At 63.7% G+C, this 57,671-nt stretch carries 45 protein-coding genes (2 of these 45 only partly in view); 24 read left to right on the plus strand and 21 right to left on the minus strand.

The features are described from left to right. The 4 genes from AC0L20_RS10300 to AC0L20_RS10315 all read right to left on the minus strand — a co-directional run. On the minus strand, window positions 1–58 hold the 5' portion of the coding sequence (locus AC0L20_RS10300; RefSeq protein WP_473288420.1) for a PAS-domain containing protein. It extends 2,810 nt beyond the left edge of the window; 58 of the gene's 2,868 nt are visible here — the first part of the coding sequence; it begins with the start codon at window positions 56–58; the stop codon falls past the left edge of the window. Between the two features lie 216 nt (window positions 59–274). Then, on the minus strand, window positions 275–1,150 hold the full coding sequence (locus AC0L20_RS10305) for an acyl-CoA acyltransferase (protein ID WP_473288421.1): 876 nt from the start codon (window positions 1,148–1,150) through the stop codon (window positions 275–277). A 37-nt stretch (window positions 1,151–1,187) separates the two neighbouring features. Continuing rightward, entirely contained in the window at window positions 1,188–2,168 is a 981-nt protein-coding gene (locus tag AC0L20_RS10310) for an amino acid--[acyl-carrier-protein] ligase (RefSeq protein WP_473288423.1), read from the minus strand. A 56-nt stretch (window positions 2,169–2,224) separates the two neighbouring features. Further along, window positions 2,225–3,442 carry an acyl-CoA dehydrogenase family protein gene (locus AC0L20_RS10315; RefSeq protein WP_473288424.1) on the minus strand — a complete coding sequence of 406 codons (1,218 nt, stop codon included), beginning with the start codon at window positions 3,440–3,442 and terminating at the stop codon, window positions 2,225–2,227. A gap of 357 nt (window positions 3,443–3,799) precedes the next feature. Between AC0L20_RS10315 and AC0L20_RS10320 the strand changes: the two genes are divergently transcribed. The 3 genes from AC0L20_RS10320 (at window position 3,800) to mtnA (ending at window position 6,200) form a co-directional block, all read left to right on the plus strand. Beyond that, entirely contained in the window at window positions 3,800–4,072 is a 273-nt protein-coding gene (locus tag AC0L20_RS10320; protein WP_473288426.1) for a phosphopantetheine-binding protein, read from the plus strand. A 124-nt stretch (window positions 4,073–4,196) separates the two neighbouring features. Then, the gene (locus AC0L20_RS10325) at window positions 4,197–5,072 is read left to right on the plus strand and encodes an S-methyl-5'-thioadenosine phosphorylase (protein WP_473288427.1); all 876 of its coding nucleotides are present in this window, start codon (window positions 4,197–4,199) and stop codon (window positions 5,070–5,072) included. A gap of 18 nt (window positions 5,073–5,090) precedes the next feature. Beyond that, window positions 5,091–6,200: an S-methyl-5-thioribose-1-phosphate isomerase gene (gene mtnA / locus AC0L20_RS10330; protein ID WP_473288428.1), complete on the plus strand. Its 1,110-nt coding sequence runs from the start codon at window positions 5,091–5,093 to the stop codon at window positions 6,198–6,200. Window positions 6,201–6,321: 121 nt separating this feature from the next. On the opposite strand, the gene AC0L20_RS10335 is transcribed toward mtnA, so the two are convergent. Then, the gene (locus AC0L20_RS10335) at window positions 6,322–6,957 is read right to left on the minus strand and encodes an HAD-IA family hydrolase (protein ID WP_473288429.1); all 636 of its coding nucleotides are present in this window, start codon (window positions 6,955–6,957) and stop codon (window positions 6,322–6,324) included. 104 nt (window positions 6,958–7,061) lie between these two features. Between AC0L20_RS10335 and AC0L20_RS10340 the strand changes: the two genes are divergently transcribed. Then, window positions 7,062–7,820 (plus strand): S1 family peptidase, encoded by a 759-nt coding sequence (locus AC0L20_RS10340; protein ID WP_473288430.1) that lies wholly within the window; start codon window positions 7,062–7,064, stop codon window positions 7,818–7,820. A gap of 125 nt (window positions 7,821–7,945) precedes the next feature. Next, window positions 7,946–9,448, plus strand: a complete 1,503-nt coding sequence (locus tag AC0L20_RS10345) for a flavin-containing monooxygenase (RefSeq protein ID WP_473288431.1) — start codon at window positions 7,946–7,948, stop codon at window positions 9,446–9,448. Between the two features lie 202 nt (window positions 9,449–9,650). Here AC0L20_RS10345 and AC0L20_RS10350 read toward each other — a convergent pair whose 3' ends face one another. Both AC0L20_RS10350 and AC0L20_RS10355 read right to left on the minus strand, forming a co-directional pair. Then, window positions 9,651–10,580, minus strand: a complete 930-nt coding sequence (locus AC0L20_RS10350) for a response regulator (protein ID WP_456767133.1) — start codon at window positions 10,578–10,580, stop codon at window positions 9,651–9,653. Continuing rightward, a complete protein-coding gene (locus AC0L20_RS10355; RefSeq protein ID WP_473288432.1) occupies window positions 10,564–13,935 on the minus strand; it encodes a hybrid sensor histidine kinase/response regulator in 3,372 nt (1,123 codons plus the stop codon). The genes AC0L20_RS10350 and AC0L20_RS10355 overlap by 17 nt, the downstream gene beginning before the upstream one ends. A gap of 173 nt (window positions 13,936–14,108) precedes the next feature. Between AC0L20_RS10355 and urtA the strand changes: the two genes are divergently transcribed. The 9 genes from urtA to AC0L20_RS10400 all read left to right on the plus strand — a co-directional run bounded on the left by urtA (window position 14,109) and on the right by AC0L20_RS10400 (window position 25,365). Next, window positions 14,109–15,368, plus strand: coding sequence for an urea ABC transporter substrate-binding protein (gene urtA / locus AC0L20_RS10360; RefSeq protein WP_018455941.1), 1,260 nt, complete (start codon window positions 14,109–14,111; stop codon window positions 15,366–15,368). Between the two features lie 148 nt (window positions 15,369–15,516). Continuing rightward, window positions 15,517–16,443, plus strand: a complete 927-nt coding sequence (urtB, locus tag AC0L20_RS10365; protein WP_007598078.1) for an urea ABC transporter permease subunit UrtB — start codon at window positions 15,517–15,519, stop codon at window positions 16,441–16,443. A gap of 17 nt (window positions 16,444–16,460) precedes the next feature. Beyond that, window positions 16,461–17,600 carry an urea ABC transporter permease subunit UrtC gene (gene urtC / locus AC0L20_RS10370; protein ID WP_473288433.1) on the plus strand — a complete coding sequence of 380 codons (1,140 nt, stop codon included), beginning with the start codon at window positions 16,461–16,463 and terminating at the stop codon, window positions 17,598–17,600. A 64-nt stretch (window positions 17,601–17,664) separates the two neighbouring features. Further along, a complete protein-coding gene (gene urtD / locus AC0L20_RS10375; protein WP_473288434.1) occupies window positions 17,665–18,420 on the plus strand; it encodes an urea ABC transporter ATP-binding protein UrtD in 756 nt (251 codons plus the stop codon). Window positions 18,421–18,431: 11 nt separating this feature from the next. Next, on the plus strand, window positions 18,432–19,121 hold the full coding sequence (urtE, locus tag AC0L20_RS10380) for an urea ABC transporter ATP-binding subunit UrtE (RefSeq protein WP_007598073.1): 690 nt from the start codon (window positions 18,432–18,434) through the stop codon (window positions 19,119–19,121). Window positions 19,122–19,148: 27 nt separating this feature from the next. Then, window positions 19,149–20,378, plus strand: a complete 1,230-nt coding sequence (gene fmdA, locus AC0L20_RS10385; RefSeq protein WP_007598072.1) for a formamidase — start codon at window positions 19,149–19,151, stop codon at window positions 20,376–20,378. Between the two features lie 90 nt (window positions 20,379–20,468). Further along, the gene (locus AC0L20_RS10390; protein ID WP_473288435.1) at window positions 20,469–20,846 is read left to right on the plus strand and encodes an FmdB family zinc ribbon protein; all 378 of its coding nucleotides are present in this window, start codon (window positions 20,469–20,471) and stop codon (window positions 20,844–20,846) included. Between the two features lie 40 nt (window positions 20,847–20,886). Continuing rightward, window positions 20,887–21,927 carry an aliphatic amidase gene (locus AC0L20_RS10395; protein WP_473288436.1) on the plus strand — a complete coding sequence of 347 codons (1,041 nt, stop codon included), beginning with the start codon at window positions 20,887–20,889 and terminating at the stop codon, window positions 21,925–21,927. A 372-nt stretch (window positions 21,928–22,299) separates the two neighbouring features. After that, entirely contained in the window at window positions 22,300–25,365 is a 3,066-nt protein-coding gene (locus AC0L20_RS10400) for an autotransporter outer membrane beta-barrel domain-containing protein (protein WP_473288437.1), read from the plus strand. Window positions 25,366–25,368: 3 nt separating this feature from the next. Here AC0L20_RS10400 and AC0L20_RS10405 read toward each other — a convergent pair whose 3' ends face one another. The 5 genes from AC0L20_RS10405 to AC0L20_RS10425 form a co-directional block, all read right to left on the minus strand. Further along, the gene (locus AC0L20_RS10405) at window positions 25,369–26,199 is read right to left on the minus strand and encodes an MlaD family protein (RefSeq protein WP_473288438.1); all 831 of its coding nucleotides are present in this window, start codon (window positions 26,197–26,199) and stop codon (window positions 25,369–25,371) included. A gap of 147 nt (window positions 26,200–26,346) precedes the next feature. Beyond that, window positions 26,347–28,566 carry an acetate--CoA ligase family protein gene (locus AC0L20_RS10410; protein ID WP_473288439.1) on the minus strand — a complete coding sequence of 740 codons (2,220 nt, stop codon included), beginning with the start codon at window positions 28,564–28,566 and terminating at the stop codon, window positions 26,347–26,349. 160 nt (window positions 28,567–28,726) lie between these two features. Next, window positions 28,727–29,707 (minus strand): glycosyltransferase family 2 protein, encoded by a 981-nt coding sequence (locus tag AC0L20_RS10415; RefSeq protein ID WP_473288440.1) that lies wholly within the window; start codon window positions 29,705–29,707, stop codon window positions 28,727–28,729. Window positions 29,708–29,859: 152 nt separating this feature from the next. Continuing rightward, window positions 29,860–30,429 carry a class GN sortase gene (locus AC0L20_RS10420; RefSeq protein WP_473288441.1) on the minus strand — a complete coding sequence of 190 codons (570 nt, stop codon included), beginning with the start codon at window positions 30,427–30,429 and terminating at the stop codon, window positions 29,860–29,862. A gap of 170 nt (window positions 30,430–30,599) precedes the next feature. Beyond that, window positions 30,600–32,861: a marine proteobacterial sortase target protein gene (locus AC0L20_RS10425; RefSeq protein ID WP_473288442.1), complete on the minus strand. Its 2,262-nt coding sequence runs from the start codon at window positions 32,859–32,861 to the stop codon at window positions 30,600–30,602. Window positions 32,862–33,044: 183 nt separating this feature from the next. Between AC0L20_RS10425 and AC0L20_RS10430 the strand changes: the two genes are divergently transcribed. Then, entirely contained in the window at window positions 33,045–33,815 is a 771-nt protein-coding gene (locus tag AC0L20_RS10430; protein ID WP_473288443.1) for a helix-turn-helix transcriptional regulator, read from the plus strand. 48 nt (window positions 33,816–33,863) lie between these two features. Beyond that, a complete protein-coding gene (locus AC0L20_RS10435; RefSeq protein WP_473288444.1) occupies window positions 33,864–35,369 on the plus strand; it encodes a glycosyltransferase family 2 protein in 1,506 nt (501 codons plus the stop codon). A 47-nt stretch (window positions 35,370–35,416) separates the two neighbouring features. Here the strand turns inward: AC0L20_RS10435 and AC0L20_RS10440 are convergent, their stop codons facing one another. Beyond that, the gene (locus tag AC0L20_RS10440) at window positions 35,417–36,637 is read right to left on the minus strand and encodes an ABC transporter substrate-binding protein (RefSeq protein ID WP_473288445.1); all 1,221 of its coding nucleotides are present in this window, start codon (window positions 36,635–36,637) and stop codon (window positions 35,417–35,419) included. Window positions 36,638–36,720: 83 nt separating this feature from the next. After that, entirely contained in the window at window positions 36,721–38,271 is a 1,551-nt protein-coding gene (locus tag AC0L20_RS10445; RefSeq protein WP_473288446.1) for an acyl-CoA synthetase, read from the minus strand. Between the two features lie 263 nt (window positions 38,272–38,534). Between AC0L20_RS10445 and AC0L20_RS10450 the strand changes: the two genes are divergently transcribed. The 7 genes from AC0L20_RS10450 (at window position 38,535) to AC0L20_RS10480 (ending at window position 47,490) form a co-directional block, all read left to right on the plus strand. After that, window positions 38,535–39,671, plus strand: a complete 1,137-nt coding sequence (locus AC0L20_RS10450) for an acyl-CoA dehydrogenase family protein (protein ID WP_473288447.1) — start codon at window positions 38,535–38,537, stop codon at window positions 39,669–39,671. 131 nt (window positions 39,672–39,802) lie between these two features. Then, entirely contained in the window at window positions 39,803–40,966 is a 1,164-nt protein-coding gene (locus AC0L20_RS10455) for an acyl-CoA dehydrogenase family protein (protein ID WP_473288448.1), read from the plus strand. Further along, window positions 40,966–41,622, plus strand: a complete 657-nt coding sequence (locus tag AC0L20_RS10460) for a glutathione S-transferase family protein (protein WP_473288449.1) — start codon at window positions 40,966–40,968, stop codon at window positions 41,620–41,622. The genes AC0L20_RS10455 and AC0L20_RS10460 overlap by 1 nt, the downstream gene beginning before the upstream one ends. Window positions 41,623–41,920: 298 nt before the next feature. Further along, window positions 41,921–42,721 carry an AraC family transcriptional regulator gene (locus AC0L20_RS10465; protein WP_354205983.1) on the plus strand — a complete coding sequence of 267 codons (801 nt, stop codon included), beginning with the start codon at window positions 41,921–41,923 and terminating at the stop codon, window positions 42,719–42,721. A 194-nt stretch (window positions 42,722–42,915) separates the two neighbouring features. Beyond that, complete coding sequence (locus AC0L20_RS10470; RefSeq protein ID WP_473288450.1) at window positions 42,916–43,782, plus strand: beta-keto acid cleavage family enzyme; 867 nt, start codon at window positions 42,916–42,918, stop codon at window positions 43,780–43,782. Between the two features lie 118 nt (window positions 43,783–43,900). After that, window positions 43,901–45,517: an acyl-CoA carboxylase subunit beta gene (locus tag AC0L20_RS10475; protein WP_473288451.1), complete on the plus strand. Its 1,617-nt coding sequence runs from the start codon at window positions 43,901–43,903 to the stop codon at window positions 45,515–45,517. After that, the gene (locus AC0L20_RS10480; protein WP_473288452.1) at window positions 45,514–47,490 is read left to right on the plus strand and encodes an acetyl/propionyl/methylcrotonyl-CoA carboxylase subunit alpha; all 1,977 of its coding nucleotides are present in this window, start codon (window positions 45,514–45,516) and stop codon (window positions 47,488–47,490) included. Before AC0L20_RS10475 ends, AC0L20_RS10480 begins: the two co-directional genes overlap by 4 nt. Before the next feature lie 147 nt (window positions 47,491–47,637). On the opposite strand, the gene AC0L20_RS10485 is transcribed toward AC0L20_RS10480, so the two are convergent. The 7 genes from AC0L20_RS10485 to AC0L20_RS10515 form a co-directional block, all read right to left on the minus strand. Beyond that, entirely contained in the window at window positions 47,638–48,624 is a 987-nt protein-coding gene (locus AC0L20_RS10485) for an ABC transporter ATP-binding protein (protein WP_473288453.1), read from the minus strand. Beyond that, entirely contained in the window at window positions 48,621–49,628 is a 1,008-nt protein-coding gene (locus AC0L20_RS10490) for an ABC transporter ATP-binding protein (RefSeq protein WP_473288454.1), read from the minus strand. Before AC0L20_RS10490 ends, AC0L20_RS10485 begins: the two co-directional genes overlap by 4 nt. Next, a complete protein-coding gene (locus AC0L20_RS10495; protein WP_018455966.1) occupies window positions 49,628–50,521 on the minus strand; it encodes an ABC transporter permease in 894 nt (297 codons plus the stop codon). Before AC0L20_RS10495 ends, AC0L20_RS10490 begins: the two co-directional genes overlap by 1 nt. A 188-nt stretch (window positions 50,522–50,709) precedes the next feature. Next, window positions 50,710–51,657: an ABC transporter permease gene (locus AC0L20_RS10500; RefSeq protein WP_354127061.1), complete on the minus strand. Its 948-nt coding sequence runs from the start codon at window positions 51,655–51,657 to the stop codon at window positions 50,710–50,712. A 35-nt stretch (window positions 51,658–51,692) separates the two neighbouring features. Further along, on the minus strand, window positions 51,693–53,291 hold the full coding sequence (locus AC0L20_RS10505) for an ABC transporter substrate-binding protein (protein ID WP_456767155.1): 1,599 nt from the start codon (window positions 53,289–53,291) through the stop codon (window positions 51,693–51,695). A 307-nt stretch (window positions 53,292–53,598) separates the two neighbouring features. Next, complete coding sequence (locus tag AC0L20_RS10510) at window positions 53,599–55,149, minus strand: AMP-binding protein (protein WP_473288455.1); 1,551 nt, start codon at window positions 55,147–55,149, stop codon at window positions 53,599–53,601. Window positions 55,150–55,167: 18 nt separating this feature from the next. Further along, complete coding sequence (locus tag AC0L20_RS10515; protein ID WP_473288456.1) at window positions 55,168–56,322, minus strand: iron-containing alcohol dehydrogenase; 1,155 nt, start codon at window positions 56,320–56,322, stop codon at window positions 55,168–55,170. A 283-nt stretch (window positions 56,323–56,605) separates the two neighbouring features. Here AC0L20_RS10515 and AC0L20_RS10520 point away from each other — a divergent pair, with 283 nt between their 5' ends. Next, window positions 56,606–57,671 carry the 5' portion of an efflux RND transporter periplasmic adaptor subunit gene (locus tag AC0L20_RS10520; RefSeq protein WP_473288457.1) on the plus strand. The gene runs 152 nt beyond the window's last position, so only the first 1,066 of its 1,218 coding nucleotides appear in the window; the start codon lies at window positions 56,606–56,608; its stop codon lies off the right edge, out of view.

A 57,671-nucleotide genomic window follows, 5' to 3' on the forward strand; every position in this document is an offset into this window, starting at 1 on the left:
GGGCCTTCGGGCCATGCTCGCGGCGTGCATCAAGCTCGTTGTCGCGGATCGACGTCATGGGCGGCGGGGTCCCGGCGGGCGATAGACTTAACGCGATGTAATTCAGTCGCCGAGGCTAGCGAAGAGGCGGGAAAATTCCCTTAAGCGCCGTAGTTTACGGAGAGTGACCGGGGATGCAGGGATGCTGCCAATGTGAAGGGGGCAATGTACCGTCGCGCCGGTCGACCTGCGCAATTGCGCGTTAGACCCGGATCGAATCCGGCCCAAACGGGGCCTACGGCCCGTACAGCACAAGTTCCGTATCGGTGAGGTCGGCGAGCTGCGGCCGGTGCGGGCCCTTGAAATATTTGCGGCCGCGACGCTCGGTGTAGATGCCGACGAGGCCGGGAACCGGGCCGTTGGAATCGACGGCGACCGCGATCTTGCCGAGCCGCAGCAGCAGCCGGCCGATGCGGCCCGCGCATTCGGTGTATTCGGCCGCGTTGCGACAGTAGATCAGCTTCATCGCGGGCGGCGCAATGATGCCACGGCGGATGCGCACCGGTTGCAGGATGAAGGGGAACGTTCCCTTCGGCGTGCGGCAGACGAGGCTGAGGCAATTGTAGCGCGCGTGCCGCGTCAAGAGATCGGTCTCGGCATCGGAAAGCCCCTCGATCGTCTTGGCGTGCTGCGAGATGACCTCGATCTTGCTCCAGCGTGGGACGCGCGCCAGCGCAGGCACCGAGAAGAATATACCCCTGCAATAGGCGCGAAAGCCCTGCGTCTCGATGATCGGCCAGGTCCACGGCGCCGGGCTGATGTTGAGATAGGTGACGTCCTTGTGGCGCTGCGCGATCTTGGTCAGGAGCGGGGCGTAGTTGCGGTAGGCCGGATCGACGTACCAGCTCGACAAATTGCACTGGATGGCGGTCTCATCGCCGTCCCTCCGCGCCGTGTAGATCAGCAGCAGCACGCCGACCGGCGTGCCGTCATTGTCGAGCATGTAGCCAAAGCGCGGGTAGCCTTCCGGTACGGGCCTGAAGGCCTGCCGGCGCAGGCCCTGGATCCAGTAGCCGCGCGAGCGGCCGACGAAGCCGCGCGTCAGCAAGTCCGCGACCGCATCGACGTCGGACTCGGTGATCTCGCGGCATCGGACCTTGGTATGGATCACGCTCGTCTTTCCCGTGGATATGACCGGCCTCGTTCCGTTAGCGCCAGCCTTCGCCGTGGGCATCGGCCGCGATCTGCGGCTGCAGGCCCATGATCTCCCGCACCTTGGCGGGCCAGGCGGAAGGGTCGGTGCCGTGGGTATGGAACATGGCGACGGCCAGGCGGTCCATGCCGAAGGCGACGCAGCCGGTGTGGGCCGGCTCGCCATTGGCGTCCTTGATGTCCCAGGTCGTGCCGAAATGCTCGCGGTGATAATTGAAGCTCATGCAGGCCGTCGGCTGCTCTTCCGAGCGCAGCGGGATCAGCAGTTCGAACTTGAGCTGCTGCTGCTTCTGGCTCACCGCCTTCATCTGACCGACGCGGCCGAAGAACGGATCGCTGGCATAATCGACGCGGAAGGTGAGACCGAGATCGGTCGCAATCGCCTGCGCGCGCACCATCCAGCGCTCGCGGAAATCGGCGACGTCGTCGGGGCTGCCGATGCAGACATACTCCCGCATCCGGAACGATTGCAGACGGTCGAGATGTTTCGACGGCTCGCGGCGGAAGCAGTCGGCGGCGACGTCGAAGCGCAGGCCACCCTTCGGCAACTGGCCGCGGCTCGCCGCGATCGGATAGACGGGATAGCAGGCCGCCGGCGACAGCACGAGGTCTGCCGGCGAGAGCGAACTGGTCCAGTCGCCGCCGGCATCGAAGCGGCTGACCGCGGCGTTGATCTCGCGCTCGGTGCCGTGCAGGCCGCAGACGCAACCGAGCAGGTTCGGAAAGCTCTTGAGGTAGCCGGACTTTTCCAGCTGAGACCGGCTCATCACCGGCGGGAAGCGCATCACCTCAGTGCCGGTCTCGCGATGGCTCGTGATCAGCGCGGCGAGCTTTTCGACGATGCCCTCATAAAGCGCGGTCCGGGCATAGACGCCGTCCGAGCCCATGGGGTGGAACAGCTTGTCGGCGAGATGATCCAGCGGATCCGCGATTTGCGGGGCGGTCTCGGGTGAATTGGGGAGGACGGCAATGTTCATGGGTCGATGTCCTGCTATCTGAAAATTGTTCTTGTTGGTTTAGTCGTGAAGGCGCGTCAGTCGTGAAGGCTCAATGGCACGCCGCTCATCAGGGTCGAAGTGGCGGCATTGGCCAGAATGCGGTCGTTGTTGATCATGATCGGCGACGACAGTACGTCGCGCAGGTGGCGGCCCATGGTGAACTCACCGTCATTGCGGTAGCCGGAAAGGCCTGCGGTGCGCATCGCATGCATCACGGTCTCGACCGCGAGCTCCGAGGCCTGCACCTTCAGAAGCGTGATCGAAGACTGGAAGTCGAGCGAGCCGAGCGCGCGTTCGTCGTGCTCGGCGCGGGCAAAGGCGTCGATATTGGCCGATATCAGCGCCCGCAGCTTGGCCAGCGACATCTTGGCGGCGGTGAAATGCGCGGCTGCCGGGGGCATCTGGCCCCCTGAGCTGCGGGCCGCCTTGCGGACGAAGGCCTGCGCACGGGTGACGGCGGCTGCAGCGATCCCAGCCCAGGCCGAGGACCAGCACAGATGCGCGAACGGCGTCATGGTCTGGGCGTGGATCTTGTCGTAGGATTCCGGGAAGACGCGGTCGGTCGGGCAGTCGACCTTCAGCTCGAAACCGGTCGAGCAGGTGCCGCGCATGCCGAGCGTTTCCCAGCCCAGCGTCCGCTTCAGCGAATAATCGTCCTTGGCGAGCGCCAGAAGCACCTGGTCGGACGCAGAAGCGTCGGTGGCGCGGCGGGCGATGGTCACGAGGCCGTCGGCCTCGGCGCCGTAGGAGATCACGGTGGCGTCGCGCAGCAGCGAGACGGTGTCGCCGGCGACGTCGACGGCGGCGGCGCTAGCGCGGATGTTGCCGCCATTCTGGCCTTCGGTGGTGGAGGAGGCGAGCAGCCACTGGTCGCGCGCGACCCGGCGCATCATGGTCTCCATCCAGGGAATACCGTGACCGTGCCTGACGACGCAGGCGACCTTTGTCGTGTGCATCGCGTAGATCATCGCCGTGGAGGCGCACGCGCGTCCGAGCGTGTAGCAGACGTCGGTGACGTCGTGGATCGAGGCACCGAAGCCGCCGAACTCGGCCGGGATCATGACGGCGAGCAGCTTCTGCTCACGCGCAACCTCGAAAGCCTTGTGAGGGAAGCGGGCATCGCGATCGACCCCGTCGGCGTCAGCTGCCGCCACGGTGGCGGTGCGGGCGGCGCGTTCGATGAGAGAGGGACCATGCTCGAGAAAGCTCGTCTGCGTCTCGTCGACAGTGAGGACTGCTTCACGCACGTTCATACTCGTCCGCCTCCGGTTTGCCGTTCAGGATCGCCGGCATCATTCGCGATGCCGCTTGAGCGATCCTTCGACCATCTTTGCTTATGAGATGAGGCTACGGATTTAATTCAAATTCGTCGATGAAATAGAGGGTAAACAAAGCCCAATTCCGAACGAACAGTTAAGTTCGGGTTGTTTGCATCGCCCGGATTCCCGCGATCGCGTTAGGGATCTGTAAGAAGCCGGAAATCCAGACAATCTGAGTCATCGTTTACTAAGAAACGCGAAGTAATGGTGGCATCCATTGCGGGATCGGCCCGCCGTGCCCATCGTAGCCGGCAACCGGTCCGACCTTTGTCGACAGATGGGAATTTACCGATGCAGGCTTTCGATACCGAGTTGCGCAATCGCATCATCAAGCTGGTGAAGGGCATCCTCGCCCAGAACGCACTCTCCGCTGAGATCACGGCGCAGGCCAAGCTCGTCGACGTCGGCCTGACCTCGATGGACATGGTCAATCTGATGCTCGGCGTCGAAGCCGAGTTCGACTTCACGATTCCCCAATCCGAGATCACACCGGAGAACTTCCAGTCGGTCGAGACGTTGGAGCGCATGGTTGCGACCCAGCTGCAGTCGGCGGCCGCGGCATAATCAGGAGTGCTGGCGCACATCCTCCTGACGGCACTTCTTGACCCCATCCCCCGTTCCAAAGCCGACGTAAAACTGGCATAGCTTCCCCACGGAATCGCGATGGCGCGAACGGGGTGGAGCAGGCATGACGCAGGCGGTATTGGGCATCATCGGCGGCTCCGGCATCTACGATCTGCCGGGGCTGGAGGACGCTCGCGAAGAGGTGATCAAAAGCCCCTGGGGCGAGCCGTCGGCGCCGCTGCGGCGCGGCTCCATTGCCGGCCTGCCGATCGTGTTCCTGCCGCGCCACGACAAGGGCCACCGGCTGTCGCCCTCTGACATCAATTATCGCGCCAATATCGACGTCCTCAAGCGCGCCGGCGTCACCGACCTGATCTCGCTGTCGGCCTGCGGCTCGTTCAGGGAGGAACTGCCGCCGGGAACCTTCGTTCTCGTCGACCAGTTCGTCGATCGTACCCACAAGCGCGACAGCTCGTTCTTCGGGAGGGGATGCGTCGCGCATGTCTCGATGGCGCACCCGGTATCGCCGCGGCTGCGCATCCACCTTGCCACGGCGGCCGAAGCCGAGGGCAACGCGTTTTCGCGAGGCGGCACCTATGTCTGCATGGAGGGACCGCAATTCTCGACCTATGCGGAAAGCATGACCTACAAGACGCTTGGCTATTCCGTGATCGGCATGACCAACATGCCCGAAGCGAAGCTCGCGCGTGAGGCCGAGCTTTGCTACGCCACCGTCGCGATGGTGACGGATTTCGATTGCTGGCATCCCGATCACGACGCCGTCACCGTGCAGGACATCATCCGCGTTCTGAGCTCGAACGCCGACAAGGCAAAAGCGCTGGTGGTGCGACTGGCGAAAGACTTCCCGCGCGAGCATGAGCCGTGCCCGATCGGCTCGGACCGCGCGCTCGATACCGCATTGATCACCGCGCCCGAGGCGCGCGATCCCGAGCTCTTGAAGAAGCTCGATGCGGTGGCCGGGCGCATCTTGCGAACGTGATACGAAAGGCAGAATGCCATGAAGGTCGACGGCAAGCATTTCCGCAGCATCTGGCGTGAGCGCGACGGCTGGTCGGTCGGAGCGATCGACCAGCGCCGGCTGCCGCATGAGTTCATCGTTGCGAAGCTGACCTCATGCGAGGACGCGGCCCTCGCCATCCGCGACATGCTGGTACGCGGTGCGCCACTGATCGGCGCGACCGCAGCCTACGGCATGGCGCTGGCGATGCGCGAGGACGCCTCCGACGCCGGCCTGAAGCGTGCCTACGACACGCTCGTGGTGGCGCGGCCGACCGCGATCAATCTGAAATGGGCCCTGGACGAGATGCGCGCGAGCCTCGCGCCGATCGATCCGCTGGAGCGCGCGGAAGCCGCCTATGCGCGCGCCGACGAGATCGTCGAGCAGGATGTCGAGATCAATCGCGGGATCGCCGGCAACGGCCTGAAACTCATCGAGGCGATCGTCGCAAGGAAGAAGCCGGGCGAGACCGTCAATTTGCTGACCCATTGCAACGCCGGCTGGCTTGCGACCGTCGACTGGGGCACGGCGACGGCGCCGATCTATCTGGCGCACGAGCGCGGCATCAAGGTCCACGTCTGGGTCGATGAGACGCGTCCGCGCAACCAGGGCGCCTCGCTCACGGCCTGGGAGCTCGGCCATCACGGCGTGGCGCATACGGTGATTCCGGACAACACCGGCGGGCATCTGATGCAGCACGGCATGGTCGATCTCGCCATCGTCGGCACCGATCGCGTTGCCGCCAATGGCGACGTCTGCAACAAGATCGGCACATATTTGAAGGCGCTCGCCGCTCACGACAATAACGTGCCGTTCTATGTCGCGCTGCCGTCGCCGACGATCGATTTCGCCGTTGATGACGGCGTCCGCGACATCCCGATCGAGCAGCGCAGTGGCACGGAGGTCACCGACATGACCGGCCGCACCGCGGACGGAAGGCTTGAGACGGTACGCATCGTGCCGGAGGGCTCGCCGGTCGCGAATTATGCCTTCGACGTCACCCCGGCGCGGCTCGTCACCGGCCTCATCACCGAGCGAGGCGTGTTGAAAGCCGATCGCGCCTCGCTGGCGGCTGCGTTTCCCGAGCGTATTGCCGCCGCTGCGGAATAATCAGTTCGCCAGGCGAGATTTTTCCACGCTGTCATTGCGAGCGCAGCGAAGCAATCCAGAATCCCACCGCGGAGGCGGTCTGGATTGCTTTGCTCCGCTCGCAATGACGGAGAATGACGCTCTAGCTCAGCTTCAATCCCGTCGCGGCCTCGAGCTCGGCGATCGCCTGGGCGCCGCTGGTCACCTTGATCGTCGTCATGCCCATCTCGCGTGCCGGCTTCAGATTGACGCCGAGATCGTCCAGATAGATGCAATTCTTCGGATCAACCTTCAGCGTCTCGACCATCAGCTGGTAGATGCGCGGGTCGGGCTTGCGCAGGCCGATCTTGGCGGACTCGATCACATGGTCGAACAGCACCATCACCTCGGCGACATAGAGTGAGCGCCCGGTCATGCTGCCGATCGCATTGGCCGGCAGATTGTTGGTAATGCAGCCGGTCTTGAATTGCGCCTTGATGCGCTTCAGCGCTTCGACCATCTCGGGGCGCAGATCGCCCTGAAGCAGCGGCAGCACATCGCGGCCGCGCACCTCCGCGCCAAGCGCCAGCGACTCCGTCGCGAACAGCTTATCGAACGTGTCGATGTCGACCTCGGCGCGCTCGAATTTGGCCCAGGCATTTTCCAGATGATTGGCGGCATTGGTGCGCCGGATGATGTCGATGGGCAGGCCACGCTCTGTCTCGAACCGCGTGAACGCCTCAAATGGCGAACTCGTCAGCACGCCGCCAAAATCAAAGATCACAGCCTCGATCGTCAAGGTCCCGCCCTCGTCAATTCCTTTCCAAGAGCGCTAGCATGCGCTATCGGCAAGGGCCAGTCCGAAGCCATCCCACCGCGTCACCGAAGCCGAAGCGTGTTCCCATGAAAAAGCTTGCAACCATCATTACAGCCGTGCTGCTGCTGGCCACGCCTGCTTATGCCATCGTTGGCGGCGGCACGCCGCAGGCCGATGGCGTCGCGCGCGCCGTCGTCACCATCGTCGGCTCGCGCGGCAATTTCTGTACCGGCACCCTGGTTGCGCCAAGGCTGGTGCTCACCGTCGCCCACTGCGTGCAGCCCGGCGCGGACTACAAGATCGTCGATCGCGGCACCGACGGGCAGCCGCAACTGCTGAATGTCCGCACCGTCGCGATCCATCCGAGTTTCAACATGCAGGCGATGCAAGGGCATCGCGCTACCGCCGACCTGGCACTGCTGCAGCTGGAAATTCCATTGAAGGGAAAATCGACGGTACCGGTCGGTGCGCCGAATATTCCGATCCAGGTCGGCAGCCGCTTCGTCATCGCCGGCATCGGCGTCACCGTGCGTGGCGACGGCAAGAGTGGCGGCGCGACGCGCGTTGCCGGCCTCGTTGCGACGGGGCAGCCCGGCACGCTCCAGATCCGGTTGGTCGACCCCGTAACCAACGGTGTTCGCGACGGAATTGGCGCCTGCACCGGTGATTCCGGCGGTCCCGTGTTCGAGGACAAGCCGACCGGATCCGTGCTCGTCGGCGTGATCAGCTGGTCCACGGGGCCGAACGGAGCCGCCGGCTGCGGCGGGCTGACCGGCGTCACACCGCTCACGCTCTATCGCGACTGGATCTTGCAGACCGCGCGGAGCTGGGGTGCGGCGCTGTGATTTGACCGCGTCCCGATCTATGTCATCTTGAAGCGGAAGCGCGATGGGCAACCATGTCCGTCGCGGGGGAAACGCGTCGCCCAACCAAGGGCGGCCATAAAAACAAGCAAGGCATAGAAGCAACAATGAATGTCGCTGTTCGCAGTCACGCCACGGCCAAACAGGCTTCTGAACATTTCGACGTGCTGATCGTCGGCGCCGGCATCTCGGGCATCGGCAGCGCCTATCACATGACCAAGCAGCTTCCGGGTGCGAGCTTCGTCATCCTGGAAACGCAGGCGACGTTCGGCGGCACGTGGACGACGCATCGCTATCCCGGCATCCGCTCCGACAGCGATCTCCACACCTTCGGTTATAGCTTCAAGCCCTGGGTCGGGCCGCCGATCGCGACCGCCGAAGAAATCCTCGCCTACATGAACGAGGTGATCGACGAAAACGATATCGCGCGGCATATCCGCTACAAGCACAAGATCAATTCGGCGAGCTGGTCGAGCGAGCAAAACCTCTGGACCATCGAGGCGGTGACGACCGACACTGGCGAGCCGAAAACCTTCACGGCGAACTTTCTCTGGATGTGCCAGGGCTATTACCGCCATTCGGAAGGCTATACGCCGGAATGGAAGGGTACCGATCGCTTCAAGGGCCGCATCGTTCATCCGCAGACTTGGCCTGATGATATCGACCTCGCGAACAAGAAGGTCGTCGTGATCGGCTCCGGCGCGACGGCGGCGACGCTGGTGCCGAACATTGCCGACAAATGCGCGCATGTCACGATGCTGCAGCGTTCGCCGACCTATTTCCGTCTCGGGCGCAACGCCATCGAGATCGCGGAGGAGCTGCGCAGGCTTCAGGTCGACGAAGCCTGGATCCACGAGATCGTTCGCCGCAAGATCCTGTTCGAGCAGGATGCCTTCACGAAACTCTGCATCTCCAAGCCCGAGCAGGTGAAAAAGGAGCTGATCGGCCAGATCAGCGCGGTGCTCGGTCCGGAGTACGATGTCGACACCCATTTCACGCCGAACTACCGGCCGTGGCGGCAGCGCATCGCCTTCGTGCCCGATGCCGATCTGTTCAAGGGCATCGCCGGCGGCAAGGCGTCCGTCGTCACCGATGAGATCGAGTGCTTCGTCGAGAACGGCATCCAGCTCAAATCCGGCAAGCTGCTCGAAGCCGACATCATCGTCACCGCAACCGGCTTCAATCTCGCGGCGCTCGGCGACATCGCCTTCGAGGTTGACGGCAAGCCTCTCGCCTTCGGCGACACCGTCACCTATCGCGGCATGATGTTCACGGGCGTGCCGAACATGGTCTGGGTGTTCGGCTATTTCCGCGCCAGCTGGACGCTGCGCGTCGACCTCGTCGCCGACTTCGTCTGCCGTCTGCTCGGTCACATGAAGGCCAAAGGCAAGAAGAAGGTCGGGGTCAAGTTGCGCGCCGAAGACCACAACATGCCGATCCTGCCCTGGATCGATCCGGAGAACTTCAATCCCGGTTACATGATGCGCAACATGGACCTGCTGCCCAAGCGCGGCGACAAGCCGGAATGGCAGCACAGCCAGGATTACTGGACCGAAAAGGACGAGATCCCGAAGACGGATCTGGATGGCGGGGAGTTTGTGTACGGGTGAGGTGGGGTAGGCGCTAACCACGCATTGCAATGTCGTCCCGGCGAAGGCCGGGACCCATACCGCGTGATCTATCGACTGCGGTTGGTAGTAGTCCCACGATAACGAGTCATCGCCAAACTACGTCTTGTGGCTATGGGTCCCGGCCTGCGCCGGGACGACACCGGTTATTGGGTGGGCAGGTCTCAACTCATTCGCAGCAAAACTACGAATTCCTTCTTGTCGCATTCGTTGCAATCGCCGCCGCCGCAGTCCGGTTCTCGACGCCGAGCTTGGAGTAGATCTGCTCAAGATGCTTGTCGACCGTGCGCGGGCTCAAGCCCAAAATCTGCGCGATGTCGCGGTTGGTCTTGCCCTTGCTGAGCCAGGCCAGCACCTCGCCTTCGCGGGTGGTGAGGCCGAGCTCGCTGGTGAATTCGGGTGGCGGCGCGGTGCCGGATTCCCTGGACAGCCGCAGCAGGAACTCGTTCGGCGCGGTCTCGCCCATGTAGTACAGCCGGAGTTGAGGATTGTCCGGCAAGGACGCTGCCTGAGACTTCGAGCTGCCCTTGCCCTTCGCCTGCTCCAGCCATTGCAGCAATGGTACTGGCAGGACGAAGTCGTCCTCGGCCTGTGCGCCGTGGTGATCCGCCAGCAGCTTCTGCGCCTGCGGGGTCGCCCACAACAATTTGCCCTGGCGGTTGACCGCGAACAGGAATCGGCCGGAGACGTCGAGCGCGGCGCGCGCGCTCTGCGTCAGCCGCGCATTGCCGAGATGAACGCGGATGCGCGCGAGCATCTCCTCGATCACGATCGGCTTGGTCACGTAGTCGACGCCGCCGGCCTCCAGCCCGCGCACGATGTGCTCGGTCTCGGCGAGCCCCGTCATGAATATCACCGGGACATTGGCAAGGCCCGCATCACGCTTGAGGCGGCGGCAGGTCTCGAACCCGTCCATGCCCGGCATCACCGCGTCGAGCAGCACGATGTCAGGCGTGATCTGGTCGACGATGCGCATCGCGGCCGCGCCGTCGAGTGCCACCATCACCGTCATTCCGGCGCTGTCGAGCGCATCGGTGAGCAGCCGCAGCGTCTCCGGAGAGTCGTCGACAACGAGCGCGACGTCGCGCTTTTTCGACTCAGTGCTCATACGCATACAACGTCTTCAATGTGGCCATGTACTGGTCGAGATCGAAGCGGTCGACCAGCGACCGCATTTCCGCGACGAAGTCGGCATGTTCAGGATGCTCGCTGCCGATCTCGTCCAGCTTCAACTCGATGGCCTTGACGTAGCCGATCTGACCGAGCCCGATCAGCGCCTCGATGTGTCGTACAGGTGGCCGCGAGCCGCTCTCCGGCCGCCACAGCGGCACGGCGATCTCGTCCGAGCCGTATTGCCATTCGATCTTGAGAAGCTGGCGGATGCTTTCCAAAAGCCTGGGAATGTCGATCGGCTTCATCAGATAGCCGTCGTGGAAGGGCTGCGCCAGCGGTGTGCCGTGGGCCTCGAGCGCGCTGGCCGACACCATCAGGATCCGCGCCTGATGGTGGCCGTTGGCGCGGAGCGTCTCCGCGACCGTCCAGCCATCCATGCCCGGCATGGAAATGTCGAGCAGGAACAGATCGGGCCGGCAGTGCTGGGCCAGCGCCAGGCAACCAGGTCCGTCGGGCGCGCTGAGCAGGATGAAGCCGAGTGGTGTCAACACCTCGCGCAGGAGGTCGCGATGCACGGGATCGTCGTCGGTGATGAGGATGGTCTTGCGCGCGCCGTGATAGCCGGAGATCGGGGCCTCCACTGGCGCAATACGCTGCGGATTGGTGACTTCCGAGAGCAGCATCTTGACCTTGAACGTGCTGCCGCTGCCGACCGTGCTCGAGACCTTGATGTCGCCTCCCATGACGCCGGCGAGCAGCCGGCTGATGGTCAGGCCCAGCCCGGTGCCGGTCTGCGGCTGCGAGACACCGAGCGCGCCGCGTTCGAACGGTGCGAAGATGCGTTCGAGATCGTCGCCCTGGATGCCGGGGCCGGTGTCGATCACCTCGAACTCCGCGACCGGGCTGCGATAGTGCACCACGAACTGCACGCTGCCGGCCTGGGTGAACTTGATCGCGTTGGACAGCAGATTGATCAGCACCTGGCGCAGCCGCTTCTCGTCGGCATAGACCACGACCGGCAAATGCGCCGGCCGCCTGAACACGAAGTCGATGCTCTTGGCCGCGGCTTGAAGGCGGAACATGCCGACGAGCTGGTCGAGGAATTCGGTCAAGCGCACCTCGTCGCGCGACAGGTACAGCCGCCCCGCCTCGATCTTGGAGATGTCCAGAATGCCGTCGATCAGGCCGGAGAGGTGATCGGCGCTGCGGCGGACGACGCGGACCTGGTCGCGCGGCTTGGTGTTGAGCGTCGTATCCTGCTCCAGGAGTTGGGCATAGCCGCTGATCGCATTGAGCGGCGAGCGCAGCTCGTGGCTCAGGCCCACCACGTAGCGGCTCTTGGCGAGATTGGCGGATTCGGCGATTTCCTTGGCGCGCTGGAGCTCGGCGTCGGTGCGCTTGTGCGCGTCGATCTCCTGGATCAGCAGCGTGGTCTGGCGCCGGGTCTCGGCCTCGGCGGCCCGTCGGCTCTGCTGCGCCAGCACGAACAGCCAAGCGACCACGCCGATGATGATGCTGAGCGAGAAGAACACCTTCCAGAGCACGTTGGAGACGAGCACGTTCTCGCCGGGCACGCTGACCGAGGTCTGGAGGTAGATCAGCCCCAGTACCAGCGCGACGAGGCCCGCGGAGACCACGAACACACCGATGTAGTGGCCGAACTGCGAGTTGATCCGCCGATAGATCGCCTGCGGCAAGATCCTTGCGAGCGCGTCGGCGAACTGCACCTGCGCGCGCGCATGCGGTTTGCACAAATCGTGGCAGCGCGCATCGAGCGAGCAGCATAGCGAGCAGATCGGGCCCGCATAGGCGGGACAGGAGGTCATGTCCTCCGGCTCGAAATGGTGCTCGCAGATACAGCACTGGATCGATTCGATATTGGCCCAGCTCTTCTTCGGCTTGCGCGCGATGTAGTATTTTCCGTCGGTGAGCCAGGCGATGACGGGTGCGGTGACGAAGGCGACCGTCAGCGCGACAAAGGCCGCGAGCGCTTTCATGGTCGAGCCGAACAGGCCGTAGAAGGCCGCGATCGAGACGATGGTCGCGATCGTCATCGCGCCGACGCCGACCGGGTTGATGTCGTAGAGATGGGCGCGCTTGAACTCCATCTGCGGCGGGCGCAGGCCGAGCGGCTTATTGACCACGAGATCGGACACCAGCGCACCGACCCAGGCGATCGCGACATTTGAGTAGAGCGCGAGCGTCTGCTCCAGCGCCTTGTAGACGCCGATCTCCATCAGCAGCAGCGCCACCATCACGTTGAACACCAGCCAGACGACCCGGCCGGGATGGCTATGCGTCAGACGCGAGAAGAAGTTCGACCAGGCGATCGAGCCTGCATAGGCATTGGTGACGTTGATCTTCAGCTGCGACAGGATCACGAACGCGCCGGTGAGTGCCAGGGCCATGTCCGGCTGCGACAGCACGTAGCGAAACGCTTCGAGATACATGTGCGCAGGCTCGGCCGCCAGCTCGCTGGAGAGACCGTGGCTCAGCGCGAAGAAGGCGAGAAACGAGCCCAGCAGGAGTTTCAGCGCGCCGAAGATGATCCAGCCGGGGCCGGCGATCAGCAGGGCGGCCCACCACGACGTTCGCGAGGTGCGGCGGTCGCGCGGCAGAAACCTGAGGAAGTCGACCTGCTCGCCGATCTGGGCCACCAGCGAAAACACCACGGAGGATGCGACACCGAACAGCAGCAGATCGAAATGTCCGCTGGGGTCGCCGTGCTCGCCGGCGAATTTGCGCCACTCCGTGAATGAGTAAGGATTGGCCCAGGCGATCGCCGCGAAGGGCAGGATGTGCAGAATGATCCAGATCGGCTGCGTCCAGAGCTGGAAGCGGCTGATCAGCGTGATGCCGTAGGTGACAAGCGGGATGATTGCGACCGCACTGATGAGATAGCCGATCGGGCGCGGAATTCCGAAGCACATCTCGAGCGCCGTCGCCAGGATCACCGCCTCGATGGCGAAGAAGATGAAGGTGAAGGAGGCGTAGATCAGCGAGGTGACGGTCGAGCCGATATAGCCGAAGCCGGCGCCGCGGGTGAGCAGGTCAATGTCGATGCCGCATTTGGCGGCATAATAGGCAATCGGGACGCCGCAGCAGAAGATGATGGTGGAGACGACGAGGATCGCGGCGGTGGCGTTGGTAACGCCGTAGTTCAGGGTGATGGTGCCGCCGATCGCCTCCAGCGCGAGAAAGGAGATGGCGCCCAGTGCGGTGTTGGCGACGCGGGCGGCGGACCACCGGCGCGCGCTCTTGGCGGTGAAACGCAGCGCGTAGTCTTCCAGCGTCTGGTTGGCGACCCATTGGTTGTACTGGCGCCTGACGCGATCTATTCGCTGCCGCCCTGCCACTTCAGCCCCACTCCTACTCCCGAACGCGCCGGACCCCTCGCAAAACCCGTACCAAAAGCCTACGTCGTCATTTTGCGGTGCAGTATACGCGATCTTGCGTATGCTTGCAGTGCACAAATTCGAGCCATCCTCACGGCACCAATCGCGTGTCCTCGAACAACAGTGGGGTGCTCATGTCAGACGAAGCGAACAAGGGCCTGTTATCGCCGCTCCGGCGCAAATTATTGATGGGAATGGCGGCCGTGCCGGCCATCACCATGCTGCCGCGAGCATCTTTTGCGCAGGCCCCGGCGACCTCGGCGGTCAATACCACGGGCCTCGCGGTCACCGACACCGAGGTGACGGTCGGCATCCTCCATTCGGCGACCGGCACCATGGCGATCTCCGAGACCGGCTCGATCGAAGCCGAAAAGCTCGCCATCGAGCAGATCAATGCCATGGGCGGCGTGCTCGGGCGCAAGATCAAGTTCATCCAGGAAGACGGCGCCAGCGACTGGCCGACCTTTGCCGAAAAGGCCAAGAAATTGCTAGTCAACGACAAGGTCGCGGCGATCATGGGCTGCTGGACCTCGGCGTCCCGCAAGGCCGTGCTGCCCGTCATGGAGCAGTACAACGGCATGCTCTACTATCCGACCTTCTACGAAGGTCTCGAGCAGTCCAAGAACGTGATCTATACCGGCCAGGAAGCCACTCAGCAGATCCTCGCCGGCCTGAACTGGATCGCCAAGGAGAAGGGCGCGAAGTCGTTCTTCTTCATCGGCTCTGACTACATCTGGCCGCGCACCTCGAACAAGATCGCGCGCAAGCACGTCGAGAACGTGCTGAAGGGCAAGGTCGTCGGCGAAGAATATTATCCGCTCGGCAACACCCAGTTCAATTCGGTCATCAACAAGATCAAGCTGACCAAGCCCGACGTGATCTTCACCGACGTCGTCGGCGGCTCGAACGTCGCGTTCTACAAGCAGCTCAAGGCGGCCGGCATCGACCTCTCCAAGCAGGCGCTGCTGACGATCTCGGTGACGGAAGACGAGATCGACGGCATCGGCGGCGAGAACATCGCGGGTGCCTATGCCTGCATGAAGTACTTCCAGTCGCTCGACAATCCGAACAACAAGACCTTCGTCCCGGCGTTCAAGAAGATGTGGGGCGAGAAGACCGTGATCGGAGACGTCACCCAGGCTGCCTATCTCGGCCCGTGGCTTTGGAAGTTGACGGTGGAAAAGGCGGGCTCCTTCGACATCGACAAGATCGCGGCGGCATCGCCAGGCATCGAGTTCAAGGGCGCTCCGGAAGGCTATGTGCGCATCCACGAAAATCATCACCTCTGGTCGAAGACCAGGGTGGGACGCGCCAAGCTCGATGGCCAGTTCGAACTGATCTACGAGACCGCTGATCTGGTCGAGCCGGATCCGTTCCCCAAGGGCTACCAGTAAGACCAGAGCTATCAATAAGACACGGCGTTCGTCGCCGTTTCCCTTCCAGACAAAACCTCTCCCTGGCGTGGACCGCAAATCCACGCCCAAGACCCCCGCGTCGCGAACCTGCTCGCGACGCGGGACCCTTTCCTGACGGAGGACATCGATGTTCGGCGACTACTCGCTTGGTGACCTTGGCTCCATCTTCGTCATGCAGGGCTTTGCAGGACTGATCCTGTTCTCCGTCTACGTCCTGATGGCGCTGGGTCTTGCGATCATCTTCGGCCAGATGGGCGTCATCAACATGGCCCATGGCGAATTCATGATCCTTGGCGCCTACGTCACCTGGATGACCTCGAGTTTCTTCCAATCCTATTTGCCGAGCCTGTTCAGCGGCTACTTCTTCCTCGCGATGATCCTGGCCTTCATCGCCTCCGGCGCGTTGGGGATGCTGGTGGAATGGGTGCTGATACGGCATCTCTACAAGCGCCCGCTCGACACCCTGCTTGCGACCTGGGGCCTCAGCCTGATCCTGCAACAGGCCTATCGCTCCGTGTTCGGCGCGCGCGAGGTCGGCGTCGAGCTGCCGCAATGGATGCTTGGCTCGCTGCACGTGACCGACAGCATCGAAGTGCCGATTAACGGCGTCTTCGTGATGTGCCTCACCGTCCTGATCACCGTGGGCGTCGCCTACGTGATGTACAAATCGCGCTGGGGTCGGCAGGTGCGCGCCGTCGTGCAGAACCGCATCATGGCCGGAGCCGTCGGCATCAACACCGAAAAAGTGGATCGCTACACTTTCGGCCTCGGCTGCGGCATTGCCGGTGTCGCCGGGAGCGCCTTCACGATGATCGGCTCGACCGGGCCGACCTCCGGACAGCTCTACATCGTCGATACGTTCCTCGTGGTCGTGTTCGGCGGCGCGGCAAGCCTGCTCGGCACCATCGCATCGGCCTTCTCGATCTCGCAGACCCAATCCACCCTCGAGTTCTTCCTGTCGGGCTCGATGGCCAAGGTGCTGACGCTGCTTGCCGTTGTCGGAATCCTGATGCTGCGGCCGCAGGGTCTCTTCGCCCTCAAGGTCCGCAAATAACAAGAAGCAGGCAAGTCATGGTCATCAACTCACGCTTCTTCAATCGATCCGAGCTCATCGGCTTCATTGTTCTGGCCGCCGTGCTGTTCGTGATCCTGCCGCTGTCGCTCGATGTATTCCGCCTCAATCTGGTCGCGAAATATCTGACCTACGCCTTTGTCGCACTCGGCCTCGTGCTGTGCTGGGGTTATGGCGGCATTCTGAGTCTCGGGCAGGGCGTGTTCTTCGGACTCGGCGGCTATTGCATGGCGATGTTCCTCAAGCTGGAAGCCTCCAGCGTCGAGAACACGAAAATCCAGTCGACGCCGGGCATCCCGGATTTCATGGACTGGAATCAGATCACGTCACTGCCGCTGTTCTGGCAGCCGTTTCACAGTCTCACCTTCACCATCCTCGCCATCATCCTGGTTCCCGGCATCTTCGCGCTGATCATCGGCACCGCGATGTTCAAGCGCCGCGTCGGCGGCACCTATTTCGCGATCATCACCCAGGCCGTCGCGGCCATCCTCACCATCCTGATCGTGGGCCAGCAGGGCTACACCGGCGGCATCAACGGCATGACCGACCTGCGCACCCTGAAGGGTTGGGACATCCGGCCCGACCACGCCAAGGTCATCCTGTACTTCGTCGAAGTGGTGCTGCTGTTCGCCTGCATCGGCATCGCGCAGTTCATCCGCCTGACCAAGCTCGGCCGCATCCTGGTGGCTATGCGCGAACAGGAGGACCGCGTCCGCTTCTCCGGCTACAGCGTCGCCAACTTCAAGATCTTTGCGTTCTGTATGGCCGCGGTTTTCGCCGCGATCGGCGGGGCCATGTTCGCGCTCAATGTCGGTTTCATGTCGCCGTCCTTTGTCGGCATCGTGCCGTCGATCGAGATGGTGATTTACACCGCGGTCGGCGGACGGATGTCGATCTTCGGCGCGATATGGGGGGCCATTCTGGTGAACTTCGCCAAGACCAGCCTGTCGGAATCCTTTCCGCAACTCTGGCTGTTTGGTCTCGGTGCGCTGTTCATCGCGGTCGTGCTCGCTTTCCCGAACGGCCTGTCGGGGCTCTGGGCCGACTATGTGCAGCCGCGCATCGACCGCCTGTTCGCCTCGCGCAAGAAGCCGGGCTGGACCGACAATTCGGTTGCCGACGGCGCACCGGCAGAGTGAGGAGGCCATCATGCTCGTCGGTCATCACGATGCCGATGCCGCGCTGGCAGTGAGGAGATAGATCATGCTCGTCGGTCATCAGCCCAAGGAATTCCTGCTCGCGGTCTCCGGACTGACGGTTTCCTTCGACGGCTTCAAGGCCGTCAACGATCTCTCGTTTTACATCGAGGAGAACGAGATCCGCGTCATCATCGGCCCCAATGGGGCCGGCAAGACCACGGTGCTCGACCTGATCTGCGGCAAGACCAAGGCGACCGAAGGCTCGATCCAGTTTCGCGGCACGGAGCTGACGAAGCTGAAGGAGAACGAGATCGTCAAGGCCGGGGTGGGACGCAAGTTCCAGACGCCGTCGGTGTTCGAGGATCTCACCGTGTTCGAGAATCTCGAGATCTCCTTTCCGCGTGGCCGCACCGTGTTCGGCTCGCTGACCTTCCAACGCGACCAGCAGGTCAAGGACCGCGTCGGGGAGGTTGCCGAGATGATCTTCCTCAAGGACAAGCTCAACACCTATGCCGCCGAGCTCAGTCATGGTCAGAAGCAATGGCTCGAGATCGGCATGCTGCTGATCCAGGACCCCGACCTCTTGATGCTCGACGAGCCTGTCGCCGGCATGAGCGTCTCCGAACGCGCCAAGACCGCCGAGCTGCTCAACCGCATCATCAAGAACCGCTCGGTGCTGGTGATCGAGCACGACATGAAGTTCGTCGAGGACATCGCACACAAGGTCACCGTGCTTCACCAAGGCCAGATCCTCTCGGAAGGCACCATGGAGAAGGTGAAGAACGATCCCAAGGTCATTGAAGTTTACTTGGGTCATTGAGGAGCACGCTGATGCTGGCAATTTCCGATCTTCACGTCGCCTATGGCCAGAGCGAGGTGCTGCACGGGCTCAACGTCAAGGTCGCGCCCAACGAGATAGTGGCGATCATGGGCCGCAACGGCATGGGCAAGACCACGCTGATGAAATCGCTGATGGGCATCCTGCCGGCCAAGAGCGGCTCGGTGACCATGGACGGCGCCGAGCTCGGTGCCTTGCCGAGCTACGCGCGCGTCGCCAAGGGCCTCGCCTATGTGCCGCAGGGCCGCATGATCTTCTCCACCATGACGGTGAAGGAGAACATCGAGACCGGCCTCGTGGTCTCCGGCGGAACCGAGGTGCCCGGCGACATCTACGAATTGTTTCCGGTGCTGCTGGAGATGAAAGACCGCCGTGGCGGCAATCTCTCCGGCGGCCAGCAGCAACAGCTCGCGATCGCTCGCGCGCTGGCGACCAAGCCAAAAGTGCTGCTGCTGGACGAACCGACCGAAGGTATCCAGCCGTCGATCATCAAGGAGATGGCGCGCACGCTCAAGCGCATCCGCGACGAGAAGGGGCTTTCGATCGTCGTGTCCGAGCAGGTCCTGAGCTTCGCGCTCGATATCGCCGACCGTGTGCTGGTGATCGAGAACGGCGAGATTGTCCGCGACGATCCGCGCGACGCCGTCGATGCCGCGCAGGTCTCGAAATATCTGTCCGTCTAACCAACCGTGTAAAAGGGGAGCATCTCGATGCCAGAGACACTGATCAAGGTCGATCTCACCAAGTCGGCCTATGAAAATGACATGGTGCATAACCGCTGGCACCCCGACATTCCGATCGTAGCTTGGGTCAATCCCGGCGACGATTTCATCATCGAGACCTATGATTGGACCGGCGGTTTCATCAAGAACAACGATTCCGCCGACGACGTGCGCGATATCGATCTATCGATCGTGCACTTCCTCTCCGGCCCGATCGGCGTCAAGGGCGCAGAGCCCGGCGACCTGCTCGTCGTCGACCTGCTCGACGTCGGTCCGATGAAGGAGAGCATGTGGGGCTTCAATGGCTTCTTCTCCAAGCAGAATGGCGGCGGCTTCCTCACCGACCATTTCCCGCTAGCGCAGAAGTCGATCTGGGACATCAAGGGCCTCTACACCTCGTCGCGGCATATCCCCGGCGTCAACTTCGCCGGCCTGATCCATCCCGGCCTGATCGGCTGTCTGCCCGATCCGAAGATGCTGGACACCTGGAACAAGCGCGAGGCCGAGCTGATCGCGACCAACCCGACCCGTGTGCCCGGCCTTGCCAATCCGCCGTTCGCGCCGACCGCTCATGGCGGCCGCGCCAAGGGCGAGGTCAAAGACAAGATCGGCGCGGAAGGCGCGCGCACCGTGCCGCCGCGCGAGCATGGCGGCAATTGCGACATCAAGGATCTCTCGCGCGGCTCCAAGATCTACTTCCCGGTCTATGTGCCCGGTGCCGGTCTCTCGATGGGCGATCTGCACTTCAGCCAGGGCGACGGCGAGATCACCTTCTGCGGCGCGATCGAGATGGCTGGCTGGCTGCATCTGAAGGTCGAGGTGATCAAGGACGGCATGGCGAAGTACGGTGTCAAGAATCCGATCTTCAAGCCGTCGCCGATCACACCGAACTACAAGGACTATCTGATCTTCGAAGGCATCTCGGTCGACGAGGCCGGCAAGCAGCACTATCTCGATGTCACCATCGCCTATCGCCAGGCCTGCCTGAATGCGATCGAATATCTGAAGAAGTTCGGCTACTCCGGCGCCCAGGCCTATTCGATCCTCGGCACCGCACCGGTTCAGGGCCACATCTCCGGTGTGGTCGACGTGCCCAATGCCTGCGCCACGCTGTGGCTACCGACGGAGATCTTCGACTTCGACGTGATGCCGTCCTCGGCAGGACCCATCAAGCACATCAAGGGCGATATCCAGATGCCGATCTCGCCGGACAAGTAATCCCTGCGCGACGGGATGCGGGACGGCGTATCTGCCGCCCCGCATCCGCCGCGGCAGTTCTCTCACAAACAACAGCGTAGGGATGATGCGATGCCGGTCTATGAATATCTCTGTGACGATTGCGGTCCGTTCAAGGATCTGCGCCCGATGGCCGAATACGACGATCCGCAGGCCTGTCCAAGTTGCGAGACGATGGCGCCGCGGGTGATCCTGACCGCGCCGAATTTCTTCTGCATGCCCTCGGAAAAACGAAAAGCTCACGCCGTCAATGAGCGCAGCACCCACGCGCCGCAGACGCTTGCGCAATACAAGGCCTCGCATGGCCCCGGCTGCGGCTGCTGCTCGACGGGAAAAAGCTCGTCGGACAAGAGCTCATCGGACAAGAAAAAGCCGGCGCGGCTGGTGACCAAGACCAGGAGCGGTGCCAAGGGTTTTCCAACCGCGCGGCCCTGGATGATCAGTCACTAATTCTCGCGGCAATCTCAAACAGGGTTGAGGAGCAATTCAAATGCTTCACGGTGACATCTCCAGCAGCAACGACACCGTCGGCGTCGCGGTGGTCAACTACAAGATGCCCCGCCTGCACACCAAGGCCGAGGTGCTCGATAACGCCCGCAAGATCGCCGACATGGTGGTGGGCATGAAGACCGGCCTTCCCGGCATGGATCTGGTGATCTTCCCGGAATACTCCACCCAGGGCATCATGTACGATTCCAAGGAGATGTATGCGACCGCTTGCGCGGTGCCCGGCGAAGAGACCGCGATTTTTGCGGAGGCCTGCCGCAAAGCCAAGGTGTGGGGCGTATTCTCGCTGACCGGCGAGCGCCACGAGGAGCATCCGCACAAGGCGCCCTACAACACCCTGATCCTGATGAACGACAAGGGTGAGATCGTACAGAAGTACCGCAAGATCATGCCGTGGGTGCCGATCGAAGGCTGGTATCCCGGCAACTGCACCTATGTCTCCGACGGCCCGAAGGGGATGAAGGTCAGCCTGATCATCTGCGACGACGGCAACTTCCCGGAGATCTGGCGCGACTGCGCCATGAAGGGGGCCGAGCTGATCGTACGCTGCCAGGGCTACATGTATCCGGCCAAGGAGCAGCAGATCCTGATCTCAAAAGCGATGGCGTGGGCCAACAACGTCTATGTCGCGGTCGCCAACGCCGCCGGCTTCGACGGGGTCTATTCCTATTTCGGTCACTCCGCGATCATCGGCTTCGACGGCCGCACCCTCGGCGAGTGTGGCGAGGAGGACTACGGCATCCAATATGCTCAGCTGTCGAAGCATCTGATCCGCGATGCACGCCGCAACGGCCAGTCGCAGAACCATCTCTACAAGCTGGTCCATCGCGGCTACACCGGCATGATCAATTCCGGCGAAAGCCCGCGCGGCGTCGCAGCCTGCCCCTATGATTTCTACAAGAACTGGATCGCCGATCCCGAGGGCACAAGGGACATGGTCGAGGCGATGACGCGCGCGACGCCCGGGACCGCCGAATGCCCAATCGACGGTATCCCGAATGAAGCGGCGCCGAGCAACTACTGAGCCTTTGCCCAAACCGGTGTGTATGTGAAGGCGTGCCGCCCGCTGCCCGTTGGGACGCGACGCCGCCCCGGATGATCAGTCATTGATGTGAACGACGGTCAATACTGCGACCGAACCGCACACGCACACGTCGTGGATCGACCAGGCTGCTCCGGAAAAGCGTGCCTCTGGTGCAACATGCTCACCTGAATCAGTCCGGTTTTGCTGCCCCCCAGCGATTCCGCCGATTCCGTAGTTCCACGGAGGGGCCCGGCGGCCTAGTTTGCCGGCGGCGCCGCTGGGGAGCGCTGGACTGGGGGCATCAAAGTGGAATTTGGGCCGCAGACGGCTGGTCGGATTGGGCTGCGCCTTGCCGCCGTCGCTTCGTCTGTCGTGGCAGTCGTTCTCAGCCTCGGCCTATCGGCGATACCTGCGCAGGCGGACTGCGCGCCGGACCCGGCGGCAAGCGGGCAAACCGTCACCTGTAGCGGCACCGATGCCGACGGCTTTGCGGCAGGCGGCGGCGTCACCAATCTGACCGTAAACGTGCTGACTGGCGCGAGCGTCAACGATAACGGCACTGCGGCGATCAACGTCAATGACACCAACGTCATCACCAACAACGGCACGGTGTCGGCTGGCTCGGGCCTCACCGGCATTAATGGCGGCAATTCGAACACTGTGACCAACAACGGCGCCATCACGGTGCTTGATAACGGCCTCGGTATCTCCGCGCTCGATCACAACATCATTATCAATACCGGGACCGTCACCACCGGCGACCACGGCAGCGCGATCTCGGTAGGAAACAACAATAGCGTTAGCAACAGCGGTGCGCTGTCCATCGGCGCGTCGGGCACGGGCATCTTCGGCGTCCAGAACAACACAATCACCAACGCAGTGACGGGCACCATCACTGGCCTCGACGACTCAATCGGGATTTACGCCTCGTTCGGCAGCACGACCGTGACCAATGCAGGCGCGATCAAGGTCGGCGATTCCTCCGGCTTCTCCGGCGGCATCGTTGCGATCATGGATAACAACACGGTCACCAACGCCGCAACGGGCACGATTTCGGTCGGGCAGAATGCCGCTGGCATCTTTATGCAGGGTAGTTTTCAAACCGTCAGCAATTTCGGCGCCATCTTGGCCAGTGACTTTGGTGTCGGCATCGCCTTGTTCGGTGATGACGCCAAGGTGACCAATAGTGGTTCGATCAAGTCGGGCGACGGCACATCCGCCGGCATTGCGGTGCAGGGCAATCGGGCCACGATCAACCAAAACGGGATGATCAGCGTGGGTCTGGGCGGTGCGGGCATCGCGTTTACGGGCCTGTCCTCCACGATCAGCAACAATGGACGGATCACAGGGGCCGATTTCGCCGAGGGCATCGTAGCCCTCGGTGATTCCAACACCATCATCAACAGCGGTACGATCACCGTCGGCGATTCCGGCTTGGGCATCGACGTGAGCTCGTTCACAACGACCAATCAGGTTGTCAATACCGGAACCATTACCGTCGGTGCTGGCGGCGTCGGCATCAGCGTGAGCGGCGGGGCCAACGTCTTCAACTCCGGGACAATCAACGCTGCGGCCGGAATCGCTGCAATCGAGTTTTGTGTCTGCGGCCCCAACACGCTGACGCTAGGACCCGGCAGCATCATCAACGGCCTGGTGCTCGGCACCGGCGTCGACACCTTCCAGCTCGGAGGCATCGGCAAGGATACGTTCAACCTCGACCTGATCGGTCCCCTTCTTCAGTATGACGGCTTCTCGACCTTCAACAAGGTCGACAATTCGACCTGGACCGTGACCGGCACAGGTAATCAGGACTGGAATGTGCTGGGCGGCACGCTCACGCTGGTCGGCACCATCAACGGCAACGTAAGCGTCGCGACCGGTGGCACATTCGGCGGCGTCGGCAGCGTCAACACGATCAACGTCAATGGTGGCACGCTGTCGCCGGGCAACCCGACCGGAGTGCTCAACGTGAACGGCGATCTCACCTTCACGGCGGCGTCGACGTACATGGTGCAGGTCTCAGGTACGAGCAACGGCATAGCTGTCGTCACCGGGACCTCCACGCTCAATGGGGCCACGGTTGCAGTCGTCCCGACCGGCTCGATCGCGAAGCACTACACGATCCTGACTTCGGCGACGCTTCCGGACAAATTCGATCCGGCCGTCGCGGGTCTGTCTTCGAACCTGAAGGCCCGCCTCAGCTACGATCCCAACAACGTCTTTCTGGATCTCTCGCTAAACTACGGTACAGGTCTCAACGTCAATCAGCAGAATGTCGCCAACGCCCTGACGAGCGTCTTCAACCGAACCGGCAGCCTTCCCGTGGCTCTCGCGAATCTCTCGCCGACAGGGCTGACACAGGCCTCGGGCGAGTCGGCGACGGGTACGCAGCAGACGACTTTCAACGCGATGAACCTGTTCCTCGGCCTGCTCACCGACGTGTTTGGCTCGGAGCGTGGCGGGACGCCGGGTGCGACGCCCTTCGCCGACGAGACGAGCGCGAATGCGTATGCCGCGACCGGCAAGGGCGCACGCGACAAGAACGCACGCGACGCTCTTGCCTCGATCCATCGCAAGGCGCCGCCGACCAGTTTCGAACAACGCTGGGACGTTTGGGCTGCCGGCTATGGTGGTTCGCAGACCACCGACGGCAGTGCGAGCCTCGGCTCCAACAACGCCAGCAGCAGCGTCTACGGCACCGCCGTCGGCCTTGACTACCGGTTCTCGCCGTCCACGATCGCCGGCTTTGCGCTTGCGGGCGGGGCAACCGGCTTCAACGTCAACGGACTCGGCTGGGGCCGCTCCGACCTGTTCCAGGCCGGCGCCTTCGTGCGTCATACGGCGGGCGCGGCCTACATAACGGCCGCGCTGGCCTATGGTTGGCAGGACGTCACGACCAACCGCATCGTCACCGCCGCCGGCGTCGATCAGTTGCGTGCGCAGTTCAACGCCAACGCGCTCTCGGGCCGTATCGAGGGCGGCTATCGCTATGCCTCGCAGTGGATCGGCCTCACGCCCTATGCGGCGCTCCAGGCCACCGTATTCAGCCTTCCGAACTATTCGGAGTTCGCTGTGGTCGGCAGCAACGTCTTCGCGCTGAATTATGCCGCCAAGGACGTGACCAGCACCCGCACCGAGCTCGGCCTGCGCGCGGACAAGTCATTTGCCGCAGCCGGCGGCCTGATGACCCTGCGCGGCCGCGTCGCCTGGGCTCATGACTACAATCCGGATCGCACCGTCGGTGCGGTCTTCCAGACGTTGCCGGGGTCGGCGTTCGTGGTGAACGGCGCCGCCCAGGCGCACGATTCCGCGCTGACCACAGCGGCGGTGCAGATGAGCTGGATGAACCGCTGGTCTGCGTCGGCGACTTTCGAGGGGGAGTTCTCGAACGTCACCCGCTCTTACGCCGGCAAGGGCGTCGTCCGCTACGCGTGGTAGGTGCTACCGTTTCTGCTGCGCCGGCTTGCGCGGCGGGCGCGGAGCGGCGGCCGGTGTGGGTATCCCGCTCATCTTGTTGGCGGCCTCGCTGACGTCGAGCAGCGAGCGACGGATGTCTTCGAGGAAGTTCGCCGATTTCTTCCTCATGGTGTCGGCGAGCTCGTGCAATCCCTGGATCTTTTCGAACAGCTCATCCGCCTTGCCGTCGGCAAAGCCGGGCACCACGCCTTCGATCTTTGTGACCGCCTTGTCGAAGCCCGCGAAGGCGCTGTCGACCTTGGCCATGACGGAATCGATTTCGCCGCCCTTGCTCCGGAGATCGGCGGTGTAGTTCTCGAACGTGCGCAGGCCCTCCTTGATCGCCGGGGCGTTGCTGACGATCGTGCGGTCGACGCTATGCAGGGTGTCGACGATCGTTTCGGCGTCGCTGAGATCGGCGGTCAGCACGGGGACGCCGTCCGAGTCCAGCGGCACTGGCGGCGCGGAGGGAGCGCCGCCGATCAGCGAGACCGCGGCGACGCCGGTGAGACCCAGGAATTCGATGCCCGCGACGGTGTCCTTGCGGATTGGCGCGGTATTGTCGAGCATCACCAGCGCCACGACCTTGCGCGGATTGTCCAGCTTGATCGACAGGATCTGGCCTGCGGGGACGCCGTCGAAATTGACCGGCCCGCCGCGGCGCAATCCGCTGGCAGAGCCGCCCTCGAATACCACGCGCAACGGGCTGCGGCTCTGGAGGGTGCGCCATTTCTGCACGCCGAGCACGCCGCCGAACGCCACGGCAATCACCGCCAGCGTCGCCGTTCCGATCACCAGATTGCTCGCGCGTGCCATGCGGGGTGATTTTACGGCCAAACGAGGGAAGTTGGAAGGAGCTGCAATGGTACGTAGGGCGGGTTAGCGAAGCGTAACCCGCCAACGCCTCGTGCGGCCATGGACCGATTTGGCGGATTACGCTGCGCTAATCCGCCCTCAGCGACATCAATGCCCGGCGGCGCGTTTTGCCGCAGCATTGTTCAGCACAATGAGGGCATCGACGGCGACGCCCGTTTTGGTATTGATCAGGAACGGATTGACGTCGATCGAGGCGATCCGGTCGCCGGCATCGGCGATCAGGTTGGAGAGGCCGACCAGGGCCTTCACCGCGGAGGCCTCGTGCAAGGCCGGCTTGCCGCGATAGCCGCGCATCTTGATGCCGGCCTTGGTGCGGCCGATCAGGAGCCGAGCCTCAGCCTCGTCCAGCGGCGCACCGGCGAGTGCGACGTCCTTCATCAGCTCGATGTCGATGCCGCCGGTGCCGAACAGCACGACCGGGCCCATCTCGGCATCGAGGGAGGCGCCGACCACGAGCTCCAGATCGGCCTTGACCTGTTGCGCGATCAGGATGCCATCGAGCTTCGGCTTGCCCTTCAGCTTACTCACCCGCGCGGTGATGTCGGCGAACGCCTTTTTCACTTCGGCTGCGCTGGTGAGATTCAGCACCACGCCGCCGATATCTGATTTGTGCAGGATCTCGGCGCTGACGACCTTGGCCACGACAGGGAAGCCGATCTGCTTGGCGATCTTCACGGCCTCGGCTGCCGTCTGTGCGATTGCCTCCTTCGAGGTCGGGATGCCATAGGCCTTCAGGAGCTTCTTCGAGGCGACCTCGTCGAGCGCGGCGCCGGTTGCCGATTTCAGCGCCTTCTCCAGCACGGCACGCGCGGCAGGCTTCGAGCTCGAGACGATATCGGGCACTTCCTTGCGCAGCTTGGCGTAGTCGAGCAGCGACTTGATCGCAGTCACCGCGCGATCCATGCCCTGCATGACCGCGAGATGCGGCAGCGACTTGCGCAAGGTTTTGGTGAATTCGGTGAAGCCGATCGACATCGCGCTGATATAGATCACCGGCTTGCCGGCCCGGCTCGCCATCTCGTCGACGATGCGCAGATTGCGCTCGCGCAGCTCGTGCGGCGCTTTCGGCAACTCGGCATCGATGATGACGATGTCGATTTCGGGGTCGTCGATCATCAGCCCGATCGTTTTCATGTAGACGGAGGGATCGACCACCGCGGCAAAGCCAGCGTCGAGCGGGTTGCCGACGATCGAGCCCGGCCCGAGCATCTTTGCCAGCTCCGAGCCGACATGCGAGCTGAGTGGTGCAAAATTCAGGCCTTCTGCGTCGAAGGCGTCGATCAGCATGCCGCGCTTGCCGCCGGATAGCGTCACCGCGGCGAGCCGGTCGCCCCTGGGCACAGCGGCGTGGACGAAGCATTCGGTGGTCTCGATCAGCTCGTCGAGCCCGTCGACCCGGATGACCCCTTCACGCGTTGCAATGGCGTCGAATGTCTCGATCGAGCCCGCGAGCGCGCCGGTGTGTGCCATCGCCGCCGCGCGGCCACCCTCGGACGCCCCGAGCTTGAGCGCGATCACCGGTTTGCTCGCGGCGCGCGCCGCCTTGCAGGCGTCCCGGAATGCCTTGGTGTTGCGCACGCCTTCGAGGTAGACCACGATCACCTTGATGCTCGGATCCTCGGCGAAATAGCGCATCAGGTCCGGCGTCTCGAGCCCGGCCTCGTTGCCGGTCGTCACCATGTAGCCGACCCCGACGCCGCGATCTTCCAAGGCCTGGCGGATCGCCATGACGATGGCACCGGATTGTCCGGCAATCGCCACCGCGCCCTGTTCCATGGTGACGATACGGTCGTCGATATTGGTGAAGAGCTTTTCGCCGGCGCTCAAATTGCCGAGGCAGTTCGGGCCGGTGACCGCCAATCCCGTCTCGCGGACGGCCGCTTGCAGTTCGGCGGCGAGCTTCTGGCTTTCCTCGTCCTGCAACTCGCTGAAGCCCGAGGTGACGATGGTGGCCGAGCGCGCGCCGGCCGCGGCGGCATCGCGGATCACCTGCACGGCAAAGCGCGCCGGGACCAGCACCAGCACGTGGTCGGGTTTTTCCGGGAGGCTTGCAAAGTCTTTGTAGCAGGGGACACCCCAGACGGCGTCGCGTTTGGCATTGACCGGATAGAGCCCGCCTTCGTAGCCGTATTTGACCAGATTGTTCCAGATGCGCTCGGCATAGTTGCCGGGCTTGTCGGTCGCGCCCACCAGCACGATGTTGCGCGGATGCAGCATGGCGTGGATGCCCTTGACGATGTCGCTGGCATCGGACGGCGGAGACCATGGGCGCGATGAAGCGGGGGCGGCAGATACGCGAGCTTCCATGGTGTGACCTCACCTGTTGTTCTTGTTGGCGGTGCGTCGCTCTGTTCTATGGCGAGTTCTTCGGACTGGCAACCACGTGGGCGGGCATGCCGTGCGGTGGAATGAGCGCGCATCAAACCCTGGTGATCCGGGATCTTCGGATCACTGCTCGCGCGGTCGTTCAATATCTCAGCATGCCGAGCTTGTAGGCGGAGTGATAGGCCAACTGCTTCGCCAGATAAGGAGCGACGGCGCGCCGGATCTGCATCTGTGTCGGTTCGAAGCCGAGAATGCGTCGCCGCAGGACGCCCATCTCCCTGACGCCGACCGCATAGGTGGACGCCGTCTTTTGTGCGTCATGGATTCGAAAGCAAGCGAGAAATCGCGGCAGGCGTGCAAATTTGAATCCTGCGGCTTGGGCTCGCAGGATGAAGTCCCAGTCCATCGCGTAGTGCAAGCTCTCGTCGATCGGCCCGATCCTGTCCCACACGCGCTTGCGCCAGAACATCGTCTCTTGCGGAATGTAGTCGGCATATCGCAACGCCTTGCCGTCATGGGGCGGCAGCACGGCGCGGCCAACCTCGAGTCCCTCGCGATCGATGAAGACGCGATGGCCGTAGACGACGTCGACACGCGGATGTGCGATGAAGTAATTTGCGACATAGGCAAGCGTCCCGGGCAGCAGCATGTCGTCGCTGTTGAGATAGGCCATGATCTCGCTCTCGATGCCGGCGAAGCCGAGATTGATGGCGCTGGATTGCCCATTGTCCGGTTCGCTGCTCCAGCTGAGGCTATCGCCGAGCCTCTTCAAGAGATCGAGCGTGCCGTCGATCGAGCCGCCGTCCTGCACGTGATAATGCAGGTCCGGATAGTTCTGGCTGACGATGCTGTCGATCGTGGCGCCGAGATATTGCGCATGGTTGTAGCTCGGCGTGACCATCGCGATTCGGGGCGCGCCCGGATGGATCGCAGGTGCTGGCGGGAAAGCCGTCAGGTTGAGCAGGCGCGGCGGATATTGCTCGAAGGTCCACATCGGCGGTCGGCGCCAGAGGCTCCGAAGCGAGGAGCGTCTTTGCCCGGCGGCAATAAGATCCTGGTTCCTCTCCAGGAGCGCGACGCGGTTCTCGAGCTGTTCGAGACGCTGCCTGAACTCCTCATCCATCACCGTTATTCTCGCAAATTGCAGCGAAAATGCTCAATGGGCCGTTCTGATAGGTCTCCAGTCGACGGCGCCGGTTCAGCGGTTCCATCAAGCGGGATTGTCCCTACAGGTCGGGCGGATTCAAGTGGGGGGTACGGATCGATTGCGAACCGCTATTCATCGGCTCCGATCAGGGTGGCATGCAGGATGTAGCGCTCAGGGCCGGACGCGAGCGCGTCGAACGGCCAGCAGGTCGCGAGCACGAGTTCGGCAGCCCGTGCCGCAGGATCGATGCCGGAGGCATCGAAGCGAACCACAGCGGAGGAATCCGCGCGAAAACGAAAGTGCTTGCCATCACTGCGTGTGACATCGATCAGGTCACCAATGGCGACATTCCGCAGGAAGCGGAAATGAGTGTCGCGGTGCGCTGCATATACGGCAGCACCCCGCTCGCCCGCGTCAGCCGTTTGGCGGATATGGCCGGGCCCGAAGGCGAGCGCCTGGCCGCTCGCGCCTTCCAGCACGATCGCGCTGGCGCCGATCCGCTTCACCTCGATTCGCGCGACCGGCCAGGTATCGGCCCATGACCATGGCCTGACCACCTCGCCGGTCGCAACGCTCCGGTCGAACGCGCGCTCCAGCAGCACCTGCGCGAGCCACGCTTTGGCATGGATGTAGGCGCCGTCGCCGAACAGGATGATGCCGATCAGGGCGAGAGCCAGGGGAGAGATGAAGCGGGGCATTGTTTCCACACTCGTCATTGCGAGCGAAGCGAAGCAATCCAGAATCTTTCCGCGGAGGCAGCCTGGATTGCTTCGCTGCGCTCGCAATGACAACAAAAAAGGCGCGCGCGGCCGTTGGTGTGGGACGGGCAGCCGCGCGCGCTAACAGAGGAGTTCGGGGGGCTCCTCTCTCAAGCGGCGTCAGTGAGCAAGGTCTGACGCCGGTTGAACACGAACAGGATCAGGGCGAGCACGATCAGGATCAGGCCTGCGGTCATTTTCAGCTCCGCCGAGGTCGCGGTCTTGGGCAGGCGGATCGCATCCGGTGCAGCGGGCGTCGGCCGCCTCGTGGCCGGCTGGTTGCGTGCATCGGCGTGACGCTCGCGCAGCTGCGCCGGGACCTGCTGCCGTTCGCCAAAGACCTTCGCGAAATCCCAACCGGCCGGCAGGTTGATCGGCAACTCGCTGGGCTTGAGCGGCTCGCCTTCGGGACGGCTCGGCGTCTTGTCGACCACGACGAGGCTGGTGAGCCGGGTGACGATCTGATGGTCGAGTGCCAGTGCCAGGATCGCCTTGTCGGAGTCTTCGGGCGTCATCTCGCGCAGGGTGCGCGCCACTTCGGCATCATCGATCTTGCGCTTGGCCCAAAGCTTCGACAGACCTTTGCCTTCGGCCGCATTTTGCAGCGGCAGCGTCACCGACCATGGGCGGTCGCCGACGCGGCCCTTGATCTCGACCGAGCCCGCAAGCGTGTCGAGCTTTGCCGCCAGCACCAGCGGCTCGTCGCGATAGACGTCGGGAATGATCGTCGGTGTGACGTCGGCCTTGGCTTCGGAGAACTTTGCGCTCAGGCCGGTCACGGCCGGGTTCTCGAGCTTGGCAAACAGGCCGCGCATGCGCTCCTCGACCTGCTCGACGGAGCCGATATGGGTGAAGGCGCCGCGGCCGAGCTCGGCGGCGCGCGTCATCAGATAGGTATTGGGCGCCGAGCCGATGCCGACCATGAACACGCGCGAGCGGCCGCGCATCGCCGTGATCGTTTCGAACAATTGCTGCTCGTTGCCGATCGCGCCATCGGTCAGGAATACGACTTGGCGAACCATGCTGGCGTCGCCGAGCTTGTCGGTCAGCGCGGCCCGCATCGCCGGCACCATCTCGGTGCCGCCACGCGCCTGCAGCGCGCTGACGAACGAGGTGGCTTCACCGACACGCTCGGCATCCGCCGCCACGGAAGCCGGAAACAGCACGTCCATGGTGTCGTCGAAACGGATGACGTTGAAACGGTCGGTCGGCTGGAGACGGGAGAGCGCGTAGGTGAGGCTCGCCTTGGCCTGAACGATCGACGTGCCGCCCATCGAGCCGGAATTGTCGATCACGAATACCACCTCGCGCGGCCGTGGCTTCTGCGTCGCCTGCTCGGCGGCGGGCGGGGTCACGAAGGCGAGCAGATAATCGGCGTCGCCGACGCGCTCGCGGAACAAGCCGACCGACGGCGCCTTCACGGCAGCCGGCTTCCAGGTCAGTTCGAAATCGCGGTCGGCAGGCACGGCACCATTGGCAAGCCTGACGATTCGCGTCGTATTGTCCGAGCTCTCGACGTTGACGTTATGATGGGAGCTCTTGACCTCGCCGAGCGCAAAGCCGGCGTTCAGACGCACCGTGATGCTGGTCGGATTGACCGGCGCATTTTTGGCGGGATCCAGCACGGGCGGCGAGATGCGGTCGCGGTCCGGCACCGGGTCCGAATTCGTCGCGCCCCAGCCGGAACCGTCGTTGCGGAAATCGACGCTCTGGACGATCGGAGCCGGATTGTAGCGCGGCCCGACCACCAGCGGCAGGCGCAGCGAGTATTCGTTGCCGGATTGGTGCACCGGTTCCTGATATTCGATCTGCACCAGCACGGTTTCTCCGGGACCGATATTGGCGACCGAGTTGGTGAAGATGTTCGGCCGCTCCTGCTCGGTGAGCGCGGCCTTCTGGCCGGCCCGGCGCGCCTCTTCGTAGATCACGCGCGCCTGCTGCCGCTCCTTGATGTCGCCGACGATGACGCGGTTGCCGACCACCATCTTCAGCGAATCGACGGCACCGCCGGCGGGGAGCGGATAGACATAGGTCGCCTCGACCCAGTCCTTGGTCGGATTGCGGAAGATCTGGGTGACGCGGGCGCGCAGCGTCGGGCCTGATACCGTGATGTCGACATCGATGCCGAGGCGGATCGCTTCCGTGTAGGCGCCGTCCTCCTTGAGGAGAAGAGACCCGGATTTGGCATCGCCGGGCTGGAGCAGGCTGGCCTGCTCCGTCGTCGCCGACCAGCCCGGCTCCAAGCTCACCAGCAGGGCCACGAAGGCGACCAGCATCACCGCGATGCCCTGCGCCAGAAGGAACAGTCCGACCACGATCAGTCTGCCCAGCCAAGGGTGTTCGTTGCTGTCCGTCGTGTCGTAGGTATCCATTTGGCCTGCTCCCGAGGATGTTTGCTGGCTCTGAGCATCCGCCGGGACGGCCCGAGTTCGCGAGCAGAATGATCGGCAATGATCCGTCGCGGCCGGCCCGCGCAGGCCGCCGTCGGGGGGTGAAGTGCGGTTTTGTGCTGGTTTGTCCGCCCTGCTAGGATGTCGTCCTGGAGCAGGGCCACGATGCAGACGCAGGACAAATTCACCGACAAGCAGCTTTCGGACGAGCAGAGTCGCGAGATCGCGGAGACCATTCGCGAGGAGCTCGCCAGACGCCGGATCTCCCGGCAGGCGCTGGCCGAGCAGGCCAAGCTCAGCCTGTCGACGCTGGAGAAGGTGCTCGGCGGCCGACGGCCGTTCACGTTGGCGACCACGGTGCGGCTGGAGCAGGCGCTGGGCGTCTCCCTGCGCAGAAGCGCCGCCGTGGTGACGCCTCCGGCCGCAAGCGATGTCGCACCCGACAGCCTCGGCTCCTATGCACATCGCGCCGTGACCTGGCTCGAGGACGTCTACATCACGTTGCGACCGTCATTCGGCGACAAGGACGCGATCTTCGCCTACCGCACCGAGATCATCTGGGAGCCGAAGGTCTCTTCACTGGTGTTCCGCGAGGGGGAGCGGACCGATGCCGCCTACGAACACACCGGCGAGGTCGCGGTGCCGCATCAGTCCGGCTTCATCTATCTCGTCATCATCAAGCACGGCCAGCATCGCGTGATCACGGTGTCGCGGCCGACGGTCGCCGGCGAAATGTACGGGATCATCTCGACGCTCCGCGCCGGCCCTGGCTCGCAGCTGACGCCGATCGCAGCGCCGATCGCCTATGTGCCGCTCCGAAACTTCGCGAAGCCCTCGCTGGGTCGGGTCGCGCCCGGCGATGCCAACCACGAACTGTACCAAAAGCATCTGCGCCGAACGGTGGAAGAATCGTTCGCGCTGTTTCTGTCGGTATAGTCCGCAAGAAACAGTCTGGAATGACGCAGCATGCGTCTATAAGGGGACATGCAGGACGCGCCCGCACTCGACGACGGCGAATCTCCGCTGTTCTCAATCATTATCCCGCTCGAATCTCACCGCGGGCAGTGGGAACTGTCCTGGCTCGGCTGGACGTCGCAGACTGCCGACAAATCGCTCTACGAGATCATCTTGGTCGTGCCGCCGGATTTCACGGCACGCGAGCAGTTGAAGGCGTTGGCCGGCAACAGGGCTCGCCTCGAATTCACCGATTCCGAACACGACATCGGGCTCTGCGCATTCGGCGCGACGAAGGCGCGCGGCAGCTATCTGTTCTTCACGGAATCGCACTGCCGGCCCGAACCCGACGTGATCGAACTCTGCATTCGCGCGATCGATGCTCATCCCGACTGGGCCGGCTTTTCCTGCCGTTCGATCCCGATCTGTCACAACCGGTTATCCGTGGCAGAGGCCGCCATGTACCAGGCCGACATCGAGTTCGGTATGAAGCAGCATCCCTGGCGCAAGGTCCTGGATCAGTGTTTCGTGACGCGGCGCGACGTCTACCGGGAATGCGGCGGCTTGCGCGAAGAACTCGGTCATTTCGCCGAATGGATGCTTGCCGCCGCCTATCACGCGAGAGGCTATTCCCTCGGCTATCTCGAGGAGGCGCGCTTCCATCACTACTATGTCGGCGAGATCGACGAGCTGAAGAAATTCACGCTCGACTTCGTGCAAGGCGAGATTCGCTATCTGAGCGAGGCCCGCAACGATCCCGGCAGCGAGCTGCTCGACGTTCCGATCGAGTGGAGCTCGCGGAGCGAGGCCGGCACGTCGCTCGCCCGCAATGCACTGAACGCGCTCCTGCGCTACAGCCTCGCTGGCGCCGGCTGGGGACGGCCTGGCGAGAAATTGCTGGCGTTGTGGCGTTGGGCCGTGCCGGCGCTGCTCGGCGATCTCGGCGCGCGCGGCTTCGCGCGGCTGGGGGCATGGCACGCGCGGGCCGTGCTGGTCGTTCTGACGGCCGTCGGATCGAGCGAGGCGATCGCGCGATGGATGCGGCGATACATCGCCGCGCTGATCCGGCATCAGAGACTCGATTGCATTCATCGTCTCGGGCGAGATGCGCGGTCTGCCGGCGGGCTTCTTGGGGAGCAGATTATCGCGCAGACCGGATTCCATGCCGAGGAGTTCTCCGCCGGTTACACATTCCGCTGGAGCGAACCGGAGGCCGCCGTGCGGATCAAGGGGATGCCCGGCCGAACCATCGTCCGCGTTCGAAGCCCGGCACTTCGCGCGCCGCTGCATACGATCGGCACGCGATTCTATCTCGATGGCACGCCCGTCGCCCCCGAGGCGGTCGTGACCGGTTATGACGGCTACACGCTAAGCCTCGATCTGCCGCCGTCAGGCATCGCCACCCTCGCCTGGGCATGCCCCGTGTTCAGGGGCGTCGGCGATTCGCGTCGTCTCGGTCTGCCCATCGCGGGCATCGACGTCGGCCACGACATGATCGACGTCGAAAGCGCGGGAATAGCGTCGTCGCTCGCTTGAAAAGAATAGCGGCCTTTCGGCCGCTATTCGGTAGTTTTCCAGTCGAACTAGCCGCCGGTTTCGGCACTGATGATGTCGCCGAACAGCTCCCACTGGCCCTTCTTGAACCGCCACATCTTGAGCTGCTCGATCGGCGCAAAGTCCGTGGCCGAGGTGTTGATCTTGATGCCCGGGATCAGGGTGTCGGGGACGAAGTCCTTGAGGCTAGCTGCCTGCTTCATCACGTTCTCACGGGTCAGATTATCGCCCGCCTGCTTCAGCACCTGCACCATCGTCTGGGCTGCGGCATAGGCGTAAACCAGATTGGCGTCCGAAATATTTGCGCCGGGTATGTATTTGTCGACGAAGACCATGAACTTCTTCATGCCCTCATCATCCTTCCACTGCGGATCCGACGCATCCTTCAGATAGCCGGCCGACAGCACGCCTTCGGATGCCTCGAGGCCGGCCGGCTTCATCACCGCGCCGATCGAGACCGAGACATCGTTCATGAGATGCATCGGCTTCCACTCCAGCTCGGCAATCTTCTTGATCGCCTGCGCCGCAAACTTCGGGGTCGCGATGTTGACGAAGACGTCGGCGCCGGTTCCCTTGAGCTTGACGATATGGGCGTCGATCGAAGGCTCCGACGTCTCGTAGCTCTCTTCCGCCACGATCATTTTAGATGCCCTGTCGCCGAACACGTCCTTGATGCCGGCGAGGTAATCCTTGCCGAAATCATCGTTGGCATAGAAGATCGCAACCTTCCCGTCCGGCTTCTCCTTCAAAATATACTTGGCGAAGATCTGTGCCTCGACGCGGTAGCTGGGCTGGAAGCCCATGGTCCAGGGAAAATTCTTCGGGTCGTTCCACTTGCTGGCGCCTGTGGCGAGGAACAGCTGCGGCACCTTCTTGGAATTGTGATACTTCTGCACGGCGGTCTGGGTCGGCGTGCCCAGCGCGTTGAACACCAGGAAGACCTCGTCGCTCTCGATCAGCTTGCGGATCTGCTCAACCGTCTTCGGCGGCGAGTAGCCGTCATCGTAGGAGATCCAGTTGATTTTGCGGCCGTTGATGCCGCCCTGGTCGTTGATCATCTTGAAATAGGCTTCCTCGGTCTTGCCGATGACGCCGTAGGCCGAAGCCGGGCCGGAATAGGCCTCGACATTGCCGATCTTGATCTCGGTGTCGGTGACGCCGGTGTCGTACGCCTTTTGCGCATACGCGGAGTGGGTCGCAAACAGCGTCATCGCTGTTGCCGCGGCAAGCAGGGCGAGTTTCTTGTTCATGAAAATTCCTTGGGGCTTCTTTGGGGTTTCTTCTGACTTTGGCACTTCAAAAAAGAAAAGCGCCCGCGAGAGGGGCGCTTTGATCAGGCGTTGGCGGCTTTCTTGTCGACTTCGGAGGTGATCGAGAATTCCTTGCGCAAGGTTGGCTTGTGGATCTTGCCGGTGGCGTTGCGTGGTAACGCATCGACGAAGCGGACCTGGCGCGGACATTTGAAACGCGCGAGATTCGCCGCGCAGTGCGTGAAGACATCTGCCTCGGTCAACCGCTGGCCCGGCTTGGCCGCGACGATGGCGAGGCCAACCTCGCCCCATTGCGGATCGGGAATGCCGATCACGGCGGCTTCCGCGATGGCATCGAGTTGGTGCAGGACGTTCTCGACTTCGGCCGGATAGACGTTCTCGCCGCCGGAGATGTACATGTCCTTCCAGCGGTCGACGATGTAGTAAAAGCCTTCCTCATCGACGCGTGTCGCGTCGCCCGTGTGCAGCCATCCGTCGGTGAACGACGTCTTGTTCGCCTCCGGCCTGTTCCAGTAGCCGGGCGTGATGTTCGGCCCCCGAACCCAGAGCTCGCCGAGCTCGCCGACATCGGCGTCGCTGCCATCGGGCCGCACGATCCGCACTTCGGTGTGCAGCACCGGCTTGCCGGCCGAGCCGGCCTTGCGCGCCGCATCCTCGCGGTCGAGAACCAGCACCGCCGGCGAGGTCTCGGTCATGCCGTAGCCCTGCTGAAGCGCGACGCCACGCGCCTCCCACACCTTGAGCAGCGGCACCGGCATTGGTGCGCCGCCGACACCGCCGACGATCAGCCGGCCGAGGTCGGTGGTCGCGAAGCCCGGATGCTGGGCCATGAACTGGTAGATCGCGGGCACGCCGAAGAACACGTTGATGCCCTGCGCAGGCTCGTTGATCAGGCCAAGCGCCGTGCCGGGATCGAAGGCGCGCATGATCATCACGGTGCCACCGGCATGCAGCACCGGATTGGTGTAGCAGTTCAGTCCGCCGGTGTGGAACAGCGGCAGCACGGTGAGCAGCACCGAGGATGGCCCGATGCAGGCGGGGCCGCCGAGATTGACGCAATTCCAGAACGTCATGCCATGGGTGATGGTGGCGCCCTTGGGATGACCCGTCGTGCCGGAGGTGTACATGATGGTCGAGACATCATCGAGGGTGACCTCCTCGATTTTCTCGAGTGGCTTTGCGGCGGCGATGCCGGCCTCATAAGTCCCGCCGGGACCAAGCAGCAGGCTCGTCTCAATGCCGCAGAGCTTTGCCACGGCAAGCGCCGTTTCGGCGAGATCGGTGTCGTGGATCATCACCTTCGGCGCGCAATCTGCGGTGATGAACTGGAGCTCGGGAACGGTGAGGCGGGTGTTCAGCGGCACGAAGATCGCACCTAACCGGCCGCAGGCAAATTGCACCTCCAGCGTATCGGTCGTGTTCAGCGCCAGCACCGCGACGCGCTCGCCGCGCGAGACTTTCAGCGTATGACGCAGAAATGAAGCGAGACGAGAGATGCGCGCGTCGAGCTGCGCATAACTGAAGCGGCGCTCGCTCGCGAGGTCGATCACCGCAACCTTGTTCGGCGTGCGGCGGCCATGGTGGGCGATCCAGTCGTAGTAACGAACGGCCAAAAATTCCTCCCTCGGCGGTCTGGTGCCGCCCGCGTCCCTATTGCCATGCACCATGCCCGGCATGGCCCTGGGGCCAGCCGGAGTTTGTGCACCACGCCTTTTTTGATCCGGAGTTGGCGCGCGAGCGATGAAAACCGTCTTGCGTTGAGTTGCTAGAGCGAGCCTGCTTGGAGGGGAGCCTTGGCCAGCCACTCCGCGCAAGTGAGCCGCCAAGGTTCCGGCCATGGTGGACGAGACGAATCCGCCAGCAAGGCGAGAGTGCGATGATGAGCCCGTTCTATACCGCCGAGCATGACGCCTTTCGCGACGTGATGCGCCGCTTCGTCGACAAGGAGATTGCGCCCTTCGCCCACGAGTGGGACGAGGCCGGCGAATTTCCCCGCGCGCTGTATCGCAGGGCGGCCGAGATCGGTCTGTTGGGGCTCGGTTTCCCCGAGGAATATGGCGGGATCGCCGCCGACCAGTTCATGAAGATCGTCGCCAGCCAGGAGCTGGCGCGGGCCGGCGCCGGCGGCGTCAGCGCCAGCCTGATGAGCCATACCATCGGTTCGCCGCCGATCGCGCGGGCCGCGCGGCCCGAGGTCAAGGCGCGCGTGCTGCCTCAGGTGCTCGCGGGTGAGAAAATCTCCGCGCTCGCGATCACCGAGCCCGGCGGCGGTTCTGATGTTGCGAGCCTCCGGACCAAGGCGCGGCGCGATGGCGATCACTACGTCGTGAGCGGCGAGAAGACCTTCATCACCTCGGGTATGCGCGCCGACTATCTGACCGTTGCGGTGCGCACCGGGGGTGAGGGCGCCGGCGGCGTCAGCCTGCTCCTGATCGAGGGGGATACGCCGGGCCTGTCCCGGACAAAGCTGAAGAAGATGGGCTGGTGGGCCTCTGACACCGCGACCCTGCATTTCGACGAGTGCCGCGTGCCGGCGGAAAACCTGATCGGCGAGGAAGGCCAAGGCTTCAAGATCATCATGCGGAATTTCAACAGCGAGCGCATGGGCATGGCGGCGGGCTGCACCGCGTTCGCGCGCGTCTGCCTCGACGAAGCGATCGCCTACGCCAAGGAGCGCAAGACCTTCGGCAAGCCGCTCGCGCAGCACCAGGTGATTCGCCACAAGATCGTCGACATGGCGCAGAAGGTCGCCGCGTCGCAAGCGATGCTGGAGATGCTGGCCTGGCGGCTGGAGCAGGGCGAAAGCCCGGTCGCCGAAATCTGCATGATGAAGAACCAGGCGACCCAGACCATGGCATTTTGCGCCTCTGAAGCCGTGCAGATTTTTGGCGGCGCCGGCTTCATGCGCGGCATCAAGGCCGAGCGCATCTACCGCGAGGTCAAGGTCAACGCCATCGGCGGCGGCACCGAGGAGATCATGAAGGATCTGGCGTCGCGGCAGATGGGGTTGTGAACGCCCCCTCCGTCATGCCCGGGCTTGTCCCGGGCATCCACGTTCTTGATGGCGGGTGGCGAAGGCGTGGATGGCCGGGACAAGCCCGGCCATGACGAGCACATCAGAGATACCGAGAGCTGAGCCGACAAATGCTGTTTACCGCCGACCACGACGAGATCCGTCGTTCCTTACAGAAATTCATTGCCAACGAGATCAATCCGCACGTCGATGAATGGGAGAAGGCCGACATCTTCCCGGCGCATGAGCTGTTCAGGAAGATGGGCAGCCTCGGCTTTCTCGGATTGAACAAGCCGGTCGAATTCGGCGGATCCGGCCTCGACTATTCCTACGCGCTGATGATGGCGGAGGAACTCGGCGCCATCAATTGCGGCGGGGTGCCGATGGCGATCGGGGTGCAGACCGATATGGCGACGCCGGCGCTGGCGCGGTTCGGCTCCGATGAAGTGCGGCGCGAATTCCTAGCGCCCTCGATCTCTGGCGACTATGTGGCCTGCATCGGCGTCTCCGAGCCTGGCGCAGGCTCCGACGTCGCCTCGATCAAGACCAATGCGCGCGCGGACGGCGACGATTACGTCGTCGATGGCGGCAAGATGTGGATCACCAATGGCACTCAGGCCGACTGGATCTGCCTGCTCGCCAATACCGGCGACGGGCCCGTTCACCGCAACAAGTCGCTGATCTGCGTCCCCATGAAGACCAAGGGCGTCACCGTCGCGAGAAAACTCGACAAGATGGGCATGCGTTCGTCGGACACCGCGCAGATCTTCTTCGACAATGTCCGCGTGCCCAAGCGCAACCGGATCGGCGAGGAGGGCAAGGGCTTTACCTACCAGATGGTCCAGTTCCAGGAGGAGCGGCTCTGGGGCGCGGCCGCCTGCCTGAAGGCGCATGAACACATCATCAACGAGACCATCGAATACACCCGCAACCGCAAGGCCTTCGGGAGGTCGATCCTCGACAACCAGGTCGTTCACTTCAAGCTGGCCGAGATGCAGACCGAGGTCGAGCTGTTGCGCGCGCTGATCTACCGTGCCGGCGAGGCGCTGGTGGCGGGCGAGGATGTCACAAAACTGGCGACCATGGCCAAGCTGAAGGCCGGCCGGCTCGGCCGTGAGCTTACCGACGCCTGCTTGCAATATTGGGGCGGAATGGGCTTTACCAACGAGACGCCGGTCAGCCGCGCCTATCGCGACAGCCGCCTGACATCGATTGGCGGTGGCGCCGACGAGGTCATGCTGATGGTCCTGTGCAAGATGATGGGCACGCTGCCCGGCAGCAAAGGAAGTTCCTGATGATCACGCTCTATCACTGCGACGGCGCGCGCTCGTTCCGTCCGCTCTGGATGCTGGAGGAAATGGGGCTTCCCTACGAGCTCAAGATGCTGCCGTTCCCGCCCCGGGTCTTGGCGAAGGAATACCTCGCGCTCAATCCGCTCGGCACCATTCCCTTCATGGTTGACGGCGAGACCAGAATGACGGAATCGTCCGGCATCTGCCACTATCTCGGCGTCAGACATGGACCGACGCCGCTGATGGTCGGGCCGGAGGATCCCGCCTATGGCGCGTTCTTGAACTGGATGTATTTCAGCGACGCCACGTTAACCTTCCCGCAGACGCTGGTGCTCCGATACACCCAGCTCGAGCCGGCAGAGCGCCGCAATCCGCAGGTCGCCGGCGACTATGCCAAATGGTTCTTAGGGAGGCTGCGCGCCGTCGAGGCAGCCACCGCAAATACCGAGGCCTTGTGTGCCGGCCGCTTCACTGCCGCCGACATCGTGATCGGCTACGCGCTCCGCCTCGCCGATACTATCGGGCTTGCTAAGGATTTTGGGCCAAATGTCGCAGCCTATTGGGCGCGCTTGCAGCAGCGCGATGGTTTCAAGCGCGCGGTTGCTGCGGAGCAACAGGCCGGCGTCGAGCAGAACGTGGCGCCAAGAGTAAGGGCCTGATCGTCGTCCTGGCGAAAGCCAGGACCCATTACCCCAGGGATTTGTTTGGCGACGACTCGCGGTTGTCGGCCTCGCGCTGCAACTCCGGCCTGGGGTAATGGGTCCTGGATCGGCGCTCCGTTCCGCTGCGCTTGTCCAGGACGACGACGTTGGCACGAGTTCCGGGGCGTCCACGACCTTCCCGGACTGCCGACCTTTTGCGCTTCATGATAGCGCTATCCCGCCGTGACAGCGCCCAGATTTCCGCTAAGGTGACCTCCGTCCGCAGCGGCCAAAGAGCCGCGCGAGGAGGATCCCAATGGAAGATAACGGTCGCGAATCCGACCATTTGATGCTGATCACGCCGGAGCGGGTATTCTATGCCGGCCTGCTCGGCCGCCCCCGCAAGCGGACCCCCGGCTGCTGTCACGTCTATGTCGCGGTCAAGGGCAGCCTGCATCTGACGATCGATGATGCCCTCGCCACCGGCGAGCTGTTCGTGACCCTGCCGAACCAGCGGCATTCCATTGCCAGCGACTATCGCACCGCGATCAGCGTCACGCTGGAGCCGGAGAGCATGCCTGATGGCGTGATCGAGGTCCTGGCCGAGCGGCTCACCGGACCCGACAGGGCCGTCTATGCCCGCAAGATCCTCGCCGCCTACACGCTGCTGCGTCAGCGTCGCTACGGCGACATCACCACCGCCGAATTCGACGAGATGTGTTTTGGCGAAGCGCTGCCGCGCCGGGTGCTCGACCCCCGCGTGACGCGTGCGGTCGCCCGTATCGGCCGCTTCACGGGTGAGCCCGTGACGGCGGACACTTGTGCGGCGGACGCCGGACTGTCCGCTTCGCGTTTCCTGCATCTGTTCAAGGAAGAGACCGGCATCTCGTTCCGCTCCTTCCGCGCCTGGAAGCGCGCGCGGCACCTGCTGCACTTCGCCAACCAGGACCTCAACCTCGCCCATCTCGCGCAGGACATCGGCTATCCCGACAGCACCCATTTCAGCCACTCGATCCGCCGCTTCTACGGCTTGAAGCCGCGCGCGATCTTCGTCGGCTCGCGCGATCTTGCGATTTATCGCAGCAGCGAGACGGTGAGGCTGGCGGAGGCGAGTTGATTGCTCTTGTAGGGGTGGGCAAAGCGAAGCGTGCCCACCATCTTCGATCCACGCTGAGACATGGTGGGCACGGCGCAAGAGCGCCTTTGCCCACCCTACGACTTCCGTTTTCCAGCTTCTCCGCGCAAGAAGCCGCATGCCGCCCATCACATGATCGCAAACGTTGAATTATCAACGTGCGAGACATTCAAGGCATGAGCGACAAGGCCGTCATCACCTGCGCGCTGAACGGCGTGCTCACCGACCCGAAACAGCATAACGTGCCTGTCACGCCTGAGCAGATGGCGCGCGAGGCCAAGGCTGCGTTCGAGGCCGGCGCGTCCATCATGCACATCCATCTGCGTCAGCAGGCGCCGGACAAGGGGCATCTGCCGTCCTGGGAGGTCAGCGTCAGCAAGGAGATCCAGCAGGCGATCCGCGAGGCCTGTCCTGGCGTGATCATCAACCACACCTCTGGTGTCTCCGGGCCGAACTACAGCGGTGCGCTGGATTGCATCCGCGAGACAAGGCCGGAGATCGCCGCCTGCAACGCCGGCTCGCTGAACTATCTGAAGGTGAAGGCCGACAACAGCTGGGCCTGGCCGCCGATGATGTTCGACAATGCGGTCGAGAAGGTGAAGGACTATCTCGACGTCATGAACGCGGTCGGCACCATCCCCGAATTCGAATGTTTTGACGTCGGCATCGTCCGCTGCGTCGGCATGTACCGCCAGGTCGGCATGTACAAGGGCCCGCTCGAATATAACTTTGTGATGGGCGTCGCCTCCGGCATGCCGTCGGATCCCGATCTGCTGCCGATCCTGATCAAGCTGAAACGTCCCGAGGCGCAATTTCAGGTCACCGCGATAGGCCGCGAAGAAATCTGGCCGCTGCACCAGCGCTGTGCGGAGCTCGGCGGTCATCTGCGCACCGGTCTCGAAGATGCCTTCTATCTCGCCGACGGCAAGAAGGTGACGTCGAACGGCCAGCTGATCGAGGCCATCGCCGCCTGCGCCCGCCGTGCGGGCCGCGAGATCGCGAGCCCGGCGGAAGCGCGGAAGATTTTTGGGACGAATCGCTGAATTTAGCCCCAGCCGTCATTGCGAGCGAAGCGAAGCGAAGCAATCCAGAATCTTTCCGTTGAGGCAGTCTGGATTGCTTCGTCGCTCCGCTCCTCGCAATGACGGGTAGGAAATAATAATGTCCATTCTCGAAAACACAGTTTCCCCCGGCAGCCTCGCCTACCGCGCCAATCGCGACGGCATGCTTGGCCTGATCGACCGCATGCGCGCGCTGGAAGAGCGCACGCGTGCGGCGTCGGCGGCGGCGAAAGACCGCTTCCACAAGCGCGGCCAGCTACTGCCGCGCGAACGCGTCGCGCTGGTGCTCGATCCCGGCGCGCCCTTCATCGAGCTGTCCACGCTCGCCGGCTTCATGTTCGACGTATCGGATCCGGACAAAAGCGTGCCCGGCGGCGGCGTCATCGCCGGCATCGGCTTCGTTTCGGGCATCCGATGCATGATCAGCGCGAACGATTCCGGCATCGATGCCGGCGCGCTTCAGCCTTACGGACTAGATAAAACGATACGCGTGCAGGAGCTCGCGCTGGAGAACAAGCTGCCTTACGTCCAGCTGGTCGAAAGCGCCGGCGCCAATCTCCTGCGTTACCGCGTCGAGGACTTTGTCCGTGGCGGCAACATCTTTCGCAATCTTGCGCGGCTCTCGGCAGCGGGCCTGCCTGTCGTCACCGTCACGCACGGTTCGTCCACGGCGGGCGGCGCCTATCAGACCGGCCTGTCCGACTACATCGTCATGGTCCGCGGCCGCACCCGCGCCTTCCTTGCCGGGCCGCCGCTGCTGAAGGCCGCCACCGGCGAGATCGCGACCGAGGAGGAGCTTGGCGGCGCCGAGATGCACACGCAGGTGTCGGGACTTGGCGACTATCTCGCCGAGGACGACCGCGACGCCCTGCGCATCGCGCGCGAGATCATGGCGGCGCTGGAATGGGAGCGGCCGGACAAGGGAGCTGCGCAATACAAGCCGCCACGCTACGACCAGGACGAGCTGCTCGGCATCATGCCGATGGACCACAAGCGCGCCGTAGACATGAAGCAGGTCATCGCACGTATAGTCGACGATTCCGATTTCACCGAGATGGCGCCGAATTACGGCCCGGCCACCGTCTGCGGCCATGCCCGCATCGAGGGCCAGGCGATCGGCATCATCACCAACAACGGTCCGCTCGATCCGGCGGGTGCCAACAAGGCGACGCATTTCATCCAGGCGTGCTGCCAGACCCGCACGCCATTGCTGTATCTGAACAACACCACCGGCTACATGGTGGGCAAAGCTTACGAAGAAGCCGGCATGATCAAGCACGGCTCCAAGATGATCCAGGCGGTGACGTCGGCGAATGTGCCGCAGATCACCATCTATTGCGGCGCCTCGTTCGGCGCCGGCAATTACGGCATGTGCGGGCGCGGCTTCCATCCGCGCTTCTGCTTCTCCTGGCCCAATGCCAAGACTGCCGTGATGGGCGGTGAGCAGGCCGCCGAGACCATGGCGATCGTCACCGAAGCCGCAGCAGCCCGCCGCGGCAAGCCGGTGGAGAAAGAAAAGCTCGAGGCCATGAAGGCGCAGATCATCGGCGTGTTCGACGGCCAGATGGACGTGTTCTCGACCAGCGCGCGCGTGCTCGACGACGGCGTGATCGATCCGCGCGACACCCGCGCGCTGCTGTCGGAAGTGCTCGCGATTTGCCGCGAGGGCGATGCGCGCACGCCCCAGCGCATGCAGTTTTCGGTGGCTCGCCCATGAGGAACGGATCAACGCAGCACCGGCCGTTCTTCAAGGTCTTGATTGCCAATCGCGGCGAGATCGCGTTGCGCGTGATGCGCAGTGCGCGGAAGCTCGGCCTCGGTGTCGTCGCGGTCTATTCGGATGCGGATCGCGACGCGCTTCATGTGCAACACGCCGACCAGGCCGTGCGCATCGGCGAGCCGCTGCCGGCGCAATCCTACCTCAACATTCCCGCGATCATTGCGGCCGCAAAGGCCAGCGGCGCGGATGCCGTTCATCCCGGCTATGGCTTCCTCGCCGAGAACGAGGAGTTTGCACAGGCCTGCAAGGATGCTGGGCTCGTCTTCATCGGCCCGTCGCCCCAGGCGATCGAGTCGATGGGCAACAAGGCCGGCGCCAAGGAGATCATGAAAAAGGCAGGCGTGCCCGTCGTGCCCGGCTATCAGGGCGCCGATCAGGGCGATGAGGTCATGCTCGCGGAGGCGAGAGAGATCGGCTTTCCCGTGATGATCAAGGCGGTCGCCGGTGGCGGTGGACGCGGCATGCGGCTCGTGACGGACGCGGCGTCGTTTCCAGATGCACTGCGTAGCGCGCGGTCCGAGGCGAAGGCGGCGTTTGGCGATCCGACGGTGATCCTCGAACGCGCCATCCAGAATCCCCGTCACATTGAAATTCAGGTGTTCGGCGACAGCCATGGCAACGCCATCCATCTCGGCGAACGCGATTGCTCGGTGCAGCGGCGCCACCAGAAGCTGATCGAGGAGGCACCGTCGCCCGCAGTGACGCCGGAACTGCGCGTGAAGATCGGCGACGTCGCGGTCGCCGCGGTGAAGGCGCTGCGCTACGAGGGCGCCGGCACGCTCGAATTTCTGCTCGATGCGAGCGGCGAATTCTACTTCATGGAAATGAACACGCGCCTCCAGGTCGAGCATCCCGTCACCGAGGCCATCACCGGGCTCGATCTCGTCGAATTGCAGCTGCGGGTCGCGCGCGGCGAGCCGCTGCCGGTCAAGCAGCAGGACATTCGCTTCACAGGCCACGCCATCGAGGTGCGGCTGTGCTCCGAGGATGCCGCGCAGGATTTCATGCCGCAGTCCGGGCGCATGGCGCGCTGGCAGGTGCCGGATGGCATCCGCGTCGAGCATGCGCTGCAATCGGGCTCCGAGATTCCGCCGTTCTACGATTCCATGATCGCCAAGGTGATCAGCCATGGCGCGACACGCGAGGAGGCGAGGGGGCGGCTGATCGTCGGCCTCGAACAGCTCACCGCTTTCGGCGTGACCACCAATCAGGCGTTCTTGATGTCGTGCCTGCGTCATCCCGGCTTTGCCAAGGGTGAAGCGACGACGGCGTTCATTGGTGCGCATCGCGACGAGTTGCTGGCGCCGCGCGCGGACGCTGCATTCGATATGGCTTTGGCCGGCCTGCTGCTCTATGTCACGAACCCGCAGGCACCGTCGTGGCGCCGCGGACGGAGCCTCGCGGCAACGTTCCCGCTACCGGCGAAGATCGAGATCGCAGGCCAGGCGTATGAGCTCGAAGTCACGCGCGAGCGCGATGGCAGCTACATCGTCGCCAGCGACGGCCAGCAAGACAAGTTCGAGATCGATCAGCTCGATCCCGACGTGATCCGCTTCCGCCATGACGGCGTCATGGACAGTGCAAAATTCCTGCGCGATGGCGACCGGCTCCACCTCCAGCGCCGCGGCATCCCGCTCGCGGCGACCGACCTCACGCTCGCCGCGCCGAAGGCCGCCGCAAGCAACGGCGGCGACGGCAAGGTTCGCGCCGCCATGAACGGCCGCGTCGTTGCCGTCCTGGTCAAGCCGGGCGACCGCGTCAGTGCCGGCCAGCCGGTGATGACCCTGGAAGCGATGAAGATGGAGCACGTCCACAAGGCCGGCATCGACGGCGTCGTCGCCGCGATCGACGTCGCCGAGGGCGAGCAGGTGACGACGGGCCGGATCGTGGCCGAGATCGGGGCTGGGTAGCGCACCCCGAACTCAACCCGTCGTCCCGGCGAAGGCCGGGACCCATACTCCTAGGCAGCGGTTACAGGCCGAGCAGGTAACTCCGAGTCTTCGCCAAACACGATCCTGTGGTTATGGGTCCCGGCCTTCGCCGGGACGACAGCGGAGCTATTGGCTCCGCCCCGTCCCGTCATTGAGCAAACACGCCACCTGGTGCCCGTCGTTCGCCTCCACCAACGCCGGCCGCTCCGTCCTGCATCGGTCCATCGCAAACCGGCAGCGAGTATGAAACGCGCACCCCGGCGGCGGATCGACCGGGCTTGGCACGTCGCCGTCGACCAGCGGCGCGAGCTTCTTCGCAAGCGGGTTCGCAACCGGCACCGAGGCGAGCAGGGCCTGCGTGTAGGGATGGCGCGGATTTGCAAACAGCTCGTCCTTGTCGGCGATCTCGACGATGCGGCCGAGATACATCACGGCGACGCGGTGACTGATATGGGCGACCACCGCGAGATCATGCGCGATGAAGAGGTAGGAGAAGCCGTGCTCGCGTTGCAGGTCAATCAGGAGGTTGATCACCTGCGCCTGGATCGAGACGTCGAGCGCGGAGACCGGCTCGTCGCAGACGATCAGCCGCGGCCCCAGCGCCAGCGCGCGGGCGATGCAGATGCGTTGGCGCTGGCCGCCGGAGAATTGGTGCGGGAAGTTGCGCATCTGGTCGGGCCGCAGGCCGACCTGCTCGAACAGGTTTGCGGTACGCGCCTCCAGCGCTTTGCCGGTCGCGAGCCCGTGCACGAACAGCGGCTCGCCCACGATGTCTCCGGCAGTCATCCGTGGGTTGAGCGAGGCGAACGGATCCTGGAACACGATCTGCATCGAACGACGATGTGGGCGCAGCTCGGACTTGGAGAGATGCGTGATGTCTTCGCCTTCGAGATGGATCTGGCCCGAGGTCGGCTCGACCAGCCGCAGCACGCTGCGCGCCACCGTCGACTTGCCGCAGCCGGATTCGCCGACGAGGCCCAGCGTCTCTCCGACGCCCACCGAAAACGAGACGCCGTCGACTGCATGCACTGTGCCGATTTGTCGGCGCAACACACCGGCGCGCACCGGATAGTGCTTCTTGAGATCGGTGACTTCGAGCAGCGCCTCGGTCATGCCACCTCCGCAATTTCGGCCGCGCGCCAGCATGCGGCGAGATGGCCGCCGCCCCAATCGACGAGCGGCGGATATTCGGCTTCACAACGCTTGACCGCGAGCTTGCAGCGTGGCGCAAACGCACAGCCCTTGGGCAGCCGCACCAGCGACGGCACCGTGCCTGGAATTTCGTTCAGCCGCGCCGGCGCGACGACGCCCGGCGCCGGCACCGCCGGGATCGAGGCCATCAATCCACGCGTGTAGGGATGCTTCGGCGCGGCGAACAGCGCCTCGACGCTCGCTTCCTCGACCTTCCGTCCCGCATACATCACGATGACGCGCTGGGCGGTCTGCGCGACGACACCGAGATCATGCGTGATCAGCACGAGCCCGGTACCGAGCTCTTTCTGCAGGTCCAGGATCAGCGCCAGGATCTGCGCCTGGATGGTGACGTCGAGCGCGGTCGTGGGCTCGTCCGCGATCAGCAGCGCCGGCCGGCACGCCAGCGCCATCGCAATCATGGCGCGCTGGCGCATACCGCCGGACAGTTGATGCGGATATTCCCGCGCGCGCCGAGCCGGTTCGGGGATGCGCACCAGGCGCAGCATCTCGATCGCGATGTCCCGCGCCTCTTTACTCGACATGTTCCGGTGCAGCCGCACGGCCTCGACGATCTGGTCCCCGATCCGCATCACCGGATTGAGCGAGGTCATCGGTTCCTGGAAGATCATCGAGATGCGGTTGCCCCTGACGGCGCGCATCTCTGCTTCGTCCAGCGTCAGAAGATCAGTGCCTTCAAGCGTGACGGAGCCGCCGACGATGCGGCCGGGCGGATCCGGCACCAGCCGCATCAGCGACAGCGCAGTGACGCTCTTGCCGCAGCCGGATTCGCCGACGATCGCCAGCGTCTCGCCGCGCTTCACCGTGAAGGACACATCATCGACCGCCCTAAACAGGCCGGAGTTGGTGAAGAACACCGTCTTCAGGTTCTTCGCCTCGAGCACGAGATCGGATTTGTCAGCCATCAGCCGCGCTGCCGTGGATCGAGGATGTCGCGCAAGGCGTCGCCGAACAGATTGGCGCCGAACACCGCGAGACTGATGGCGATGCCCGGGAAGATCACCAGCCAGGGCGCGGTGCGGACATATTCGGCGGCGGATTCAGAGAGCATGCGGCCCCACGACGGGTACGGCTCGGGTATGCCGAGGCCGAGGAACGAGAGCGAGGCTTCGGTGAGGATGGTCGAGCCGAGCTGGGCGGTCGCAAGCACGATCAGCGGCGCCAGCGTGTTCGGCAGCACGTGGCGGAGCGCAATGCGTACCTCGCTCATGCCGATCGACTTGGCCGCCTCGATGAATGGCAGCTCGCGCAGCGCCAGCGTGTTGGCGCGGATGACGCGCGAGACAGTCGGAATCAGCGGAATGGCGATCGCAATAATGACGTTCGGCAAGGACGGCCCAAGCGCCGCGGTCATGATCAGGGCGAGCACCAGCAGCGGCAGCGCCTGCAGGACATCGGAGACGCGCTGGAACACGAGATCGACCCAACCGGAGAGATAACCGGAGGTGAGGCCCACGATCACGCCGATCGAGCCGCCGAGCGCCGTCGAGCCGATGCCGACCGCGAGCGAGATCCGCGCGCCATGAATGATGCGGCTGAAGACATCGCGGCCGAAGGAATCCGTCCCCATCCAGTGTGCCAGGCTTGGGCGCGCCAGTGCCCGGGCGGCGTCGATCGTCAGCGGATCGTAACGCGCGATGAAGTCGGCGAAGATCGCGGTGAACACGAACAGGGTCATGATGACGAGCCCGGCCGCGCCCAGCACATGCCGCTGCGCCAAAAACAGCACACGCCGCCAGCCGACGGTCGCGTGCGCCCCGGCGCGCCTCAGTTCAACGTCATAGTCGATCGCGGCCATAGGTCTACCTTCCCCCTCTCCCCGCGTGCGGGGAGAGGGTCGGGGTGAGGGGGGCTCTCCGCGGGGAAGGTGGCAGTTGGACTCGCGGAAGCTCCCCCTCACCCGGATTGCTGCGCAATCCGACCTCTCCCCGCAAGCGGGCAGAGGTGAAGGAACGCGTGAGCGTAGTGTGAGTGATGGTCATCGGGCTAATCCGTGTACCTGATGCGCGGGTCGAACACGGCGTACAGCATGTCGACGATGAAGTTCGCGCTCACCACGACGATGGCAATCAGCATCACCAGGTTCTGCACGATCGGATAATCGCGCCAGCGAATCGCCTCGACCAGGAAGCGCGCGACGCCGGGGATGTTGAACACGGTTTCGGTAACGATGAGGCCGCCGATCAGGAACGCCGCCTCGATGCCGATCACAGTGATGACGGGCAAAATCGCATTCTTCAGCGCATGCTGATAGTTCACGGCGGCGTCCGATGCGCCCTTGGCACGCGCGGTGCGGATATAGTCCTGCCGCAGCACCTCCAGCATCGAGGATCGCGTGATGCGCATGGTCAGCGCCGCGCTGCGGAAGCCGACTGCGGCGGCGGGCACGGCATAGGTCGCAAACGCTTCCAGCCAGGTCGCCGGATTCGGATTGAAGATCGGCATCTGGTTGAACATCGCCACCGAGGCGGTGAGGATGAGCAGGCCCAGCCAAAACGAAGGCAGCGACAATCCGCTGAGGCTCACCACACGCAACGCGTAATCGAGCCTCGTTCCCTGCTTCACCGCGCTGATCACGCCCAGGGGAATGCCGATCGAGGCCGAGAACAGCAGCGCCAGGCCGGCGAGCCGTGCCGTGATCGGAATCCGTGGCAGGATCTCCTGGAGCGCCGGCTTCTCGGAGACGTAGGAGTAGCCGAAATCGCCGCGCAGAAAGCCGCTGATCCAGTGCCAATATTGCACCACCAGCGGCTGGTCGATGCCGAGCTCTTTTTCCAGATTGGCCTTATCGGCGGGATCGACATAGCCGGCCGCGGCAAACAGGATGTCGACGATATTCCCGGGAACGATACGCAGCAGGAAGAAGATGACGACCGAGATCCCGAACAGGGTCACGAGCATCAAAAACAGGCGCCGCACCAAATAGGCAAACATGCATCGCCTCCCGTCGAACCCGTCAGCCGCCCGCGCTACTTGTCCATCCAGACATCCTCGTACCGATATCCATTATACGAGCTGTTCGACATCACCGTCACGCCCTTGACGTAAGGCTGCCAGCAGCTGCCGGTCCGTGCGTGGAAGATGATCGGGCGGGCGACGTCCTCCTGCAACTTCTTGTCGATGTCCCACACCAGCTTCTTGCGCTTGCTGACGTCGGTCTCCTGGGACTGCACGTCGAACAGCTTCTCGATCTCCTTGTTGCAGTAATTGGTGTAGTTGCGCTCGGAGCCGCAGGAATAGTTCTCGTAGAAGGACTGGTCAGGATCGTCGACGGCATTGCCGGTCAAATTGAGCCCGAGCATGTAGTCCTTGCGCGCGATCTTCGGGAACCAGTTCGCGGTCTCGACCACGTCGAGCTCGCCGTCGATATAGATACTCTTGAGCTGGTCGATCAGGATCACCGCGGGGTCGCGATAGACCGGGATGTTGCGGGTCGAGACCTTGACCGCGAGATGCTTGTCCGGTCCATAACCGGCCTTCTGCATCAGCTTTTTTGCTTCCTCGCGGTTGGCGTTGATGTCGGGGCCGTAGCCCGGAATGGTCTCGAGCATCTCTTTCGGCATGCCCCACAGCCCGTTCGGCGGCGGCAGCAGGGTGCCGCCGATGTCGCCCTGACCCTCGAACAAGATCGAGATGAAGGCCTTGCGGTCGAGCGACAGCGCCATGGCGCGGCGGATGTCGATATTGTCGAACGGCGGCGCGGACGAATTGACGATGATGTTGGTCGCGACATTGTTGGGCTCGACCACGCAGACCGCGTTCGGCGCCTGCGATTTGACGTCCTTGAGGAGCGGGATGCTCACCTCGGTCGGGAAGGCCATGTCGAACTTGCCGGCGACGAAGGCGAGAATGGCGGTCGAGCGGTTCGGGATGATGGTAAACTCGATGCCGTCGAGATAGGGCCGCCCCTTGCGCCAATAATCGGGATTGCGAGTCAGCTTGATCGATTCATTGGCCTTGAACTCGACGAACTTGAACGGGCCCGTGCCGATCGGGTGCGTGCGCATGTCGCCGGGTGAGACGTGGCAGGGATAGACCGGCGTGTAGCCCGAGGCGAGCAGTGCAATTAGCGAAGGCTGCGGCCGCTTCAGGTTGAAGGAGACCTCGAGATCGCCGTTGGTGGAGACATCGTTGACCTGTTCGTACCAGCTCTTGCGCGGGTTCTGCCGGAACTTCTGCTGCGACTTGCCCATCAGCATGTCGAAGGTGCATTTGACGTCCGCCGAGGTGAACGGCTTGCCGTCGTGCCACTTCACGCCCTGGCGCAGCTTGAAGGTCAGTGTCTTGTTGTCGTTGACCCAGGCCCAGCTCTCGGCGAGCTCGGGCACGATCGTGTCCATGCTGTTCTGCGCCACGTCCTGCTTGTAGATGACGAGGTTGTTGAACACCGGCATGAAGGGAACATTGAGCGAGTAGGTCGCGCCTTCGTGGATCGAGGCGTTGCCGGGACTGTCGCGGTGGTACATCCGCAAAATGCCGCCCTGCTTGGGCTCGCCGGCGAGTGCAATGGTCGAAAACGCAAGCAAAGATAGCGCCGCCGTCGCGGCGAGCGCTCGTACGCTCCGCATCCTCGTCCTCCCTGGACATTAGCCTTTTGCAGCCTTGCGGCCTGCTTGAGTGGACGATAGCGACGCGTGTGCGGGGAGGCAACCGGCAAGGACGGGCGGCCTCTCGGCAATTCGGATGACGCAAGGCCGCAGGGGATTTCTCTCATAAATTGAGAGACGTCCCTCCCGCGTCGTCCTGGCGAACGCCAGGACCCATTACCCCCAGGGAGGTGTTTGGCGAAGATTGGTCGTTCGGTATTGCTACCTTCTCTACTCGTGAGATCACGCGGTATGGGTCCTGGCGTTCGCCAGGACGACAGCTGCGACTTCACACGATCCTCGACGCCTTGTTCCCCCAATAGCGGTCCCGCAGCAGCCGCTTGTACAGCTTCCCTGTCGGGAGCCGCGGCAACTCCTTTTCGAAATCGACCGAGCGCGGCACCTTTTGCCGCGACAGCGATGCTCCGCAGAACGCGATCAGCTCTTCGGCGAGCGCCTCGTCCGGCACGATGCCGGGCATCGGCTGCACCACCGCCTTCACCTCTTCGCCGAGGTCGGGATTGGGCACGCCGAACACCGCGGCGTCCGCAACCTTTGGATGGGTGATCAACAGATTCTCGCACTCCTGCGGATAGATGTTCACGCCGCCGGAGATGATCATGAAGGTCGCCCGGTCTGTTAGATGAAGGAAGCGGTCCTCGTCGACATAGCCGACATCGCCGACCGTGCTCATGCTGCCGTCGGCCGATCGCGCCTCCTTGGTCTTCTCCGGGTCGTTGAAATATTCAAAAGGCGAGGCCGTCTTGAACCAGACCTGTCCTGGCGTGCCGGTGGGGCACGGTTTCATGGTCTCGTCGAGAATGTGGAGCTCGCCGAGCAGCACCTTGCCGACGGTGCCGCGATGGGTCAGCCATTCAGCGCTGTCGCAGGCGGTGAAGCCGAGGCCTTCGGTCGCGCCGTAATATTCGTGGATGATCGGTCCCCACCATTTGATCATGTCGTCCTTCACCAGGGCCGGGCAGGGGGCGGCGGCGTGGATCGCGATTTCGAGCGACGACAGGTCATAGCGCGTGCGCACCGCCTCCGGCAGCTTGAGCATGCGCGAGAACATCGTCGGCACCAACTGGGTATGAGTGATACCCCACCGCTCGACCAGCTGGAGGTACCGCTCGGGATCGAAATTTTCCATGATGATGACGGTGCCGCCCATCCGGATCGTGAGGTTCACGGCGGCCTGCGGCGCCGAATGATAGAGCGGAGCCGGCGAGAGGTAGATCATGCCCTCGCGGTATTGCCAAAGCTTGGTCAGGAAATCGAACAACGGCAGATTGTGCTTTGGCGGCTCCTCCGGAAGGGGTCGCAGAATCCCTTTTGGCCGTCCGGTCGTGCCCGACGAATACAGCATGGCGGTGCCGAGCCATTCGTCCGGGATCGGCGTCTTCGGCAGGTCGGCGGTCACCTCGGTGAGACCGACGATGCGCTCGCTCTCGCCGGGGCCGTCGGCGACGATGCACAGTTTGATGTCGGGACAGACCTTGATCGCTTCGCGCGCGATCTCAAGCTTCGCAACCGACGTGATCAGGATTTTCGACTGGCTGTTGACCAGGAGATAAGCGAGCTCGCCCGGCGTCAGGAACGAGTTGATGCAGGTGTAGTAGAGCCCGGAGCGCTCGCCCGCGCCGCAGGCTTCGAGGTAGCGCGAATTGTTCTCCATGAAGATCGAGTAGTGGTCGAGCCGCTTCAAGCCGTGCTTGCGGAACAGGTGCGCGAGCCGGTTGCTGCGCGCATCTAGCTCACGATAGGTGACGGCCTCGCCTGTTACCGCCATGATAAAGGCGGGCTGGAGCGGGCGCAGGCGGGCATGCTGACCTGGGTACATCGGTCCTCCGGCTTTAGATCATGCGGCAAGAAGCAGGATTTCGCGCACCTGCGCGGGGCCGTCGATCTTGCGCGGGTTGCGCGGGATCCAGTTCGTGCGCATCGCAGCGTCCGCGATGGCGTCGAAATGCTCCGGCGAGACCTGCACATCGGCGAGGCTGCGCGGCATGCCGAGCGAGCGGATGAAGGCATCGAGCACGTCGGCCGCCTTGTGACCGGGAAAGCCCATCGCGGCCGCGACGATCATCTGGCGCTCGGCATTGTCGGGCGCATTCCAGCGCATCACGGCCGGCAGCATGACGCAGGAGGTGTAGCCATGCGGTACGTCGAAGGTCGCGCCCAGCACGTAACCGATGCCGTGGCTCGCGCCCATCGGCACGCCGGCGGCAAGCGCGCCCATCGACAGCCAGGTGCCGATCTGCGCATCCATGCGCGCGTCGAGGTCAGCAGGATCAGCCTTCACCCGCGGCAGCGCGTCGGCGAGCATCGCGAGGCCCTTCACCGACTGCGCGTCGGCATAGGGGTGCGTCTCGCGCGAGCAGATCGCCTCGACGCAATGATCGATGGCGCGGATGCCGGTCGAGAGGAACAGCCATTCCGGCGTGTGCACGGTGATGGCGGGATCAAGGATGGTCGCGCGCGGAACGCTGAGCGGATGCCGTAGCATCTGCTTCACGCGGGCGGTGCGGTCGGTAACGCCTGCGATCGAGCTGAACTCGCCGCCGGCGATCGTGGTCGGGACGCTGATCTGACGCACGGTCGGCGCATTCATCTCGGGCGCGACGCCCTTGTGCACGCGGATACGCTCGATGCCGTCGACATCGTCGATGCCGTTGGCAAGGCAGAGCTGCACCGCCTTGGCCCCGTCGGTGATCGAGCCGCCGCCCACGGTGACGATCAGGTCGGCGCCCGCTTCGCGCGCCGCATTGGTCGCGGCGATCACCGCCTCGCGCGGTGTGTGCGCCGGCATGGCGTCGAAGACGCCCGCGCAATTTGTGCCCAGGGCCTGTTTGATCTTGGCAATTTCGTCGGTCTGGCGGTTGAGCGTCCCCGAGACCATCAGGAAGGCGCGGCGCGTCCCCAGCCGGTCCATCTGCGCGACCACGGCTTCGGCCGCGGGGTGGCCGAACACGACTTCCTCGATCGCGCCGTAAACGACACGTCCCTGGTGCACGCCTGTCCTCCCCGGACAATTCGACTTGTTTTTGTGGGGGGTAGTCTAACCGCGCTGGCGGCATTCGTCATGCGCGAAGACGCTGGCGCACTCTCATCCTGCCTCTCCCCGTTCTTGCGGGGAGAGGCAAACAAGCCCTGTCAACCCGTCATCCGGCCAGGGCATGCCTCCGAGCATTGCGCGTGCGGAGGTCTTGAAGAGTTCATCATTGCGACCCATCTTGTGGCGCCCGCGGGTACAGGCGTACCCTGCTATTTCCGCGGTTTTTATGCGAGGACCTGGGATGAACGGACCGGACGGAAGCGAGCAGTTTGTCAAAAGGCACGATTTCGTTTCGCCTCGACCTCGCGTGATCGCGGGGCTTCTCGCCGCGGCATTCGGTCTTGCGGGCTGTGGCCAGCCGACCCCGCAAGCGGCTGCGCCGCCGCCCGCGCCGGTGACCGTCGCCCAGCCGGTCAAGCGCACCGTCACCGATTGGGACGAGTTCACCGGCCGCTTCGAGGCCATGGAGGAGGTGCAGGTCCGCCCGCGCGTCGGCGGGTTCGTCAACTCTGTCGAATTCCAGGATGGCGCCATCGTGCGTCAGGGCGATCTGCTCTATGTCATCGACCCACGTCCGTTCGAGGCGGTAGCCACGCAGGCGGAGGGGCAGCTTTCCGATGCGCGCGCCAAGGTGGAGCTTGCAAAGCGGGAGCTCGATCGCGGTTTGAGCCTGGTGCAGACCAGCGCCGTCTCCGAGCAGGTGGTCGATCAGCGCCGTCAGGCCTTGCAGGCCGCGCACGCTGCCGAAACACAGGCCGAGGGTGCGCTCAAAGTCGCCAAGCTCAATATCGAATTCACGCATGTGACGGCGCCGCTGACCGGCCGCGTCAGCCGCCATCTCGTCAGCCCTGGCAATCTCGTGCAGGGCAGCGATACCGGAACGTCGACGCTGCTCACCTCGATCGTGACGCTCGACCCGATCTATATCTATTTCGACATGGATGAGGCGACCTTCATCAAATACAGCAAGCTGTGGTTCGAAGGCCGCCGCCCGAGCTCGCGCGATACGGCGAACCCGGTGCAGGTGACGCTCGCCGGCGAGACGAAACCATCCCGTGAAGGCAGCATCAATTTCCTCGACAACCGCCTCGATGTCTCCACCGGCACGTTGCGCAGCCGCGCCGTGATCAAGAACACCGATCTGTCGATCCTGCCGGGCCAGTTCGGTCGCGTCCGCCTGATCGGCAGCGCGCCCTATGAGGCGCTGCTGATTCCCGACGTCGCGGTCGCGACCGACCAGTCGCGCAAGATCGTGTTCGTGGTGAAGCCGGACGACACCGTCGAGGCGCGTCCCGTGACGCTAGGGC

It is taken from the genome of Bradyrhizobium sp. Kon58 (genome assembly GCF_055807455.1).

Bases quoted from the DNA above. Each gene is read 5' to 3' on its own strand.
- AC0L20_RS10310 (WP_473288423.1), bottom strand. From the start codon at position 2,168: ATGAACATTGCCGTCCTCCCCAATTCACCCGAGACCGCCCCGCAAATC.
- AC0L20_RS10315 (WP_473288424.1), bottom strand. From the start codon at position 3,442: ATGAACGTGCGTGAAGCAGTCCTCACTGTCGACGAGACGCAGACGAGC.
- AC0L20_RS10320 (WP_473288426.1), top strand. From the start codon at position 3,800: ATGCAGGCTTTCGATACCGAGTTGCGCAATCGCATCATCAAGCTGGTG.
- AC0L20_RS10325 (WP_473288427.1), top strand. From the start codon at position 4,197: ATGACGCAGGCGGTATTGGGCATCATCGGCGGCTCCGGCATCTACGAT.
- mtnA (WP_473288428.1), top strand. From the start codon at position 5,091: ATGAAGGTCGACGGCAAGCATTTCCGCAGCATCTGGCGTGAGCGCGAC.
- AC0L20_RS10340 (WP_473288430.1), top strand. From the start codon at position 7,062: ATGAAAAAGCTTGCAACCATCATTACAGCCGTGCTGCTGCTGGCCACG.
- AC0L20_RS10345 (WP_473288431.1), top strand. From the start codon at position 7,946: ATGAATGTCGCTGTTCGCAGTCACGCCACGGCCAAACAGGCTTCTGAA.
- AC0L20_RS10350 (WP_456767133.1), bottom strand. From the start codon at position 10,580: ATGCGTATGAGCACTGAGTCGAAAAAGCGCGACGTCGCGCTCGTTGTC.
- urtA (WP_018455941.1), top strand. From the start codon at position 14,109: ATGTCAGACGAAGCGAACAAGGGCCTGTTATCGCCGCTCCGGCGCAAA.
- urtB (WP_007598078.1), top strand. From the start codon at position 15,517: ATGTTCGGCGACTACTCGCTTGGTGACCTTGGCTCCATCTTCGTCATG.
- urtC (WP_473288433.1), top strand. From the start codon at position 16,461: ATGGTCATCAACTCACGCTTCTTCAATCGATCCGAGCTCATCGGCTTC.
- urtD (WP_473288434.1), top strand. From the start codon at position 17,665: ATGCTCGTCGGTCATCAGCCCAAGGAATTCCTGCTCGCGGTCTCCGGA.
- urtE (WP_007598073.1), top strand. From the start codon at position 18,432: ATGCTGGCAATTTCCGATCTTCACGTCGCCTATGGCCAGAGCGAGGTG.
- fmdA (WP_007598072.1), top strand. From the start codon at position 19,149: ATGCCAGAGACACTGATCAAGGTCGATCTCACCAAGTCGGCCTATGAA.
- AC0L20_RS10390 (WP_473288435.1), top strand. From the start codon at position 20,469: ATGCCGGTCTATGAATATCTCTGTGACGATTGCGGTCCGTTCAAGGAT.
- AC0L20_RS10395 (WP_473288436.1), top strand. From the start codon at position 20,887: ATGCTTCACGGTGACATCTCCAGCAGCAACGACACCGTCGGCGTCGCG.
- AC0L20_RS10405 (WP_473288438.1), bottom strand. From the start codon at position 26,199: ATGGCACGCGCGAGCAATCTGGTGATCGGAACGGCGACGCTGGCGGTG.
- AC0L20_RS10410 (WP_473288439.1), bottom strand. From the start codon at position 28,566: ATGGAAGCTCGCGTATCTGCCGCCCCCGCTTCATCGCGCCCATGGTCT.
- AC0L20_RS10415 (WP_473288440.1), bottom strand. From the start codon at position 29,707: ATGGATGAGGAGTTCAGGCAGCGTCTCGAACAGCTCGAGAACCGCGTC.
- AC0L20_RS10420 (WP_473288441.1), bottom strand. From the start codon at position 30,429: ATGCCCCGCTTCATCTCTCCCCTGGCTCTCGCCCTGATCGGCATCATC.
- AC0L20_RS10425 (WP_473288442.1), bottom strand. From the start codon at position 32,861: ATGGATACCTACGACACGACGGACAGCAACGAACACCCTTGGCTGGGC.
- AC0L20_RS10430 (WP_473288443.1), top strand. From the start codon at position 33,045: ATGCAGACGCAGGACAAATTCACCGACAAGCAGCTTTCGGACGAGCAG.
- AC0L20_RS10435 (WP_473288444.1), top strand. From the start codon at position 33,864: ATGCAGGACGCGCCCGCACTCGACGACGGCGAATCTCCGCTGTTCTCA.
- AC0L20_RS10440 (WP_473288445.1), bottom strand. From the start codon at position 36,637: ATGAACAAGAAACTCGCCCTGCTTGCCGCGGCAACAGCGATGACGCTG.
- AC0L20_RS10450 (WP_473288447.1), top strand. From the start codon at position 38,535: ATGATGAGCCCGTTCTATACCGCCGAGCATGACGCCTTTCGCGACGTG.
- AC0L20_RS10455 (WP_473288448.1), top strand. From the start codon at position 39,803: ATGCTGTTTACCGCCGACCACGACGAGATCCGTCGTTCCTTACAGAAA.
- AC0L20_RS10460 (WP_473288449.1), top strand. From the start codon at position 40,966: ATGATCACGCTCTATCACTGCGACGGCGCGCGCTCGTTCCGTCCGCTC.
- AC0L20_RS10465 (WP_354205983.1), top strand. From the start codon at position 41,921: ATGGAAGATAACGGTCGCGAATCCGACCATTTGATGCTGATCACGCCG.
- AC0L20_RS10470 (WP_473288450.1), top strand. From the start codon at position 42,916: ATGAGCGACAAGGCCGTCATCACCTGCGCGCTGAACGGCGTGCTCACC.
- AC0L20_RS10475 (WP_473288451.1), top strand. From the start codon at position 43,901: ATGTCCATTCTCGAAAACACAGTTTCCCCCGGCAGCCTCGCCTACCGC.
- AC0L20_RS10480 (WP_473288452.1), top strand. From the start codon at position 45,514: ATGAGGAACGGATCAACGCAGCACCGGCCGTTCTTCAAGGTCTTGATT.
- AC0L20_RS10485 (WP_473288453.1), bottom strand. From the start codon at position 48,624: ATGACCGAGGCGCTGCTCGAAGTCACCGATCTCAAGAAGCACTATCCG.
- AC0L20_RS10490 (WP_473288454.1), bottom strand. From the start codon at position 49,628: ATGGCTGACAAATCCGATCTCGTGCTCGAGGCGAAGAACCTGAAGACG.
- AC0L20_RS10495 (WP_018455966.1), bottom strand. From the start codon at position 50,521: ATGGCCGCGATCGACTATGACGTTGAACTGAGGCGCGCCGGGGCGCAC.
- AC0L20_RS10500 (WP_354127061.1), bottom strand. From the start codon at position 51,657: ATGTTTGCCTATTTGGTGCGGCGCCTGTTTTTGATGCTCGTGACCCTG.
- AC0L20_RS10505 (WP_456767155.1), bottom strand. From the start codon at position 53,291: ATGCGGAGCGTACGAGCGCTCGCCGCGACGGCGGCGCTATCTTTGCTT.
- AC0L20_RS10510 (WP_473288455.1), bottom strand. From the start codon at position 55,149: ATGTACCCAGGTCAGCATGCCCGCCTGCGCCCGCTCCAGCCCGCCTTT.